General features: G+C 53.5%; 54 protein-coding genes and 1 pseudogene (1 of these 55 only partly in view). 24 read left to right on the forward strand and 31 right to left on the reverse strand.

All coding sequences use genetic code 11. The features are described 5' to 3' along the window. Nucleotides 1-108: 108 nt before the first annotated feature. Nucleotides 109-1,053 carry an agmatinase gene (gene speB, locus ACR3EM_RS22180; protein WP_480473240.1) on the reverse strand — a complete coding sequence of 315 codons (945 nt, stop codon included), beginning with the start codon at nt 1,051-1,053 and terminating at the stop codon, nt 109-111. 84 nt (nt 1,054-1,137) lie between these two features. After that, nucleotides 1,138-2,229: an extracellular solute-binding protein gene (locus ACR3EM_RS22185; protein ID WP_480473242.1), complete on the reverse strand. Its 1,092-nt coding sequence runs from the start codon at nt 2,227-2,229 to the stop codon at nt 1,138-1,140. A gap of 172 nt (nt 2,230-2,401) precedes the next feature. Between ACR3EM_RS22185 and ACR3EM_RS22190 the strand changes: the two genes are divergently transcribed. After that, complete coding sequence (locus ACR3EM_RS22190) at nt 2,402-3,202, forward strand: helix-turn-helix transcriptional regulator (protein WP_480473244.1); 801 nt, start codon at nt 2,402-2,404, stop codon at nt 3,200-3,202. Between the two features lie 294 nt (nt 3,203-3,496). On the opposite strand, the gene ACR3EM_RS22195 is transcribed toward ACR3EM_RS22190, so the two are convergent. From ACR3EM_RS22195 to ACR3EM_RS22210, 4 genes are read right to left on the reverse strand one after another with little or no spacing between them, the layout of a single operon-like run. Beyond that, nucleotides 3,497-4,294 carry an ABC transporter permease gene (locus ACR3EM_RS22195; RefSeq protein ID WP_480473246.1) on the reverse strand — a complete coding sequence of 266 codons (798 nt, stop codon included), beginning with the start codon at nt 4,292-4,294 and terminating at the stop codon, nt 3,497-3,499. Next, nucleotides 4,291-5,043, reverse strand: coding sequence for an ABC transporter permease (locus tag ACR3EM_RS22200; protein ID WP_480473248.1), 753 nt, complete (start codon nt 5,041-5,043; stop codon nt 4,291-4,293). The genes ACR3EM_RS22195 and ACR3EM_RS22200 overlap by 4 nt, the downstream gene beginning before the upstream one ends. A 9-nt stretch (nt 5,044-5,052) precedes the next feature. After that, on the reverse strand, nt 5,053-5,817 hold the full coding sequence (locus tag ACR3EM_RS22205; protein WP_480473250.1) for a transporter substrate-binding domain-containing protein: 765 nt from the start codon (nt 5,815-5,817) through the stop codon (nt 5,053-5,055). Nucleotides 5,818-5,858: 41 nt separating this feature from the next. Beyond that, the gene (locus tag ACR3EM_RS22210; RefSeq protein ID WP_480473252.1) at nt 5,859-6,656 is read right to left on the reverse strand and encodes an ABC transporter ATP-binding protein; all 798 of its coding nucleotides are present in this window, start codon (nt 6,654-6,656) and stop codon (nt 5,859-5,861) included. Nucleotides 6,657-6,733: 77 nt separating this feature from the next. Between ACR3EM_RS22210 and ACR3EM_RS22215 the strand changes: the two genes are divergently transcribed. Genes ACR3EM_RS22215 through ACR3EM_RS22230 form a run of 4 tightly spaced genes read left to right on the forward strand, consistent with a single transcriptional unit; the run spans nt 6,734 to nt 10,958 of the window. Further along, nucleotides 6,734-7,390 (forward strand): TetR/AcrR family transcriptional regulator, encoded by a 657-nt coding sequence (locus ACR3EM_RS22215; RefSeq protein ID WP_480473254.1) that lies wholly within the window; start codon nt 6,734-6,736, stop codon nt 7,388-7,390. Then, nucleotides 7,387-8,571 (forward strand): pyridoxal phosphate-dependent aminotransferase, encoded by a 1,185-nt coding sequence (locus ACR3EM_RS22220; protein WP_480473256.1) that lies wholly within the window; start codon nt 7,387-7,389, stop codon nt 8,569-8,571. Before ACR3EM_RS22215 ends, ACR3EM_RS22220 begins: the two co-directional genes overlap by 4 nt. Continuing rightward, the gene (locus ACR3EM_RS22225) at nt 8,568-10,172 is read left to right on the forward strand and encodes a 5-guanidino-2-oxopentanoate decarboxylase (protein ID WP_480473258.1); all 1,605 of its coding nucleotides are present in this window, start codon (nt 8,568-8,570) and stop codon (nt 10,170-10,172) included. The genes ACR3EM_RS22220 and ACR3EM_RS22225 overlap by 4 nt, the downstream gene beginning before the upstream one ends. Before the next feature lie 3 nt (nt 10,173-10,175). After that, nucleotides 10,176-10,958: a dimethylarginine dimethylaminohydrolase family protein gene (locus ACR3EM_RS22230; RefSeq protein WP_480473260.1), complete on the forward strand. Its 783-nt coding sequence runs from the start codon at nt 10,176-10,178 to the stop codon at nt 10,956-10,958. A gap of 454 nt (nt 10,959-11,412) precedes the next feature. Here the strand turns inward: ACR3EM_RS22230 and ACR3EM_RS22235 are convergent, their stop codons facing one another. Both ACR3EM_RS22235 and ACR3EM_RS22240 read right to left on the reverse strand, forming a co-directional pair. Then, entirely contained in the window at nt 11,413-11,826 is a 414-nt protein-coding gene (locus tag ACR3EM_RS22235; protein ID WP_170720362.1) for a VOC family protein, read from the reverse strand. A 182-nt stretch (nt 11,827-12,008) separates the two neighbouring features. Beyond that, nucleotides 12,009-12,389 carry a VOC family protein gene (locus tag ACR3EM_RS22240; protein ID WP_170720367.1) on the reverse strand — a complete coding sequence of 127 codons (381 nt, stop codon included), beginning with the start codon at nt 12,387-12,389 and terminating at the stop codon, nt 12,009-12,011. Nucleotides 12,390-13,008: 619 nt separating this feature from the next. Between ACR3EM_RS22240 and ACR3EM_RS22245 the strand changes: the two genes are divergently transcribed. From ACR3EM_RS22245 to ACR3EM_RS22255, 3 genes are all read left to right on the forward strand, one after another. Next, a complete protein-coding gene (locus ACR3EM_RS22245; protein WP_170720370.1) occupies nt 13,009-13,755 on the forward strand; it encodes a bestrophin-like domain in 747 nt (248 codons plus the stop codon). A 116-nt stretch (nt 13,756-13,871) separates the two neighbouring features. Further along, a complete protein-coding gene (locus ACR3EM_RS22250) occupies nt 13,872-15,005 on the forward strand; it encodes an alpha/beta hydrolase (RefSeq protein ID WP_480473262.1) in 1,134 nt (377 codons plus the stop codon). 97 nt (nt 15,006-15,102) lie between these two features. Next, the gene (locus ACR3EM_RS22255) at nt 15,103-15,417 is read left to right on the forward strand and encodes a hypothetical protein (protein ID WP_170720377.1); all 315 of its coding nucleotides are present in this window, start codon (nt 15,103-15,105) and stop codon (nt 15,415-15,417) included. 30 nt (nt 15,418-15,447) lie between these two features. Here the strand turns inward: ACR3EM_RS22255 and ACR3EM_RS22260 are convergent, their stop codons facing one another. From ACR3EM_RS22260 to ACR3EM_RS22270, 3 genes are all read right to left on the reverse strand, one after another. Beyond that, on the reverse strand, nt 15,448-16,275 hold the full coding sequence (locus ACR3EM_RS22260) for a Clp protease/crotonase-like domain-containing protein (protein WP_170720380.1): 828 nt from the start codon (nt 16,273-16,275) through the stop codon (nt 15,448-15,450). Next, entirely contained in the window at nt 16,272-16,703 is a 432-nt protein-coding gene (locus ACR3EM_RS22265) for a lysozyme inhibitor LprI family protein (RefSeq protein ID WP_480473264.1), read from the reverse strand. Before ACR3EM_RS22265 ends, ACR3EM_RS22260 begins: the two co-directional genes overlap by 4 nt. Before the next feature lie 252 nt (nt 16,704-16,955). Further along, the gene (locus ACR3EM_RS22270; protein WP_170720383.1) at nt 16,956-17,408 is read right to left on the reverse strand and encodes a MarR family transcriptional regulator; all 453 of its coding nucleotides are present in this window, start codon (nt 17,406-17,408) and stop codon (nt 16,956-16,958) included. Between the two features lie 224 nt (nt 17,409-17,632). Between ACR3EM_RS22270 and ACR3EM_RS22275 the strand changes: the two genes are divergently transcribed. The 5 genes from ACR3EM_RS22275 to ACR3EM_RS22295 are packed head-to-tail and all read left to right on the forward strand — an operon-like array spanning nt 17,633 to nt 20,118. Beyond that, nucleotides 17,633-18,091: a VOC family protein gene (locus ACR3EM_RS22275; protein WP_170720387.1), complete on the forward strand. Its 459-nt coding sequence runs from the start codon at nt 17,633-17,635 to the stop codon at nt 18,089-18,091. 15 nt (nt 18,092-18,106) lie between these two features. Beyond that, on the forward strand, nt 18,107-18,460 hold the full coding sequence (locus ACR3EM_RS22280) for a DUF1428 domain-containing protein (protein WP_170720390.1): 354 nt from the start codon (nt 18,107-18,109) through the stop codon (nt 18,458-18,460). Between the two features lie 42 nt (nt 18,461-18,502). Further along, on the forward strand, nt 18,503-18,925 hold the full coding sequence (locus tag ACR3EM_RS22285; RefSeq protein ID WP_480473266.1) for a hypothetical protein: 423 nt from the start codon (nt 18,503-18,505) through the stop codon (nt 18,923-18,925). Nucleotides 18,926-18,927: 2 nt separating this feature from the next. Continuing rightward, nucleotides 18,928-19,611, forward strand: coding sequence for an IS6 family transposase (locus tag ACR3EM_RS22290; protein ID WP_480473268.1), 684 nt, complete (start codon nt 18,928-18,930; stop codon nt 19,609-19,611). Nucleotides 19,612-19,665: 54 nt separating this feature from the next. After that, nucleotides 19,666-20,118: a type IV secretory system conjugative DNA transfer family protein gene (locus ACR3EM_RS22295; protein ID WP_480473270.1), complete on the forward strand. Its 453-nt coding sequence runs from the start codon at nt 19,666-19,668 to the stop codon at nt 20,116-20,118. Nucleotides 20,119-21,655: 1,537 nt separating this feature from the next. On the opposite strand, the gene ACR3EM_RS22300 is transcribed toward ACR3EM_RS22295, so the two are convergent. Continuing rightward, nucleotides 21,656-23,200: a ShlB/FhaC/HecB family hemolysin secretion/activation protein gene (locus tag ACR3EM_RS22300; RefSeq protein WP_480473272.1), complete on the reverse strand. Its 1,545-nt coding sequence runs from the start codon at nt 23,198-23,200 to the stop codon at nt 21,656-21,658. 219 nt (nt 23,201-23,419) lie between these two features. Continuing rightward, nucleotides 23,420-24,352, reverse strand: coding sequence for an SdiA-regulated domain-containing protein (locus ACR3EM_RS22305; RefSeq protein WP_170790473.1), 933 nt, complete (start codon nt 24,350-24,352; stop codon nt 23,420-23,422). A gap of 212 nt (nt 24,353-24,564) precedes the next feature. Between ACR3EM_RS22305 and ACR3EM_RS22310 the strand changes: the two genes are divergently transcribed. Beyond that, nucleotides 24,565-25,293 (forward strand): DUF4956 domain-containing protein, encoded by a 729-nt coding sequence (locus ACR3EM_RS22310; protein WP_480473274.1) that lies wholly within the window; start codon nt 24,565-24,567, stop codon nt 25,291-25,293. Here the strand turns inward: ACR3EM_RS22310 and ACR3EM_RS22315 are convergent, their stop codons facing one another. The 7 genes from ACR3EM_RS22315 to ACR3EM_RS22345 form a co-directional block, all read right to left on the reverse strand. After that, nucleotides 25,294-26,163 (reverse strand): metallophosphoesterase family protein, encoded by an 870-nt coding sequence (locus ACR3EM_RS22315; protein WP_170790474.1) that lies wholly within the window; start codon nt 26,161-26,163, stop codon nt 25,294-25,296. It abuts the gene before it with no gap. A 61-nt stretch (nt 26,164-26,224) separates the two neighbouring features. Beyond that, entirely contained in the window at nt 26,225-27,658 is a 1,434-nt protein-coding gene (locus ACR3EM_RS22320; RefSeq protein ID WP_171728199.1) for a hypothetical protein, read from the reverse strand. A gap of 19 nt (nt 27,659-27,677) precedes the next feature. Then, complete coding sequence (locus tag ACR3EM_RS22325) at nt 27,678-28,322, reverse strand: protein-tyrosine phosphatase family protein (protein ID WP_170493941.1); 645 nt, start codon at nt 28,320-28,322, stop codon at nt 27,678-27,680. Nucleotides 28,323-28,442: 120 nt separating this feature from the next. Continuing rightward, nucleotides 28,443-28,616: a hypothetical protein gene (locus ACR3EM_RS22330; protein ID WP_170493938.1), complete on the reverse strand. Its 174-nt coding sequence runs from the start codon at nt 28,614-28,616 to the stop codon at nt 28,443-28,445. Nucleotides 28,617-29,018: 402 nt separating this feature from the next. Next, the gene (locus ACR3EM_RS22335; RefSeq protein ID WP_171728198.1) at nt 29,019-29,633 is read right to left on the reverse strand and encodes a hypothetical protein; all 615 of its coding nucleotides are present in this window, start codon (nt 29,631-29,633) and stop codon (nt 29,019-29,021) included. Nucleotides 29,634-29,688: 55 nt separating this feature from the next. Then, nucleotides 29,689-30,150, reverse strand: coding sequence for a hypothetical protein (locus ACR3EM_RS22340; RefSeq protein WP_480473276.1), 462 nt, complete (start codon nt 30,148-30,150; stop codon nt 29,689-29,691). Between the two features lie 201 nt (nt 30,151-30,351). After that, nucleotides 30,352-30,651 (reverse strand): hypothetical protein, encoded by a 300-nt coding sequence (locus ACR3EM_RS22345; RefSeq protein WP_480473278.1) that lies wholly within the window; start codon nt 30,649-30,651, stop codon nt 30,352-30,354. A gap of 568 nt (nt 30,652-31,219) precedes the next feature. Here ACR3EM_RS22345 and ACR3EM_RS22350 point away from each other — a divergent pair. The 3 genes from ACR3EM_RS22350 to ACR3EM_RS22360 all read left to right on the forward strand — a co-directional run bounded on the left by ACR3EM_RS22350 (nt 31,220) and on the right by ACR3EM_RS22360 (nt 33,099). Continuing rightward, a complete protein-coding gene (locus ACR3EM_RS22350) occupies nt 31,220-31,735 on the forward strand; it encodes a DUF805 domain-containing protein (RefSeq protein ID WP_281996016.1) in 516 nt (171 codons plus the stop codon). A 73-nt stretch (nt 31,736-31,808) separates the two neighbouring features. Continuing rightward, nucleotides 31,809-32,579, forward strand: a complete 771-nt coding sequence (locus ACR3EM_RS22355) for a hypothetical protein (protein WP_480473280.1) — start codon at nt 31,809-31,811, stop codon at nt 32,577-32,579. Next, complete coding sequence (locus tag ACR3EM_RS22360; protein ID WP_281996014.1) at nt 32,563-33,099, forward strand: hypothetical protein; 537 nt, start codon at nt 32,563-32,565, stop codon at nt 33,097-33,099. The genes ACR3EM_RS22355 and ACR3EM_RS22360 overlap by 17 nt, the downstream gene beginning before the upstream one ends. Nucleotides 33,100-33,525: 426 nt before the next feature. Here the strand turns inward: ACR3EM_RS22360 and ACR3EM_RS22365 are convergent, their stop codons facing one another. The 3 genes from ACR3EM_RS22365 to ACR3EM_RS22375 form a co-directional block, all read right to left on the reverse strand. After that, nucleotides 33,526-34,965 carry an ATP-binding protein gene (locus tag ACR3EM_RS22365; RefSeq protein ID WP_480473282.1) on the reverse strand — a complete coding sequence of 480 codons (1,440 nt, stop codon included), beginning with the start codon at nt 34,963-34,965 and terminating at the stop codon, nt 33,526-33,528. A 466-nt stretch (nt 34,966-35,431) separates the two neighbouring features. Beyond that, on the reverse strand, nt 35,432-35,749 hold the full coding sequence (locus ACR3EM_RS22370) for a bactofilin family protein (RefSeq protein WP_480473284.1): 318 nt from the start codon (nt 35,747-35,749) through the stop codon (nt 35,432-35,434). 292 nt (nt 35,750-36,041) lie between these two features. Next, nucleotides 36,042-36,293 carry a ParB N-terminal domain-containing protein gene (locus ACR3EM_RS22375; RefSeq protein ID WP_480473286.1) on the reverse strand — a complete coding sequence of 84 codons (252 nt, stop codon included), beginning with the start codon at nt 36,291-36,293 and terminating at the stop codon, nt 36,042-36,044. Between the two features lie 360 nt (nt 36,294-36,653). Here ACR3EM_RS22375 and ACR3EM_RS22380 point away from each other — a divergent pair, with 360 nt between their 5' ends. Both ACR3EM_RS22380 and ACR3EM_RS22385 read left to right on the forward strand, forming a co-directional pair. Beyond that, nucleotides 36,654-38,369 carry an adenylate/guanylate cyclase domain-containing protein gene (locus ACR3EM_RS22380; RefSeq protein WP_480473288.1) on the forward strand — a complete coding sequence of 572 codons (1,716 nt, stop codon included), beginning with the start codon at nt 36,654-36,656 and terminating at the stop codon, nt 38,367-38,369. A 305-nt stretch (nt 38,370-38,674) separates the two neighbouring features. Then, the gene (locus ACR3EM_RS22385; protein WP_170511042.1) at nt 38,675-41,200 is read left to right on the forward strand and encodes a cation:proton antiporter; all 2,526 of its coding nucleotides are present in this window, start codon (nt 38,675-38,677) and stop codon (nt 41,198-41,200) included. 944 nt (nt 41,201-42,144) lie between these two features. Here ACR3EM_RS22385 and ACR3EM_RS22390 read toward each other — a convergent pair. From ACR3EM_RS22390 to ACR3EM_RS22400, 3 genes are all read right to left on the reverse strand, one after another. Then, nucleotides 42,145-43,443, reverse strand: coding sequence for a dicarboxylate/amino acid:cation symporter (locus ACR3EM_RS22390; protein ID WP_170531559.1), 1,299 nt, complete (start codon nt 43,441-43,443; stop codon nt 42,145-42,147). A 152-nt stretch (nt 43,444-43,595) separates the two neighbouring features. Beyond that, entirely contained in the window at nt 43,596-45,029 is a 1,434-nt protein-coding gene (cuyB, locus tag ACR3EM_RS22395; RefSeq protein ID WP_480473290.1) for a cysteate racemase, read from the reverse strand. Next, entirely contained in the window at nt 45,026-46,423 is a 1,398-nt protein-coding gene (locus ACR3EM_RS22400) for an aspartate ammonia-lyase (RefSeq protein WP_170531563.1), read from the reverse strand. The genes cuyB and ACR3EM_RS22400 overlap by 4 nt, the downstream gene beginning before the upstream one ends. Before the next feature lie 184 nt (nt 46,424-46,607). On the opposite strand from ACR3EM_RS22400, the gene ACR3EM_RS22405 reads away from it, so the two are divergent. Then, nucleotides 46,608-47,504: a LysR family transcriptional regulator gene (locus ACR3EM_RS22405; protein WP_170531565.1), complete on the forward strand. Its 897-nt coding sequence runs from the start codon at nt 46,608-46,610 to the stop codon at nt 47,502-47,504. Between the two features lie 8 nt (nt 47,505-47,512). Here the strand turns inward: ACR3EM_RS22405 and ACR3EM_RS22410 are convergent, their stop codons facing one another. From ACR3EM_RS22410 to ACR3EM_RS22420, 3 genes are all read right to left on the reverse strand, one after another. Next, nucleotides 47,513-48,439 carry a LysR substrate-binding domain-containing protein gene (locus tag ACR3EM_RS22410; protein ID WP_480473292.1) on the reverse strand — a complete coding sequence of 309 codons (927 nt, stop codon included), beginning with the start codon at nt 48,437-48,439 and terminating at the stop codon, nt 47,513-47,515. A 226-nt stretch (nt 48,440-48,665) separates the two neighbouring features. After that, nucleotides 48,666-48,959, reverse strand: a complete 294-nt coding sequence (locus ACR3EM_RS22415; protein ID WP_480473294.1) for a hypothetical protein — start codon at nt 48,957-48,959, stop codon at nt 48,666-48,668. Between the two features lie 72 nt (nt 48,960-49,031). Further along, nucleotides 49,032-49,649: a GNAT family N-acetyltransferase gene (locus tag ACR3EM_RS22420; protein WP_480473296.1), complete on the reverse strand. Its 618-nt coding sequence runs from the start codon at nt 49,647-49,649 to the stop codon at nt 49,032-49,034. Between the two features lie 153 nt (nt 49,650-49,802). Between ACR3EM_RS22420 and ACR3EM_RS22425 the strand changes: the two are divergent. Continuing rightward, nucleotides 49,803-49,988: pseudogene (locus ACR3EM_RS22425) on the forward strand (hypothetical protein); the annotation flags it as partial. Between the two features lie 121 nt (nt 49,989-50,109). After that, entirely contained in the window at nt 50,110-51,669 is a 1,560-nt protein-coding gene (locus ACR3EM_RS22430; protein WP_480473298.1) for an acetolactate synthase large subunit, read from the forward strand. Nucleotides 51,670-51,886: 217 nt separating this feature from the next. Here ACR3EM_RS22430 and ACR3EM_RS22435 read toward each other — a convergent pair whose 3' ends face one another. After that, on the reverse strand, nt 51,887-52,387 hold the full coding sequence (locus ACR3EM_RS22435; RefSeq protein WP_480473300.1) for an RES family NAD+ phosphorylase: 501 nt from the start codon (nt 52,385-52,387) through the stop codon (nt 51,887-51,889). Nucleotides 52,388-52,538: 151 nt separating this feature from the next. On the opposite strand from ACR3EM_RS22435, the gene ACR3EM_RS22440 reads away from it, so the two are divergent. Next, a complete protein-coding gene (locus ACR3EM_RS22440) occupies nt 52,539-54,080 on the forward strand; it encodes a M81 family metallopeptidase (protein WP_480473302.1) in 1,542 nt (513 codons plus the stop codon). On the opposite strand, the gene ACR3EM_RS22445 is transcribed toward ACR3EM_RS22440, so the two are convergent. Beyond that, nucleotides 54,077-54,988: a LysR family transcriptional regulator gene (locus ACR3EM_RS22445; protein ID WP_480472938.1), complete on the reverse strand. Its 912-nt coding sequence runs from the start codon at nt 54,986-54,988 to the stop codon at nt 54,077-54,079. The two genes, ACR3EM_RS22440 and ACR3EM_RS22445, sit on opposite strands and share 4 nt — an antisense overlap. A 180-nt stretch (nt 54,989-55,168) precedes the next feature. Here ACR3EM_RS22445 and ACR3EM_RS22450 point away from each other — a divergent pair, with 180 nt between their 5' ends. Next, a protein-coding gene (locus ACR3EM_RS22450) for an ABC transporter substrate-binding protein (protein WP_480472940.1) crosses the window boundary here: on the forward strand, nt 55,169-56,700 show its 5' portion. It continues 49 nt past the right edge of the window; only the first 1,532 of its 1,581 coding nucleotides appear in the window; the start codon lies at nt 55,169-55,171; its stop codon lies beyond the right edge, outside the window.

Raw genomic sequence — 56,700 nt, forward strand, 5'->3', positions numbered from 1 at the left:
GTCAAAGTTTCGACTATCTGTTTACGTCTTCTACCTTTTTCAATGGTCCGGTCTGTAAACGTAGGAATTATGAACGGCGGTTTCGCTCACAAGCCATCTCTCTATTTGCTATTTACGCGCCTTTGCAATTAGGCAAACCATATCAAGCAAGAGCGATGCCCCGGCCAAAGCTGTAATCTCAGCATGATCGTACGGAGGTGAGACTTCGACGAGATCGGCCCCGACAAGGTTGACCCCGTCGAGCTTTCGCACCAAAGACTGCCCTTGATAGGTAGACAGTCCTCCGCATACCGGCGTTCCGGTTCCGGGCGCGAATGCCGGATCAAGCGCGTCAATATCGAAGGTCAGGTAAGCAGGCCGGTCTCCTACGGTTTCTTTGATGCGCGCAACCGTTGCATCAATCCCGTTCTCGTGAACCCAATTTGCGTCGAGTACCGTGAACCCGTGGGTCTTTTCATTCAGCGTGCGCATGCCTACCTGTACTGACGTCTCAGAGGATATGATGCCTTCGACAGTGGCATGGTAGAACATTGAACCATGGTCGATCCGCTTTGGGTGTTCTTCCCATGTATCCGAATGGGCATCAATCTGGATCAGCGAGATAGGGCCGTGGCGTTCTGCCTGCGCCTTAAGGATCGGATAGGTGACCGAGTGATCTCCGCCCATCGTCAGAAGAAAGGCACCAAATTTCAGGATTTCCCGCGCTTGGTCCTGAATTTGCAGCGCAATCTGCTCTGGAAAGCCTGGGTCGATATCACAATCGCCGTAATCAACCATGTTCAGGGTTTCGAAGGGATCAAACCCCCAGGGCCAGGGCCCACCATCCCAGGCGAGGTTGGTCGATACAGCACGAATGGCACGTGGCCCGAACCTGCACCCCGGGCGATTGGTCACAGAGAGATCATAGGGAACGCCCCATGTAACCATATCCGCGCTCTTTAGATTGCGGGAGTATTGTCGCCGGAACAGACTTGTCGCTCCGCTAAAGGTCGGCTCATACCCCATGCCCATTTCGTTTTGCGCCAGAAAGGCGCGGTCGGTTGAAGTCACCATTATTGGCTCCGTTGATTTTGATGGTTGCTGCCCGAGTGTCGGGGAATTGCAGTTCTTTCCCGCCTTTGCCGGGCTTGGCAGGGTTCAGGTGCCGGATTTTACATTCGTCCAAAGACGGTTGCGATTGCGCAGCGTTTTCGCGCCGACACTCAGATCAGGGAAGAGTCGTCTAAATGTCGCCTCATCCGGGTAGATTCCCGGGTCGGTCAGAATGGCTTCCTCTACAAATGTATCTGCTGCGGAATTCGCATTCGCAAAATAGACGTAGTTGGACACTCCTGCGATGACATCAGGCCGCAGCATGTAGTCAATGAACCGATACGCTTCATCCGCCCGCGTAGAATCCACCGGAATGGACATGAGGTCGATCCACATCAACGTGCCTTCGCTTGGAATTGAATACAGAATTTCGACACCATTGCCGGACTCCATGGCACGGGCCTGAGCTATGCCGGCATCACCACTGTACATCACTGCCAAACAGGCATCTCCTCCGGGCAAATCTGTAGATGCTTTCTGGTTGTGAAAATAACGAATGGACGGTGTGACGGCCTCGAAGAGGTCCTGAACCCTGTCGAGATCGGCCGGGTCATCGGAGTACGGGTCAGCTCCGAGATAGTTCAGCGCCACCGAGACCATTTCTACCGGTGAGTCCAGCACGGCAATCCCACAGTCGGCAAGCTTGGCGGTGATCTGAGGATCAAAAAGAACGTCCCAGGATGTGATGACATCCGTGCCCAGCCGCTCTTTGATCATGGCCGGATTGTAGGCAAGCCCTACCGTGCCCCAAGTGTAAGGTACGCCCAATTGCCGGGCACCGGGCATACTTTCGAGCGACGCCAGAATTTTCGGATTGAGATTGTCGTAGTTGCTCAGGCGCGCTGGGTCGATCGGATGCAACGCCCCGGCCTGAAACTCTCGCTGCGCATTGGACGCGGCGGGGAAAACGACATCGTAACCTGACGCCCCTGTCAGCAGCTTGGTTTCCAGAACCTCGTTTGAATCGTAATAGTCCAGGCTGACATGTGTCCCGGTCTCCTTTTCGTAGTCCGAAATCGTCGTTTCGCCAAAGTAATCAGCCCAATTGTAGATTGAGAGGTCTTCGGCGGAAGCCGGAAAGGTAATCGCGAGGTTTGAGGCAATGGCAACAGCCGAAAGGCCAAAATGCGGTTTCATCGTATCTCCTCCTTGTTGCAGAATCTCGCCCTGAATTTTCACGCCCGGAGAGGCTTTGGTGACGAGGCACAGTCAGCACCCCGGGCGAGCGCTCTGACATCAACAATGGAATTGAATGGCCATCACTGTAAATTTGCGGTAGGATATATATCTTTAGTTATAGGAATTGGCTTTGTTACCAGACAGAGACGACATCTCGGCGGCCAAGTGGGATGAGACCTACGCAATCTTGTTGGAGCGGTTGGAAACAGACTTCTTCCCAACAGCTCTGAGGAAGATTCTGGAACTGCATGTCAATTTTGAAACGATGATCCTCACGCGGTATCAGGATCAAGCACCACCTGTCTCGCTTTATCACGATCTCGACGACGTGCAGGCGGCCATATCAATTCAGTTTTATGCAACCGGCCCATACCTGCTGGATCCGTTTTCGCAAGCGTGTAGATCGGGAAAAGAACCCGGCGCTTACCGTCTGGCCGATTTGGTCAATGAGGCGTTCTTTCGTTCAGAGTACTACCGCACCTTTTATCGCAAGGTTCGGATCAGCGACGAGTTGGGGGTGTTGATCAGACGAAACACCGGGGACTGGGTTGTAATATCCCTGTCGCGAGGCGCCCGTCAGCGCCGGTTTACCCCTGAGGATGTCGCGAAGATCAATTCCATCCATAAGACCCTGTCGGCCGCCGTGATCCGAAACTGGAACCTGAGTGGTGCCGAAGATCAACGGGAAGCCCTGAATCAGGTTGAGGAACGGTTGGCTGCGTTTGGGGCGGACAGGTTAAGCCCAAGAGAGGCCGAGGTCGTGCGCCTTGTTTTGCAAGGCCACTCAGCCGGCTCTGCTTCCGCATTTCTCGGGATCACCGAAGGTACAGTCAAAGTGCATCGCCACAACGCCTACTCCAAGCTAGGCGTCAGCTCGCAGGCAGAGTTGTTTTCCGCAGCCACACGATATCTGGCATCAAAGCAAACTTAGTCTTGGGAAGCTGACAGACTACAAAGTTATTCCGATTGCCGGAATCTGTTGAATTTGGCCCATTCCCGACATTGGGCATAACAATCATTTTCTGCGGTCGCAGCCCGCATTGCCGCCATTCGCTGCACAAGCAAAGTGAGGAGCCACTCGAACTCTCAGCCTAAAGGGCAAAGCTGACGTTCCATATGCAGTTTCGATTAACCACCTTGCTTGTCTTTTTGCAATTTCAATAATTCTGGTTAATTCTTTAAGAATTGTCTTTGGGCGTCAGCTCTTTCTCCGCTTCTATAGATACTATCCGAAGCTGCCATTCCTGCGTCCAGTACCAAGTACCTTAACTTCTAACCAGTGGAAGCCCAACGCGATCACACCCGCCACGAGAATGTAAAAAACCGCCAACAGGATGAGCGGTTCATAGATTATGAACGTGTCTGAACGCACCCGAGAAGATACTGCGTAGATATCGACAACGGTGATGGTCGCAACCAGTGGGGTTGCCTTCAATTGCAGGATGGTTTCACCACCCAGCGTTGGCAATACATTTCGAATTGCCTGCGGCAACCAGATACGGCGAAACATGGTTAGACGTGGCATGCCAAATGCCTTGGCTGCCTCAAGCTGGCCCTTGGCGACCCCTTTGAAGGCACCGCGCATCACCTCTCCTTCGTAGCCGGCATAGGACAACGTCAGCGCCAGTACTGCATAAGGCCAGGCCTGCCGCAAATAGGGCCACAACTCGGAAGAGCGTATCCAGGGGAACTGCGGAAACAAAGACCCAAGCCCATAATACAATAACCAGAGTTGCAGCAGCAGCGGTGTGCCGCGGATGATAGTGCAAAATGCCTTGGCAGGGGCGGCAAGATACCAAGGCCCAACCGCCTGTGCCAATCCAAGTGGAACGGCGAGTAGGAAACCCAAAACTACGGTGACCACCAACAGCCAGATTGTCGTCCAAATACCCTGAAGGGCGAGCGGCGCATATTTCGGGATCCAGTCCCACTGAAGAGAGACGGCGCACCAGACAACGATTCCAGCGAATATCAGCATCATCACAATGCGATGTGGTTGCATCAACGATCTGAAATCAATCATCTGCCCCCTCCTTTAAGGGAGGGTTGGCCGCGACGCGCCCATTTCTCAATCCGAGCGAAGATGCCGCCCGAACACAGCGTTACCATGAGATAAAGAAATCCCGCTGCCAGAAAGAAAGTAAAATAGGCGCGTGTACTGCTTGCAGCCTGGCGGGTTTCCAGTGTCAGCTCGTTGAAACCCACAACAGCGAGCAACGCGGTATCTTTGGTTGCAATCAGCCACAGGTTGGCAAGACCTGGCACGGCGAAGCTCATCATGGCCGGGATTGTCACGCGGCGCATGGTCATGAAGGCGGGCATACCGTAGGACTTGGCCGCTTCGATCTGACCGGGCGGAACCGCCTGAATCGCGCCGCGCAAAATCTCGGTCGCGTAAGCGCCCTGGACCACACCCAGCACCCATATGCCTGCGCCAACACCACTGACCTCAACCCGACCCCCGCCCATCGCGGCAGAGATTTTGTTTATGATGTCAGATCCCACGTAATACAGGATCAGGATCAGGACCAGCTCGGGCACGGCCCGGATCACCGTCGTGTAGATGGCGAGAAGATCGCGCGTGACCTTCCCGCCATAGAGTTTGCCATAAGCTCCGAACAATCCGATCACGAGACCGAGGGCGTAAGCGCCGAAAGCAATCTGCAATGAGTGGGACAATCCGCGCAGCAGATTGCCCCCCCATCCCGGTGGCGAGAGCGACAAAAGCTCTGCGCTCTGCGCCAATCCAAGTGAATCCAACAGTCCGTTCACGGCAGCGGCTTAGTAAATGCTGGCCGAGAAATAGTTCGAAGTGATCTTCTCGTGCGTGCCATCGGCAAGAATTGCGGCGATGCCTTTGTTCAGCGCCTCACGCAGGTCATCTTGCCCTTTGCGCACGCCAGCCCCGACGCCACGCCCCAGAATGGCGGGATCATCCTTCACGGCACCCTTGATTTCGCAACAGGCACCCGCATCCGAATTTACGAAGTCGGCCATGGCGATGCTGTCGGCCTGAGTTGCGTCAATACGGCCTGCGAACAGGTCCTGATTGGCCTCATCCTGAGTTTGATAGACGCGCAGTTCGGAATCCTTGAAGTATTCCTGTGCATAGGCCTGATGGATGGTCGAAGCCTGGATGCCAACAACTTTACCTGCCAGCGACTCTGGCGTCGCTTCGATATCCATCGATTTATCCGCAACTATGACGGCGGGTGTGTTGTAGTAAGGATCGCTGAAATCAATGGTTTTCAGCCGCTCTTCGGTGATCGACATCGAGGCCATGATGGCATCGATCTGCTGCCCGGTCAGCGACGGGATGATACCGTCCCAAGCCACCGGCGTGATAACACAGTCAAGTTCCGCTGCTGCGCAAACAGCATTGATGACATCGATCTCCCAGCCAACCCAGGTGCCTGAACTGTCCAGCGAAGCGAATGGCGGATAGGGTTCGGCCGCAATACCAATCTTGACCTCTTCAGCATTGGCGACACCAGCCGAAAAGATGGCGGCGGCAAGCCCCGATGCGAGTAGTTTCTTGACGTTCATTTTGTTACTCCCTTTTGGTTCATTCGTTTGTTTTGACTGAATCAAGCGACCGAGCTGAGGAATTGCTTCAACCGTTCTGATTTTGGGTTACCGAAAACCTCGGCAGGCGGACCTTGCTCTTCAATGCGGCCCTCGAAGAGATAGACAACGTGGCTGGCAACTTCGCGCGCGAACTTCATTTCGTGCGTGACCAGCAGCATGGTGCGGCCTTCGGCGGCCAGATCGCGGATCACGGTCAGAACCTCGCCCACAAGTTCGGGATCAAGCGCCGAAGTCGGCTCATCAAACAGCATGACCGACGGGTCCACCGCCAGCGCCCGCGCGATGGCGGCGCGCTGCTGCTGGCCGCCCGACAGATAGGCCGGATAGGTGTCGGCCTTATCGCCGAGGCCCACCCTTTTCAGCAATTCATGCGCCCGCGCGATGGCCTGAGCCTTAGGCACCTTCAGCACATGCACCGGGACCTCGATCACGTTTTCCAGAAGCGTGCGATGGGTCCACAGGTTGAACTGCTGAAAAACCATGGCCAGCCGGGTGCGGATACGTTCGATCTGTCGCCGGTTCGCGGGGTTGCCATCGGCGTGCATTTCAATCAGTTCACCCCCGATGGTGATCTTGCCCGAGCTCGGCGTTTCCAAGAAGTTGATACATCGCAGCATGGTGGATTTGCCAGAGCCTGATCCTCCGATGATGGCAACAACATCCCCTTTGTTAGCTGTCAGGGACACGCCCTTCAAAACCTCTAGCGAACCGAAGGATTTGTGCAGGTCTTCAACCTTAATCGCCTCATTGGACGCAGTTGCTTCGGGTGGGGATGTTGCTGCTTCGGCTGTGTCCATATCCAACAATCTTCTGATTTCCGCTTGCAGTAAGCCTCGAAAATCGCAATTATGCAAGTGTATAATAACACCCAGCCATGGATGAACCGGACGTGCAGGACCAAATCCGCAAGTTTACACGTGAGTCCGCCGAGTTTCGGCGCGAGGCGCTGATATTGGCGACTCTGAACCTGATAGCTGAGATGGGTGTTCGCGGGGCCACCGTACGAGAGATTGCAGCCCGCGCGAACGTGACCCAAGGGTTGATCCGCCATTATTTCTCTTCAAAGGAAGAACTGGTTCAGGCTGCGTATGAGCACCACATGAATACGCTGACCGATCAGACAGCGGCTTCGTCAGGAACGGGAAGCGCGGTATCTCAGTTGACAAACTTCGTTGACGCGTCGCTGCGACCACCGATCGTTGATCCAAGCGCCGTAGCCTTGTGGGCTGGCTTTCTGAACAAGGTGCAGAATGATCCGAAAATGCAAAGCATTCACCAACAGACCTATGACTATTTCCGGGGTCACCTTGAGGAGCTGATCGTTGCCGCATTGCAAGAAACCGGGCGCTCGGTCGCAGCGTCGGAGGCAACGCAACTGGCTATTGCCTGTAACGCGGTGATCGACGGCCTCTGGCTGGAAGGGGGTGCGCTTCCGGATGCCTTTTCCGAAGGACAACTGGCACAGATCGGACTGGACTCTGTCGGCGCTATTGTCGGGATTCCGTTGACGAAAGAGGTGGAGCAGCCATGAAAACCACATCAGTGACCGAAAGGTTAGCAGGCCTGGGTGGCGCCAAGTGGGGCGTACATCTAAAAGCCCGCGACCTTATCAAAGCCGGCGCGGATATCGTCGAGATGACGATTGGCGAACCGGATGTGCCTGTGCCCGATGTGTTGGTCGAGGCCACCGTGACCTCACTACGTGCGCAGCGGACAGGGTATTCCAACGGACGCGGTGAAGCTGGACTGCTCGACGCGCTTGCCGTGCGCTATTCAACCTCTCGCGGGCGGGCTTTTTCACTCGAGAACTTTCTCTGCTTTCCCGGGACACAAACCGCCCTGTTCACAGCGATGGCTGGAGTTGCTGAGGCAGGTGATGAAGTTCTGGTTGGTGACCCGATGTACGCAACATACGAAGGGGTCATACGCGCCTCGGGTGCGGAAATGGTTCCCGTTCCACTGCATCCAGAGCACGGGTTTCGCATGCAGGCCGGAGATATCGCGGCGCGGATCACGCCGCGCAGCCGCGCCATTCTTCTAACCACGCCCCATAACCCAACAGGTGCAATCCTGACTGCTACGGAAATTGCCGAAATCGGACAACTCGCGATAGCGCATGATTTGTGGATCATCTCGGACGAAGTTTATGAAGATCTGATCTTTGACGAGGCCGAATTTGCTTCACCATTGGCAGACCCGAAACTGGCGGATCGTGTCATAGGTGTATCATCCATCTCGAAATCACATGCTGCCCCAGGGTTTCGTAGCGGTTGGTGTGTCGGACCAGCAGCGTTTTGTGAAGCGCTGCTGCCGTATTCCGAAACAATGCTCTTTGGCAATCAGCCCTTCATCGCGGACATGACCGAAAAGGCAATCCGCGACGGGTCCGAGGTTGCGCCCGGCATGGCCGCTCGTTTCTCTGGCCGCGCCACCCTGCTGGCTGATCGTCTTGAAGCAGAAACGGATCTGACGGTTCATCGCCCAGAGGCGGGAATGTTCGCCCTCATCAACGTTTCTGCCACCGGGTTTGATGGCGAAGATTATGCGTGGGATCTGTTGCAGGCCGGGGTGGCTGTCATGCCAGGGTCCGCTTTTGGCAACGGTCTGAAAGACTGGGTCCGGGTCGCGCTGACGATTAGTGACGCCGATTTTGCCACAGCGGTTTCTCGCATCATTGATCACGCCAACAGCAAATCACGCGAGGTTGCATGAGCGGAATGACAATCGGTGAAGCTTTGGTTGCCAAGCTTCGCCAAAGAGATGTGACCTGCGTCTTCGGAATTCCGGGCGTTCACACGGTTGAGCTGTATCGCGGGCTTGCGGCCTCGGGCATTCGTCATGTTACGCCCAGGCACGAGCAGGGTGCCGGTTTCATGGCTGATGGCTATGCGCGTGTTTCGGGGAAACCAGGTGTGACCTTTGTGATCACTGGCCCCGGGTTGACCAATACGCTGACGCCCATGGCGCAGGCGCGCGCTGATTCAATTCCGATGTTGGTGGTCTCTGGTGTCAATAAAACCGCTTCACTTGGCAAGGGCTTGGGACATCTGCATGAATTGCCAGACCAACTGGGGCTGGCCAGAACAGTTGCGTTGGTGTCAGAACAAGTTGCTGACACCCAAGCGCTGGACCCGGTTTTGAACCGTGTTTTTCACAGCCTGACAGATGGTCGCCCGGGACCCGCGCATATCGAGATTCCATTGGATATCGCGGCTTCTGAGTATCAAGAAACGCCAGTTGAGGCATTCGACCCAAAGCCCTCGTTCAACCAAGCACAGATCACGAAGGCTGCGAAGCAACTGACTGAGGCAAAGGAAACTGTCATTCTGGCGGGTGGTGGCGCAAAACGTGCAGGGCCCGGTCTACGGGCATTGGCCGAAGCGCTGGATGCCCCCGTGGTGCAGACTGTAAATGCGCGCGGCTTGATACACGGGCATCCTCTGACCGTTCCAGCCAGCCCCAGTCTGAACGCGGTTCGTTCACTGATAGAAAGCGCCGATTGCGTACTAGCTTTGGGAACCGAGCTGGGGCCGACCGACTACGATATGTACGACACAGGCCAATTTGCTAAAATGCCGGGCCTTATCCGAGTTGATCGGTGCGCCAATCAACTGGCCCGTCATGACGCAACGCTTACCATTCTAGGTGACGTTGACTTGGTTGTGGGGGCTCTATCCGAAGCTTTACCGCATGAAGCAAAGCAAAACGGCGGAGCCGAACGAGCCAACAAAACACGCAAAGCCGCCTGGGAGGAGATTGGTGCGAGTTATCGCGATCAGGTAGAAATCCTGAATGCAATTCGCTCTACCGCGCCGAATGCGCTCATGGTCGGTGACTCAACTCAACCGATTTATGCGGGCAATCTTTTCTACGATCATGACCGCGCAGGTGGCTGGTTCAATTCAGCAACGGGATATGGTGCTCTCGGATATGGGATACCTGCAGCCATCGGCGCATCGATCGCCGATCCAACCGCACGGGTTATATGTATTACCGGCGACGGAGGCGCGCAGTTTTCATCGCCTGAGATCATGGCGGCGGTAGACGAAAAACTGCCGATTACCTTCGTGATCTGGAACAATCGCGGGTACCGGGAAATTGCCACGTCGATGCAGGATGTGGGCGTGACCGACATCGGATGTGAACCTTCGCCCCCCGATTTTGCTGCAATGGCAAAGTCCTTTGGTATTCCATTCACCACGGTTCCACCCGAACCGCAGACCATCGCGCAGGCGTTGCGCAAAACTGTCGCCCGGGGCGGGCCGGCAATGATCGAAGTCTCCGCTCCGCCATTCGAACCTCAGAAAGATTGAAACATGTCAGACCCAACCTTTGAATTTTCCCGCGCCATCACCCGACGCCCGGCCCCAACCATTGCCAGCGGATTGCGCGCAAAAGATATCGGCAACCCAGATTTCGACGGGATGGTGGCAGCGCATATGGCTTACGTGGCTGCCCTGAAAAGCACTGGGGCTGAGGTAATCGAACTTAAGCCCCTCGACGCATTCCCTGACGCGCAGTTTGTCGAAGATACGGCCCTTTGCCTTCCGCAAGGTGCTGTGCTGTTGCGACCCGGCGCGCCTTCGCGAATGGGTGAAGTGGCCGAAATGGCACCGACACTTCAAGCACGCTATGAAACGGTCTTCGAAATCAAAGGTCCGGGCCATATTGAAGGCGGAGATATCCTTGTGACTGGTCGCGAGATTCTCGTGGGTCGGTCTGACCGCACGGATGCAAATGGTGTCGCCGAACTCGCTAAGATCACCTCGGACTGGGGCCATAACTTGCGCGAAGTGTTCACCCCTGAAGGTGTATTGCACTTCAAGACAGATTGTTCCTTGATGGATGCCGAGACAATCCTGTCGACCCGTCGATTGGATGCATCGGGTTGCTTTGAAGGCTACCGGGTATTGTATGTAGCCGACGGCGAAGAAGCAGCCGCCAACGCAATCCGCTTCAACAATTTGGTGTTGATGGCCGCTGGCTTCCCGCGCACAGCAGAGATGTTGGATCAGGAAGGGTACTCGGTCGTTGAAATCGACAATACCGACTGTGCAAAGCTGGACGGTGGCATGTCATGTCTTTCGTTAAGGTTTTGAAGCGTTTGTCGCAGACTTTTGGCCATTGGGGTTCTTGAAGCTAATAAACAATTGAACCGTCCAAATTAGTTCCACTGACCAGACATCTGTTGATCACGCGGCAATCGACATATTGGGCTCATTCCGGACCTCGGCGCCATTGCAGCACAGTTCCCTGCTCCGCTGTCAGCTCATTGGGTAGAACCGGCCCAAAGCTGCCTTTGGACTGAGATCGATGATGCTGCGGTGCGGCCCGTCGAACCTGCCATTCGCTGCAAGAGCAAAATCTGAAAGCGAGTAAATTCACATTTTGCGGACAAACCTGCCATTGGATTGAAAGTTGCTGCGGTGTCGATCCTTGGAGCTATGGGCTCCCTCCGGACCTTCGTCGCCGGACTTTTAGGTGGACGTAGCGCGAGGCTTTTCGGCTGTGTATCAAATGTCCGGCTTTGTAGCTCGGTGATAAACTAATGTCTCAATCGCTTTCACCATCTTTGTGGCAGACGACCTCAAGCTTGATGCCGTGTGGGTCGAGCCAATAGGCCGCATAGTGCGTCCCGTATTGAGGAAACTCTTGGGGTGCGTTCAGAATATGTGACTTCCGCGAGAGTGCCCAATTGTACGCCTCACGCACGACCTCACGCGTTTCCACCGAAAAGGCTAAGTGCTGTAACCCCGTAGCATGGCGCGAATAGTGCCCATTGTCCCTCGCTTGGTAGAAGAACAGCTGCGTCCCGAGTTTTCCATCCGGTCCGTAGTTGAACTCCGGTTCGGTTTTGAACCACTCCTTGAAACCAAGGATCGGCATTAGATCGTCATAGTAGGCCTTCGCCGTCGCAAGATCCGGCACCGCGACACCGATATGATCTATGAACCCCGTTCTGGGCATGACTGCTCCACAGATTAATTAGTCTTGTGGCACTAACGTTGTGCCGTGATCAGCGAGCTGATTTTTTCTCTTGGATTCGACATCAAGGTTGTATTGGGCGTTTCACAAGATGCAAATGTCGAAAGGCTGGCGCTTGTTCCCGACCGTGGTTGCGTGGCTGCCAGTGTGTTGCACTCTGTTTGCTATGCCAGTCTGTTGCTAACCTCGACCAAATTGTCATCGGGGTCGCGGAAGTAGACAGACATCAGCTTTCCGACGGCGCCCAGTTTCTCAGAAGGCCCTTCGACGATAGTGACGTCATGCGCGCGAAGCTTCTCGGTGATTTCTTCGATTGGCGTATCTGTCAATAGGCAGAAATTGCCGCTTCCCGGAACAGTTTTCTTCGCCAGATTTGGTGCTGTGCCCGCATCTTGGAGACTGATTTTGTTTGAACCGAAATGTAGGGACCATTTGCCGGGGCGTTCCTCTCGCGGGGACATACCTAGCAGGTGTTGATAGAACTCAAGCGTTGCGTCGACGTCGCGAACGCAGAGCACGATGTGATCGAAGCCGTAGATGTTCATGGACAAAGCATAACGGAAAACAAAGAAACATCCGAGACGCAAGACCATGGAGATGATGGAGCAATGTCAGCCCGCCAACCTAGACACCCCGTCGGATATCAGGGACACATCGTCGTCCGCGAAGCGGTTTGAGACTTGGTCAGCGGAAACCATAAGGGCCAGCAGCCGCGTGCACGGCGCAAACAGGCCGGGCACACGACTGCATCTGACAGACGCTCGTATCAGCTCAAAATACCTTGCCATGCAGGAACCATCCACGCAGGACCTTCGCTACATTTGTACAATCTGCATGCACGACGTTCACGCACGCAATTTGCGAAGATCGTCCGGCACCCTCACGCATACGGGGTTTTGTTGCATTTTTTGAGGTACGATGTTGCCATTGTAACAGGAGTTTGCGGCTCCACACCCAAGCACACCATTGTTGCACTGACAATCTTGTTGATCTTAATCGGCGATTGGGTTTCAACTTTCCGGCAACAGTTCGCCTAAACTGGCAGTTGTACTGGAAGACGCTGCAGTTGAGACCAGTTTCCTTTTGGGTAGTACTACAAGTTGCATCTTCGTTTCAGCGTCGATGTATCATTCGACAAAAGGACCGGTGGGAGCAAGATACCGAATGCTGACAGCAGTATTGATCGTTCTCGCTACTATTTCTTCGGTTTACGGCGTTTACTTCCTTGCCCGGCTGGTACTGGGCTCGAACCCAAACCAAGAAACGCGAGACCTTGCAGCCTCAATTTTGTTCCGAATTGCCGCTTTGCACAGCCTGGTTCTTGCCTTGGTCTTTGCCTCCGAAGTAGTTGACTACCATCAATTGTCATTCGAAAGCGCCGTCGAAACCAACGCTGTGTCTGATGCGTATTACGACGCGATCAGATATGGTGAGGAAGAAACGGGGGCGATTCAAGCTGCGCTTCGCAATTATTTGTCGATTGCTGCTAACTCGGAATGGGAGAGCCTGGGAAAAACAGGAGATTTACTTGATTCAGGATGGGAAGCCTGGGGCATCGCCTACGATGCGGCACTAGAGCTTGATCCCCAGACCGCACGCCATGAGTCCATCCGAGACAACTTACTCGATAACCTTAGTCTCGTCTCTGACAGCCGCGATCTCAGAGAATATCAAGCAAAATCGTCCTTGAGCTCTCTGTTTTGGATTGCCGCAATATCCGGCGTTCTGCTCTTATCCATCGGGTATTTCCCATTCCCGCCGATTAGAGAGAACCTCATCCTGTTGGGGGCTTTTGCGACATATACCGGGTTTGTTCTGTTTACCACTTACGCTATGTCTAATCCCTATCGTATGCCGGCGGCCCTGGACCCTGTCTTATTTCATGATTTGGCACAGGAGCTTGGCAATTGAGGCTCCACATCTCTTGGGCTATGCCTACTTCAAACCTACGATCATATTGCCGTTCGTATGCACTATCCAGAAAACCAGCACTTGATAAAGTCAGAAGCAAGTTAGGTGCTTCTCGAGTGCGAAAGAGTATGATTGCGACGCATTTCTTTCGGAAACTACTTCCTGTGTTTTTCACGGCAACTATTTTGGTTGCCGCCTGTTCGCGTCCTCCTAACGTGATTGGTGTCGCCGATCCTGAAAGAAGCCCTGAGATGGAAACGCAGGTCTCTCGTCACGATATATTTATAGCCACAACACGTTCACCCTCGCCCGATACCGCTGAGCTTTTTTCGTCAGAAAGATCTGACAAGTTGGGATTGGCGGTTGTCACCGTGACGATCCCACCCAACCACCAGCCCGGTGAAATCACGCGCCCCCGGAGGCTCCCTCCGGACGCCAGCCGGGACTTTACGGTCGTTGATCCAATAGTGTTTCAGGATAGCTCGGGGTTTGTGGCAAAAATCAACAATGCACTCTCCGAAAGACCGCGAGAAAACAGAGACGTGTTGGTCTTTGTCCATGGCTACAACAATACACTGAGTGACGCGGTGCTACGCGTCGCACAATTCGTTGAAGATTCCGGATTTGAAGGCGTGCCGGTCTTGTTTTCCTGGGCATCAGCCGGTCAGGTTGCGAAATATGCCTATGACCTGAACAGCGTCCTTGCGGCTAGGCCGTTGTTGGAAGAGGCCTCCGGTCTGATCGTTCAAACAAATGCCTCCGGGTTCGATGTATTTGCACATTCCATGGGAACACTTTTGGTCACAGAAGTCATGGTCCAGTCGGACTTACAGGGATCGCTCGGCAGTTCAGGGCGTCTAAGGAACATCCTGTTTGCGGCGCCGGATATAGACGTGGACGTGTTCGCGTCTCAACTCAGCCAGATTACCAACAACCCTGGAAATCTTTATGTCCTCATTTCCGATGGCGACCCCGCATTGGGGCTCTCGCGCCAGGTTGCCGGGGGCATCGACCGCGTTGGAGATGCTGAGGTGGACGAACTGGCCGGACTTGGCATCACTGTTATTGATCTCAGCGACATCGATGATTCCAGGACCGGGTCGCATTCCAAGTTTGCGGGCTCACCCGAAGTGGTGCAACTCGTAGGACGCACATTGCAGCAGCATGGATATTCGGAAAAGCGGACCGACACCATTGTGCTGGATGCGTTGCAACTTATCCCGAACACGGTGGAAAACTTAAGCAACTAAGAGGCTCAAGCGACAGACAGCGCAGATTGGCAAGTCTGATTGGCACGGCGATGACCAAATGCGCCTCTGAGCAACACGCATTTTTGGAGGACTAACAGTGAAACGAGTACTGGCCCTGCTGCTCATAATCACGTCCGGGTGTGACGTTACTTCCGATGATCTGGCGCAGCCCGCCTATGTGATCGATGGTATCGCAGCAACTGTGCAACAAACCGGCGATGAAGCTGTTGTGACGCTTGATACAGAAAACCCCTCCGATTGGGACGGGCAACAGAAAATGGTGCAGCGGGCACTGGAGGCAGCAGGGGTTTTGACCGGGTGTTATGCATCACCAAAACCGGACCAGGAACTGGACGCTTATATCGCAGGAGCGCAGCCCGTTCGCATTGCCGTCGATCTCCAGTGTTTCTGAACGTTGTGGGCGATTGATTGAGTTCAATCGCTACTGCGTAGGAGCTTCTTCTGGATCTAGCGGCGCAACAAACACGTTTCGTATCACTTGCCGACTGGTCGCATAGTCTCCCTCACCCAGGTACTGAATCGGACCCAAACCAAGACGCTTCATGTCCTCCAAGGTATATGTCCAACCTGCTCGCCCACTTTGACGCCAAGCCTCAATATTGCCGGGACGAAGGCCATGCACAGTGAACTCGGCATCAATGCCGAGAGTTGCGAAGAATTCCGCTTCGTCTTGTCGCGAGGCGTTTGCCAACTCGATTTGCTGATCGACTGCCTGCTCAATGTCCGCGTCAGAGGCATCTTCTGGCAGGACTGGGAGGAGTGCCGCTCTAAGCGACTCTCGTTCGAGATCCTCGCCACTCTTTCCGGGAATACTCAAAGCGGTAACCTCGTATTGCGTTTCAGAGCCATGCCAACCCACGAAAGAGTCGGCACGAATGCTGCGAGATGTCCCTGCCGGAAAAACGTAGTTGGCGCAGGAAGAAAAGCAGATCGCATCAACGACAACCGACAGGCCTTGATCATAAATCCAGCGCCCGATGACACGACCAACGTGTGTATCGCCGCCCAGTGAGTTGATCACAAAACGCCTAGCAGCTGACGTGTCTTCCGTCGCAACGAAATCCAAGAAAACGTCCTGTGACGCAAGTGAGATTGCACCCGAATAGTGGATTGCATCTCCCTCAATCCATATCCGCGCCGGGTCATCTTCTGCAAACTCAGGAACAGGTACTTCGGCCAACGCGATACTTACGCCGATTGCAGCGACGATGGCCGCAGAAACGCTGAATTGGAGAAGACGCGGACTCATGGAAGGGAGTCCATTAGCTCAGCGATCCGTGACCGGGTCAACTCAACATGGCACGCGCCTTCAGCGATACCAGCCCCGGACCCACCACCGAACAATGCAGCACTATAGCTGCATTGTGTATCACGATAAGCAACCCAAGCCGTTTGCGCCGCTTCCAAGGCGGGCAGAGCAACATCGCGTTCGTTCACACGGTCCAACTCACTGGCTGCGTCTTGTGCAAAACCAATTGCCTCATCCAGCGCTTGATTGAGAATTCGGACTTGCGCATCGACGCAGGAGGCAATCTCAACTTGGCTGGAGACTTGTACACCGCACTCCATGGCCGTGTCTGCGGATATTGGCGACAGGGACGAAATTAACAATAATGAAGAAACGAATGCAGTTCTGATCATATACAGCTCCAACATTTGAGATTTTTCTGTTTCCAATGATTGCCACTCAAGTGTGCCTAAACAACCCATCTTGCGTTGGAAATCGAAGGTTTCACGACTTGGTTCCCAATCTTCTAGATGTGGATCGCCGAACTAGTAGCCCAAAGCGCTCACTCGACCCGGCTCTCAGTTACCGCGGATGCAGCCAGCCAAGTCGCCATTCGCCGCGACAAAAAAAATCGGAACCTTGGCGAACTTAAATTCTGCGGTATTAATCCGGCTTTGGGGTTTCTATTCCAGAAGTTCCATTTAGGTTTCCCCAAAAGACAGGGACAATAAGTCAGCCTTTAAAAGCTGCGTGTCGTCTCTTCCGAGTAGTGCATCAACGTCGTCATGGGTTTTTCGCCAGACAGGAACGGCCTGAACCAGTAGGTCACGGCCCGCGTCTGACAAACCGACGCGCCTGCTGCGTTTGTCGCTGCTGTCCGGTTGCATATTCAGAAGCCCCCGACGCTCTAATGGTTTCAAATTTGCAGTCAGGGTTGTGCGATCCATGGCCAGGAACTTCGCCAATTCGCCAAGTCTCGGTGCCCCCGGGCGATTCAACGCCATCAAAAGTGAGTACTGGCCGTGGGTCAAACCCAGCGGTCTCAGAGCGTCATCAAATCGCCTGGCAATTGCCCGTGCGGCACGCTGAAGGTGTAGACACAAGCACCGATCCCGAACCTCATGGGTAACTTCAATTGGCAAGTCGGATCTCATATTTTCCGTTTACGTTGACATCAACGTTTCTGTCAATATTGTGTTGTTTGTGGAACAGAGATTCTTGAGTTGGTGCGCGATGAGATTGCTCACCGATTATGCCTGACAAGGGATCAAGGCGCTTGAATCGGGCGGCCTCAGATCGCGTTCAACGGTGGTCAGGAATGGCAGTAGTATCTCGCTTCCAACTGGAACGGATACCCTTAGAAAACAGGAGTTGCATAATGCAAAAGGTCCGCACCTGCCTTTGGTTTGAGAGTGGCGGCGCGGATGCAGCGGCGTTTTACGTGTCATTGCTGCCTGATAGCCAGTTGGAAACCGTTCTAACGCCGGACGTGGAGGAGCCGTTGTTGGTGGACTTCACACTTGCAGGTGCTCCGTTTCAGATTCTGAATGGTGGTCCTCACTTTAAGCTGACCGAAGCGGCTTCGATCAGTGTGCTTGCAAAGGATCAGGGTGAAATCGACCGTCTCTGGGCGGCGCTGACCTCGGGTGGGGGTGAGGAAGCTCAGTGTGGTTGGCTCAAAGATCGTTGGGGCCTGTCCTGGCAAATCTACCCGCAAGTACTGCTTGATATGCAGGCTGCCAAAGACCAGGCCGCTGCAGAGCGAGCGCGCCAAGCGATGTACAAGATGAAGAAGATCGACATTTCCAAATTGGAAGCCGCATTTGCAGCATCATAAATCAAGGAGTTTGGTGTGACCTATATTACTGTTGCAGCCTATGCCGTCCCCACGGCGAACAAGGATGTCTTCATTGCACATTCCAAAGAAGTGACGCCTTTGTTCAAAAAGCATGGCGCACTCGCCGCCGTGGACGCTTGGGGCGATGATGTTCCGGACGGCAAAGTCACGTCATTCCCAATGGCTGTGAAGTGCGAACCGGATGAAACCGTCGCCTATTCGCACGTCATCTGGCCCGACAAGGAGACCCACGATGCAAACATGGAAAAGGTCATGTCCGAGATGCAGGCGTCTATGGAGAACAATCCAATGCCCTTTGATGGCAAACGCATGATTTTTGCGAGTTTCCAATCACTGGTCGAGGTCTAGCGGGCGGCAAGCAGCCTGTTCAGGCAACGTGGAGTGAAAGCAATGTCGTCCTCAGAAACAACAATTCTTATTGGCACAACAAAAGGCGCTTTTCTGCTTCGGCGCGATGGTGCGGAAGGTCCATGGATAGTTGATGGTCCGTACTGCGACGGCTGGCCCATCAATCATTTTACGAGCGATCCGGAAACGGGGACAATCTGGGCCGGCGGCGGCAGCGATTGGAATGGCGCAGGCGTCTGGCGCTCAGACGATGGCGGCAAAACGTGGAATGTCACGCGGCTCAGCAAAGGTGAATTGGACAATTGGGCTGCCAATGATCCAGATTTCGCCGAAATGATTGGTTGGATAGATGAACAGCTCCCGTTTGAAGACAAGTTTTGGATGTGTCGCAAACTTTGTACTGAGATTGACGAGCACCCAGGTTTCGAAGTCTGTTCCCGTCGAATAAATTTCGAACAGGTTTAAACATGATCTCACTTAAAGGCTGCCAATTTCCCAAGGATGCAGTTCTGTACGCTGTATATTTCTATTTGCGCTACACAGTGTCGTATCGTGATTTGGAAGAGATCATGGCCGAACGAGGCGTGCAGGTGGACCATGCCACTCTCAATAGGTGGGTTGTGAAGTATTCACCGATGATCGCCGTGAGCGCGCAATCGAAGAAGCGACCAACGCTGACTTCCTGGCGCATGGACGAAACCTATCTCCGTGTTCGCGGCAAATGGATGTACCTTTATCGTGCCGTGGACAAAGCTGGGAATACCCTTGATTTCATGCTGTCTGAGCGACGAAATCGTCCAGCAGCCACCAAGTTCTTTTCCAAAGCACTGTCGTCAAATGGGATCCCAAACAAAATCGTCATAGACAAAAGTGGTGCAAACGCAGCTGGCATTCGAGAAGTGAACAGTATCCTGAAGCGGTTCGGCTGCCTAACCAAAGTACAGACGATCAGGTCCAAATATTTGAACAACATGATCGAACAGGATCATCGCTTTATCAAACGTCGCGTACGGCACATGTGTGGGTCCAAATCGTTCAAATCCGCATCAGCTACTTTGGACGGCATCGAAGTCGCAAACATGATCCGAAAGCAGCAATTCCCTAACACTATCACGTCGGGCTTTCGGCTGTTTGCCGAGATCGCAGGATAACTGCGTCTAGCATATCACTGGCCTTTGCCGTTCTAAAAGTTTGCGACACATCCTGTGTCCAGGTCCATCGGGGACAAAACGGTCATGAGCAAGTCGAAGTCTCGAGCACTCGGCAAGATGGAAATGGGCAGCATATCGGAACGCGAGGAAGGCATTCGCCTGCTCCGGCCGGAACACGTTGGCCGATTGCCAGAGAATGAGGTTGTGCTGATCCGCGAAGGAAAGATGCCGGTCATTGCAAACAAGATCCGTTACTTCGAAGATCCGTATTTCATGCAGTTCCTTGGTGGCGATGCTCCCCAAATCAAAGGAACACACCGGGATCTCGCTGAAAAACAGGCCAAAGACACAGCGAAGTCTCTGGCTGAAGCAAAACCGGCCCCTGCCCCGATGAGAAAGGTTTCGGAGAGCGATCGGGCTGTCAAAGCCGCGTTTGATGCGCAACGGGCTGAGGCAAAATCCAAAGCGATGACGGCAAAGCAGTTGGCGATGGGGAAGCTAGCTTAAAAGATACCTGGTTTGCGTGTGAGAGGTTTACTTGCGTTGGAGACGATCAATGTCGGGTCTGCGCAGAAAGCTGACTTTGCAAAGTTGCCGTTCAACGTTTCGCTTGCCCGACCTGACCGTCCCAGATGGTCGGAGGCTCTTCTTGGAAGTGCGGCACTTTAGATTGTTGTCCTAATTGAGGCAAATTTAGGTACAGAGCATTTTTGGGCTACGTCAGCCAACGTAAACGCCAGGGAATATGGGCAATACGAAATCCAATTATCCAGATGACAATTGACGAACTATTGGTCGACTAATCTCATTGTCCGAGCAAAACCTACCATGCGAGCTTCAGCGCTGCTTTCGTTTGACCGAAATAATGCATCCAGAATGTTTTGGATGCCTTGCAGGCACATCCCGTGCCATTGCGTCCACGTTTCCCAGGTGCCGTAACGCTCCGTTGTTCAGCAACACGCCTCGCCCAGCATCATAACGGCGCTGTCCAAATCCGCTGGCAACGCATTCCCAGTCTTCCTTGGCCGCCGCGTTGCGGAATCTCGGTAGGTCGTGCGGGTCATGTCGTCCAGGTGTTGCTGCGACGTGATCGTGTTTCTTCGCATTGCTTTGGTGCGTTAGATGGTGGGTCACTTGTGTTGTGCCAGGTTGCTGGACAGTACCGGTTGTCGGCCTCGGCTTAGGGCGCATGATTGTCACGACGCCTTGTGGCTTCGGATGCCCTGGGACTGCCACGTGAGTTGCCGTCGGTTTTGGTGTCAACTGTGGAACCTGGCCAGGAACCGCCGTGGGAACCTGATTGGGGGTTGCGGTTGGGACAAGCGGTGGTGTCGCCGTAGTACCGCTGGGTTGCGGAACACGGCCGGGCACTGCGACCGGAATCTGGTTTGGTGTTGCAGTTGGGACGAGCGGTGGCACAGCAGTTTGTCCAGTGGGCTGAGGTGGGACCTGACCAGGAACTGCGACTGGTATTTGGTTTGGTGTTGCGGTGGGCACAAGTGGCGGCACCGCTGTTGGGCCGGTGGGTTGAGGCGGAACCTGGCCAGGGACAGCTATCGGCACTTGATTAGGAGTCGCAGTCGGAACTTGCGGCGGCACATTAGCCAATGGCGGAACCTGATTGGGAACGGCTGTCGGAACCCGGTTTGGTGTCGGATTTGGCACTAAGGGCGGAGCTAAGGTAGGCGCTACGACGGGCGTTGGAACTTGACCCGGAACTGCTATTGGCGTTGCGATAGGAACGCGACCCGGAATTGCATTCGGGACCGCGACCGGCGCAAGGACAGGCACAGCAACGGATGTGGGCGTTTGCGGCGTTCCCCTTGGTGGCAACTGATTTGCCACCGGCTGCGTTGGACCGGTAATTTGATTGCCTACCCCTTGCCCACCGGCCTGCCCACATCCTTGGCTCGACTGGTGCGGATTCCCTACGCCACGGCACCACCCGAAATGATGTCCCTGTGCGACGACCTGCGTAGCGGCCAGTTCTGCAAACAAACAAGCTGCGGCAATTAAAGCAATGCGGTTCCGTTTCATAACATCCTCACCAACTTGTTGTTAGAGCAAGATACGCGCCAGGATCGCCAGAGTCAGTCAACGGACCGTCTCTCAAAGGGACACCGACATATCCGGACAGGAATAAGTTTTGCTTAAACTCAATGTCCAAACCCAGACCTGTCGAGGCCAGTGTAGCATTATCAACTTCAAAACTCGCTGGGTCATTGTTCGAGATGTAGCCCACGTCGAAAAAGACAAAAGGCGTTAAGCGATGAATGCTTTGGGAACTTGGAAAGTAAGAGTGAGACACTTCGAAAATCGCGGAAATCCCGGAATCACCATCCACTTCGTCAAACCGATATCCACGCAAAGCATAACGATCACCAAGGAAGTACTCCTCGACCGAGGGCAGCCGGTCGGTTGTGTACTGCCCCCAAATCTCAGTGCGCCAAGCTGTGTTGGGCGACAAGCTCGTTAGCGGGCTTTCGTACCCGATGCCGCCCCGCAGATGCCAGAACGAAGAGTCTCCGTCGTCAAAATTCGCGTCTGTCGTGTCATTGTCATTGTCGCCAAAAGACAAGGTTAGCCCCGCTTCCAGAGCTTGTCCTTTTGGATAGTTTTGCCCGTAAAGATACGTAAGGCCAACGACACTCGCGTCACTGGACAATGGAACGCCACCACTGACTGAGTCCGCTTCGGAAAGGCGATAATCTAACAGAAGATACCCATAGCGGGCCACGTCGCGGATCACGGGGTAACCCAACGCGACGGTGAAGTTCTCGCCATCAACATCTGTTCTTGCAAAATCACCCGAGAGGTCACGTTTTGCGTTTATGTTCCCGTAGAAAATCTCACCGTACAGACCATTGCTGTTCAGCGGCGTGCGATAGGTAACAGCGCCCCACAATGAGTGTTCGTCGTCTTTGTCCCAATTGTAGTTGCCTGACCCCTCAAATCGCAGCAAATCCCCGACGGTCAGCGTCGAATAAAACTCTTGTACGACATAGAAACTGAGCGCTTCTCCAAGCTCACGCGGAGGGTTGTCGAGTGTCGCACTGCCGGCTTGTTTTCGCAAAGGCTCTCCCAATACCCTCAGCCGAGCACCAGCCTGATCCGGGTAATCAAGTTCGGTCGACACGTCCAAGTCGGGTATGTCCTCGGCTAGCATAACCGCCCGCTCAAATCGTTTGAGAGTTATTGGATATGCGGTGGTGAGGGGCTGAAAAATCTTCTCTAGTGTTTTGAACGTGCGAGTATCTACGCCTTCAATTTCGATGGTTTGAATGCGCCCTTCATCAACAACTATGCTCTGCCCATCGGGACCAGGCCACGCCTCAGCCAAGAAGTAGCCGTCTTCTCGGTAGATCTGAGTGATCGTTGATGCGACCTCCACCGCTGTAATGCGCCCTGATCGATCAAAGGCCAACTGACCGGCAAAAGTTAACAGCTCATCCGCATCATACACCGTTACGCCGCTGACCGAGTGCTGGGATGCGATGTCCCAGGTTTGGGCAATGCTACTTCTTGGAACTGATGCAGTGGCCACAAGAGTGCAAATGATCGCAAAAACAACTGATCTGAATACGCGCATTTTTGACAACCTTAAAGTGACTGAGCATGTTGAAGTCCAATGTTATTATGTGGTTCGCATGTGTGAACCTGACGCTACTCGAATGTATTGATGGGTGATGTTTTTAAGAAACACAGTGAACAGAACGCAGATTTACTTATTACGCCGCACATACGACGGCGCTGAATTACACAAACCGGCTTTTCAACAAGTTAGAGTAGAGAACTAGTAGGACAGTCCTCACAATTCCGGTTGCTCAAAAACATAAAGCCGCGATTTCTTGGCATCGTCTGTTAGGACATAGAGAAGCCCTTTGGTCTCATCGAGAGCGATTCCTTCGGGATGTTTAACTTCCTTTTGTTTGCCATCTTCTGTGAACGTCAAACTGATAGACTTTACGGACTTGGACTCTGGATTGTAGACGAAGATTTGACGGCCTTTGTCACTTACAATCCAAAGAGAACGTGAGGACGGGGACCATGCTAGGCCGCTCAAATCCAGTTCATCATCATCTACACGCTCGGAGATAAAACCTGCATCGCGGGCTAAAGGAATGATCTCAACAATTTCGTCTAGCGCTGGTGATACGACCATTAACAACCTTGGTTGTCCTTCAATGCCAATGAAGACCCGCCCCGATTCCGGGTCAACAGCGATACCTTCGGGTCCCTTGTTTAATGGGTTGCCAACGAGTAATTCAGCGGCGGCCGAGTAACCTTTAAGAGATGTGAGAGGTATTGTTGTCAATTGAATGGGTTCGGTTGGGTGAACGACTAGAATTGATCGGTCAGTTTCCTGAAGCACCAAAACAGACCCATCCTTTCGAGGTGCAACACCCTCCAAATCTGATCCTGCCAATGCTGGCAACTTGAAAGAGTTTCCTAATACCCCGTCGACTCTGAGTAGGTGCAGTTTAGGTTCGGCATCACTTACAGACCACAAGAAGCCTTCAGCGTTAGACATTGCCAAACCGGAAGGCTCTGAAAATCCCTCTGATTTGTCTGCCACCTTGAATTTATCGACCAGAACCAAACCAGCACTTTCGGCGTAGGCAAAATTGGTCCAAGGCAAGAAGGCTGCCGCAACCGAGCTGGCCGTAAAAGCGAGTCGTCTAAGTTTGCAGAAACACCGTGAAATTTCAGCTTTTGACGAAAACACTCTGTTTTCTGTCATTGGATTCTCTCGCGCTTGGACCACATCCCTGTATCAGCGTTCGTATCACAGTCCGGATACGATGTCCGAAGAATGCACTGTAATCTCTTTACCTGATCCCGCCTGTTGCGATTGAATTGAATAGGGCACGATGTGCCTTTGGTTAAGCGTAAGCCTTTGGCGTGAGCAGGGAGGAAGACAAGTTGAATACGACCCTCACATTTGTGACCGTGTTGTTGATGCTGCTGTTGCCAGGTGCTGCGGTGTCACAAGTCGACCCTGCGACGATGCTGGCCGGGGCTTCGGGGTCGGAAATCGTTATCGAACGCCGGTGGACGCAGTTTCGTGGCAAACAGGAACTGTATTTCTTTACTCTCGATGTGATCGTCACGATCATTCTGGCTGGCTTGATCGTATATCATCCGGTGAGACGTAAAGCCCGTAGAAGCGTCCGCGACATAGTTATGCCAAGGCTTTTCTTCCTGTATGCGCTTATCGGCATGGCGGTTGGTTTCCTGGTGGTTCAGCACGGGTCAATGATCGGTTTCGTTATCTTTGGTATCGGAGCGTTGCTCAGGTTCCGCTCCAATCTCGATGATCCGGTGGACACTGTCGAAATGATAATCGTGACTGTTCTTGGTCTTGCGGTCGGTTTGGGCTTGCCGCTGATGGCCACACTAGTGGCGGTTGTTTGTTGGTGTTTCATTTGGCTCGGAGGGCGAAACAAGGGTGTGGAAATTTCGCTCAAAGCTTCGGACGAAGAGCACTCATTGAAAGTCACCGGAGCCATTGAAGCCATGGCCACAGAGGCTGGCTGGAAGCTGGTCAGAAAACACCACGTCCCCGGAAAATCTCGGGTTTCATTGCTTTTCATCACCTCGGGTGGACTGACGGAAGCCCGGATCGAAGAGATGATAAATGATCTGGTCCCTGAAAAAGTCGAACTGAAACTCAACCTCTAGTCATTTCACAAGGTCTAAGCGTTTCAACACCGCATTCGGGGATCTGATCTCTTTCGGGAGCGACTTGAAGTTTACCGACCTTTCGAAGTCAGGGCCTCGATATACGGCTATCTCAAACTCTCCGTTCGGCTGGAACGTAACATGAGTGAAGCTGTGAGGTGATCTGGCGCTATCGCCAATAAGCCGCCGCGGACCACCTCCCAAACAAGCTTGAGAGACATAAGCCACACCGTCTTTCCAACCGGGGTAGAAGGCATGATGGTGGCCTGAAAGATGCAGAACAACACCGCTTTCCAGATAGATTTTTTCAAGTGTTGGGTCACCGATGATTTCGCGTTCGCGCTGGATCGCGAACGGCCAAAGTGGGAGGTGACTGAAAGTGACAATCGGGTCTCCGTCTGCACCCAATTCCTGTAACCGGTCCTGCTGGTCACCGGATAGGGGTCCTAGGGTCGTTGCATCCAAAGACGCAAACGTAATGCCCTGCATCTCAAATGCGTAGAAGAACGGGTAGTCATCTGAAACCAGGAAGTCGACGCCTGGTTTTCTCGGCGTCCATTCCTCTGCGTATATTTTCCTTTCACGCTCGAACCCTCGGTAGGCGGAGGCATCATGGTTTCCAGGTGTGACCGCAAATGGAATGCCGGCAGCCTCTAATGGATCTGATACGACCTCGTGAAACGCATTCCACATATCCCTGACCTGTTTGTCGGACAAGTTGGGAATGCGCTGTCCCGCAACCATATCTCCGGTCGAAATAACCAGATCTGGATCAAACTCGATTATGCGCTCAATCGCCTTGTCGACGCGGGCATCGTATCTTACCGAACCATAGCTTCCATTCAGATCCGATATGACGATGACATCCAATGCCGCCGCTTTGCAGGCGAGCAGAGCGGTCCAAATACACACCGCAATAAGAGCAGAACACCTACGGTACATAACAGTCCACAGCCTCTACCTCGGTGCCGTTTCTCAAAAAGAATGCGACAGGATCCAAGTCGAACATCAAATCGCCATTTGAGCAATTGCTCTGGAGAATGGACGTTGCCAGCGCAGTATTTTTGACAACTTGTGCAATCTGACTGTCTGACAAACCAAAGCTTTGCGATAGCCAGTCATAGACTGGGCCTTGGGATTGAAGGTCACTATTCAATGCAACCAAGCGCCGATACGTGCTTGGAGAGAAGTGGCGAATTTTCTCCAGCATTTGAGTAGATTTCGCGAAGTTGGCGTATTCGACACGCCCACCAGCATCGTTGTCGTTTAGATTGCTGCGACGGATCAATAATGCGTCGTCGGGAACGTCTCCATCGTTTGGCTCATGGTGCTTGGCTTTCTTATGCTTCAGCTTTCCGTCTTCGACCCAATACCAATAGGGTGTGAAGTCTATGTTTCCTACGCGGTCCTGCTGGCTAAAGATGAAATCGAGGAGTACAATCTCGGTAAGTTCTTGCATCCAAAATGCCATCTGTTGGTCGCTGACATCGGGACCGAGATCCTTGTTGATCATCCGGTCTCTTCGACCTTCTCCAACGCCCTCTACAATGGCCTCTGGCAAGGGTTTTGAAGAACGCAAAGCCAAGAAAGCAGGAGTTTCCTGAAAATCGCGGTTCTGACCTTTCCCCCAACCAGATTTACGGGTGCCGTTGATTTCCGAGCCGTATCGATGCCCAGGGCTATCAAGCAGCGCACCGTATATTTGCGTTCGATCTGCGGTGAACAGATCGTCGGTTGGCTGGTACGAGTTCGGGTCGGCATCCGCAGCCGCGAAGACCCGCCAGCCTTCGTGGTTCATGCGCCCACCATGAGAGCCGCCAGAAATCGCAAGGCCGGGCTCTGCGACCTCGGAAAAGTGCGCCTGGGCGTCCATGCTACGCCAAACGGCGACTGGAACTTTTACAGTCGTGTCGAAATATCTGGAGAAATGATAGTAAAGCAGCGACGAGGTGGAAAAGGTTCCACTGGTGCCCTTTTGGTTCATGGTGGATTTGAATTTGGCCACCCTGTCCTTGGCCAGATCTTTCGCCGCCTTCCCCTCTTTGCAAGCGTTTCTCTCGAACTCAGTACGGTTCCCTGTGTAGGGTCCTTCCGAAATATCGTACACGGCCATTCCTGGGCTGGTACTCCAGGTTTTTGGGCAAATAGCAATTTCGGAGGCATAGAAATCGATCTCGCAATAGGCCGTTTCTTCCTCAAGATCGCTTTTCTTATACTCGCCCGTTGAAACTTTTTCGATCCGAATACAGCGTTCAGTAACGCCGTTGGGACTATCAAATGTCGTGGCTTCACCGAGGACATCGTCGTTCGCCCACAAGACGGTGGGTGCAATGAAAGCAAGTGACCCCAGAAGAATGAACTTCATTTGGATAGTTCTCCCAATATCATTTGGGGCAAATCGCTGCCTGTTGTTCGGTAGAGATCTTCAAATTGGGGTCGACACTGAAGTTGGAGAACTTTGAGTCAATCCACTGGTCACACCCGCCTGAACATGGGGCCCCGTTTCGGGCCTCATTCCAATATTCCTTGGCCCTTTCTTCTGTCCAACCGCAAAACTGAACGAGCGCCATCGCCGACAATGCACCTGAGGAATGAACGCCCCACATGCAGTGCACCAGAACAGGGCCCTTTCCAGGGTTTTGAATCACCTCGTGTATGGACGCCATGACAGCACTGGGTCGGGAGGATCTGGCGCTTTGATAGTCGAAAGATCCGTTTCCGCAACTTGTGCGGCCGTATTCGGTGTTCTTGCCGAAGTCTGCGTAAAACCCGGTTGAAAACCCTTCATCGCAAAGGGTCTCGCGTTGAACTTTACTCAGACCCGTTCGATCCTTGTCGCCGCCTTTGAAACCAGAGCGATACAATACTCCGCTTAAGACTGGGCGAAAGAAAGCGACGCCATCAACACCTCCGTCGCCACCCTTTGAAAGCATTTGACTGTTGCTTGGGCCACCGTTTCGACTGGTTACGTCAGAATTCGCCGCGGTTGCCAGAGCACCAATGAATATGAGGGACGTCAAAAACCGCATGCCAGCTCCTTTCTATTTTTCAGCCTGTTATGCTCAAACTCTTCCTACTTGGTAATCTATTGGAGCGGCTCATTCTCAACAGCCGTATCAAGTGCGGGATAGACTTTCCGACCTGAAGCTTTAAATCGGCCACACCAGATTGATGATAAAGACGACCACGAAGTAGGCCAGAAAAACTTTCCAGTTCCATTGGTGTTTGCTTTCTTCGTTGATCACGCCGGACGACTTCAATGCCAGGTTTGTGACAATCAGAGCGACAACGATGACCGCCGCATGTGCCAGATCAAAATGCAAACTTAAGCTCCCTTTTGCAGATGTTTGATTTATGAAAAATGTGTCAGCAGTCACCTGATGGCAGCATAGCTACATCTGAGTACCTTCCCTCAGATGTCGTGATCCGAGCACATGCACCAGTATCCGTGTTAAACCAGTACGAGGTGAGCCCTTCGCTTCGGATGAGTTCAAATCCGAGACTCTGGATGCCCATTTCAGCCTGTCCCGCTCTTGCCCCTTCAAATGACGAAAGATCGCTAGAGCTGCCCACAGTTGGTGCACTTGCATCCACTGATCCGCCACTCTCGTCGCATGCTGCAAGCGCAGTAATACACGTCGTGCCGATCACCAATAGGACCTTGGGATTCATCTGTGTTTCCCTCGCTTTTTTGGACTTGCGTTCCAGGGTTTCTGATTGATCACCTATTCAATTCCGAAAATTACGTTGTAGTCGACGGAAGAGTTGCTGCGATTGATAACTTCCACAACATGATCACCGGATTGCCAAAGCTGTCCTCGATACTCCTTGTCCGCCGACATCAATCCCAACAGTTCAGAACCATCGGGGTTACGAATGACGTAGTCCAAGGAGCCATTTCGCGGAGCAACGCGGACGTAAAGGAACTGTTCGTTCTTTGCACCGAGAAGGTATTGCTGCGACGCTCCGGGCGCGAGTTGGCCGACAAGTTCGGCGCCAGTGGAACCGACATCGAATTTGACACGCTGGCTACCGGTAGAACCGGCGACGCCTGCAATGGCTCCACCGCCATCATCCATCGCCTCGACAACCGACATCTCTCCAATGCTTCCATCCTTGTACGCGATGCAGCGCCAAAGTGTTCCACCTGCATCTCGTAGCATGACGAGCGTACCTGCTTCCGAGAACTCTGAGCTTTCTATCGTACCTGATTGACCGTCTGGTCCTCCAACCTGCCGTAATTGGTCGATACACGCGTCATCGGCTTCTGACATTGCAAAAGCAGCAGTGCCCGCGATTGCGAACATGGGAGTGAGGAGTTTGAGTAAAACGAGTTTCATCAGATGGTTCCCTGTTGGCTTGTCCTTACAGTTTTGTTCCGTACTAAGCGGAACCTCACTTTGCATCCCTCAACTTTGATAGAAACTCATCGCATGCCTGTGCGCTGCCGACGACCTCGTCTGTCGTTTCAATTCCTTGCAGTGATGCCATCTCGGAATTTACGCGATTGAGGATCTGATCCGCTTGCTCGGGGGTGATCAGGTTCTCTGCTTGTGCTCCTTTCAATGTGGTGCAGACACCGGCGGACAAGCCTGTCGCAACGCCGACACCCACTGCGGCCCCGCCACCTAAGGTCATCGCCCCAACCACGCCGAGGACGAGCCCGATCACAATACCCAAGATCACTTTTCCCATGTTTTCCTCCCTTTTGGTGAGAATAAGCGCGGCTTTCACTACCGGCGCAAACCATGTGCCCATCTGCAAATCAAGACCAGCGCTAACAGGTTGAGCACCGGTGCGAGCGCCGCGAACCACGGTTTGGCCGACTCTGAGATCGAGTCCGCTACAAGTATCCAAGGTAGTCCCAACGGCAGAAGGAACACCCCGGACAAAGGGTCTCTTTCCTGTCCCAACCAGCCAAATGTGCCCGTCAAGAATGCAATCAACGCCAACAGGTAAAGGATCGCGAATACAATGATAGTGGTTCTACAAACCAAGTCGAGCCTCAGCAAATCAAGCCAGTGCTACGCAGCCGTTTTCGGCTACGCAGCAGACTGGTCACAATGCGCCTTCGTCGCCCAGGAACTCGATACCAGCTGTCGTGCCATCACTGTAAGCAATGCAATTCCAAGGAGCACTATCCTCGCCAACGCCTACAGTGACCTGTGTCCCCGCCTCGCTAAACGCGGATGAGAGCACCACGACTTGCGAATTGTTCGTTGTGCTGGCTACATCTCGCAAACACGCCTGCTGAGCGGGTGTGAGTTCGGCGGACGCACTGGATGTACTCGTATCGTCGCAGGCCGCAAGCAGTGCGAAACAAGTTGCGCCCGCAATCATCACCATCTTTTTAGACATTTTCTTCTCCCTCTGGTTCCGTTGAAATTGGTGAAATTGGATGGCTTGTTTGAAGTTCTCGCGTCAGAGCAGGCTATGAAACATACTTCGGCCCTGTAACTTCCCTTCCCAACAACTTGTCGCGGGGGGTGGCGGGCGGAGCTATATTACTTTGACAACCGAGACCGCCGACAACGTGTGAAGGCTGAATGACGACAATGGCAGAAGCTCGAGCGAATTCTGGAGGTAGGCCGAGTACACTAAGTATAAGCATCGCGTCCTCCCAACGCTCAATCATTGTAAAGTGCCTTCCGACCGCCAGCACTCACTCCAGCGGCCGGTAGGGCCCGACAAGTCGGGCGACAGCGATCACAACGGAGGTAAAATGAAAGTTGTGTCAAATTCACATGTTTGAATCTAATTTTTAATAAATCAACATTTTTTCCGCGCGTAAACTTCATTACGCTCTCGTACGATAGGCGTCTGCCCTCAAACAAAAAGGTAGGTGGGAGCACCCATGAGGGCGAATGTGTTCTTTTGGGTCGGCGAGGCGTTCTGAGGTCGCGCAGAAACCAAGAAAGGATTGAAAATGGGTTTTGTTGAATCCGTTAAGACGTGTTTCTCGAAATACTTCCAGTTCTCCGGTCGGGCTATGCGCTCAGAATACTGGTGGTTCTTCTTGTTTGTGGTTCTCGTGAGTGCTGCTTTAGCTGTGGTGGATGCGATCATATTCGGGACCAACCCAGAAACAGGGCAAGGATCTCGAGTTCTGTCCTCTGTTTTCCAACTGGCCGTTATCATCCCTATGCTGGCCGCCGGTTGGCGGAGGTTGCATGATACAGGGCGACCTGGCTGGTACTTGCTGCTGCCGATGGCGCTCAGCATTACAACGCTTTTTGTTATGCTGGGTGGCGTGGCGTTCTTCTCGGCATTGGAGCAAGGGGCCGAAAACCCCGATGCATTGCGAGGACCCGCGGCAGTTTTGGGCGTGACCGGTATTGTTGTTGTCTCAATTCTTCAATTGGTTCTGTCCATCCTGATGATCTGGTGGCTGACGCGACCTTCTCAAGAAGGCGCAAACGAATACGGCGCACCTGTTTCCTGACCTGGTTGCGCAGGCAGCGGGTCAGAATCTCTGCTGAATGACAGTTCGATTCTTAATACCAGGGAGAGAGACAATGAGTTTCAAGCTGATTCCCATTGGAACGCTACTGATGGCTATGGCGACCACAGCATCAGCAGAATGGTCGTTCAGTTCCGGGCCTAATCCTAACGCTTTTATTCAAACCGGAAACATGACGCTGGAACTTCAGTGTAATCGTATCCGGTTTGCTCCGGCTGGATATGAGGATAGCCAGGACATCGTGGAAAAGCAGGGGCTCTCCATTCGATTTTTGAAGAACGGCACCACCGAAGTTGGCGCATTTCAGGTTGGCGCAGAAAACGCAGCTGTGCAGATCGTCGACAATTATCCTGTCGAGGTCAATTTCAATAGTCAGGAGGATTATGGTTTTGTACTGGACCAGCTTGCGGCCAATGCATCGGTTAATCTGTCGATGATTGACCAAGATGTCAGCTACGGAATCTTTGACTTGAAGGGTTCCAGCGCGGCAATTCGGTCCCTTCGTTCCGCCTGCGATTCAGGTGCTAGCCAAGGGGCCTCCTACGAACCCCCAGAAGGTATCGTCTATTGTGGTGGCGGAGCGGTAGAGCGAGTCATCGAACCCGTAATTTTGGATAACCCGGAGGGAGAATGGGACGCGCGAGTAACGGTCAACGGCGAGTCGATCAGAGCCATGACGGCCTACAGTTACTTCGGAAACTATGAGCCGCCGGCCGGATTTGTCGTCGCCCTGCTTGGGGAAGACAGGTCCGAGTTTCTGATTTTTAGCGAAGACTCGTCAAACTGGCTGGAATACGGGGACTACAGGTATGATCAGTGCAATTGATGCCACCCTCCAACCGGCTTCCCAATTAGTGGGCCTGTTGAAAGGGTTGGTTTCCGGGATTGTGCTGGTTTCGAGCCCAGTATGGACCTCACCAGCTGTCGCGGCTGATGTTTCGCAACTTCCAACTGGTTTGCGGGCTAAGGTTGATCTGGCAGAACAAGCCTGCGCAGAGTTCAACGACGGTCAGTTTGACTTAGATTGGGGTGCGGTTGAGAGGGTCGATCTCGACGGAGATCTACAACCCGACTGGGTTCTGAATGAATCTGGATTCGCGTGTTCGAGTGCTGCATCTCTTTATTGCGGAACTGGTGGATGCATGTCGCACTTCTTGATTGAAGAGGAAGTTCACTCCTTGCTCAATCGAGGCTGGACGGTCGTCGAATTCGGGCGTCAACGCATTGTCCTTGCAGATGTCCACGGAACTAATTGTGACGGAATAAACCCGACGCCTTGCGCAACAGCCAGTGTTTGGGATGCGGAAGCAAAGACGTGGCGCTCGTCTGCTGGTGATTGGGAGTAAACTGTAATTGGGCACCGCATATAAGCCTGAGAGCCTGTATGTTCGGGTTCCTCAGTGGCATGCAAACCTGTTGGCAAACTTCCAAGCTTTTCTTTTATGAAATCAATGTCAGAAACGCAGCGTTATGAGCGTACCCACATCCGGTCTCGGAAATTGCAACGTCTTGTTACGAAGGTCCGCTTCACTTCCCGAAAGCCCCTGCCCCGGCTCGCAAGAGACGGTTCAGGGGCTATTGGGACAGGGAGATCATGCCGGGGTGTTCTGGGTGGAAGCCGGCATGCCGGCTGAAACCTAGAGCCCGGTCACGAGACGACAGGCTCGGGATTTGCTATGGAAACAAAGAACACACTATCTCCCGGCAGTGATTTTTAACAGGAGACGGAACACTTCCATGGACTTTAAAAAACTGCGTTTCCAGCTGCGCCATTAGGGCGCGCGGCCCTCGGCAACATTCTTACCAACCTGATAGCAGTGCAGAGAGCATGGAAAGTGCCTGATCAACACTCCGTCGATCTCGCTTTCAGCTGTGATCGTCTTCGTTGTCGCGCCAGCAGGGATGCTGGTATCAAAGTTGCGTTTGGCAAATTCGATAAGCCCACGCAGCTCACCTGGTTGATCTGTTGCAAACCTATCGGACCATTTGATTTCATATGCCCATGTGGGTTTGAGGCGCGCCGGGTCTACGCGAACAAGGTCGACTTCCAAGTCTGCCCTGCCCTTTTTCCAGCGCGCATAGTGCAGGTTCCTCATAAGGTCTGAATGGAACCACTGCGAGAAAATCGCCGTTTCAGCCATCGCGCCCATGGCATCGTCTCCGTCTGAGATTTGTGCAAATAAGGCCGAGCGCATTGATGGGTTCGTAAGGTAGACCTTGAAATTGCGCATCCGTTGGAAGGTTTTGCCGGTGTCGTCGACGCGACGGACACGCACGATCAAAAAGGCGGCCTCAAGGTAGTCGAGGTATTTTGTGATCGTGTTCTTGGCGACGCCCGAGCTTTGCGCCAAACCATCGAGACTAACTTCCTGACCAGTATGATAGGCCAAGGTCGTGAAAAGCCGGTTCAACTCCTGAATATCCTGAATGCCATATAGGCTGGGCAGATCGCGCAGAAGAACTTTATCGATGATATCACGCCCAAGGAAGCGCTGCACATCGGCCTGAATTGTTTCGTTCAGAACTGCCTCTGGGTAGCCCCCAAAGTTTAGGTAGTGGATGAATTCCTCGTTCAACCGCACAATGTTCGGCGTGGAAAACCGCAGGGTCGACCCCAGCGGAGCCGCATTGACCAGATCGTCTTCTAATTCCCTAAACGCCAAGAATTCCGCGAAAGTCAGTGGAGGGAGAAAAAAATCTGTAAAACGTCCAGCGCCCGACTCCTCGCTTTTTAACCGCAACGCTGCCGCTGCAGATCCGGACGCGATGAATCTAGTGTTCGGATATTGATCGGTGAGCACCTTTAGGTGAATTTCCCAATCCTTCAGGTACTGAATCTCATCAAAAACAACGATCCGCCGATCTTGCTCCTTGTGGTCGGTTTCCTCTTCGAACAGTTCGATCAGACGAGATAGCGGCATACCGCTGTAAAGCGGCGTATCAATGGAAACAAACAGGATATTTTGACCATCAAAGCCTTCGATGGTCGCCTGCTCAATCAGCTGGCGCAGCATCACTGTCTTGCCAACCCTACGTGGCCCCATCAGGATGGTCGAGCGGCGCACGGACCAATCCAGGGCGAGCGCGGAGAAGGGGCCGAAATAGGCGCGTTTCTTCTCCGTCGGGCTTTGAGAAACCTTGTAAGTAGCGTCCCACCACGGGTTGTCCCGGCGGAGGCTTTTGAGAACGTCTGGTTTTGCAATTTCAAGCATGTCGCGCTAATATCAATCCATTGATACTAAGTCAACGAGGCTGTATATAGTACTGATTAATATATATTTTTCTCGTATCAACAACGACTCAGAGAATGCAAATAGCTGGCTCATTTTGCTTAGAAACGCGTCTTCTCCTTATAAAGTAGACGTACCACATTATAGGTCAGCGTTTGGTTTCGCATCGACATCTACTCTAGCGTTGGATGCTTTCAAGATAGAACAGCAGTCCGGCGAATTCTCATGGCGTCTTGAGCCGACAGGCTCAGGATTTGCCAATGATGCAGAACGTCATAAGCGAGCCCAAGACCGGTAAGTGTACTGTCAGGGTTCGGGTCTCCTGTTGCAGATTATGATTTCAGCTGGATGTGGGACGAGCTCGGTCTGTCAGACTACCGAAAATGAACCAGCTAGCCAATCAAATCAGGTTGCCCAGCGGTCATACAATCTTGCCCTCAGGCATGCCCTACTGCCCGCCCGTGATATTGACCTTGCCCACAACCCTGGCGCCGCTTTCGGTTGCCATCGTCTTGGCCGATACATCAGCCTGAATCTGTGCGCTCGATGCAATCTTCAGATCGTCGCATTTCAGACGACCTTGATGCTTGCCTTCAATAACGATCTTCTTGGCCGACAATGCACCGTCAACCGACCCACCAACCTGAACAGTGATTGTATCAGCGCTGATGTCCCCGACCACCTGGCCTTTGATTTCGACGCCTCCCTCACTTGCGTTGAGATTGCCTTCAATTGTCAGATCTTCTTCGACTATTGAGTTCGCCACATTGAAACCCTCTGGATGAGATGTTGGCGACCTTAGAAGGAAAGTCGCTCCTTGAACACCTTCCAATCCTAACTATCGTCGTGGTGCTCAAGTGTTCATTTGATTGGCGAGTCCCATCTAAAAGTCGAAGGTTTCGGAACGGACGTCGCGACACATGCGATCTTTACCGATCGGCCAATTCTGCCATTCATCAATTGGTCTTACGCTGCGTGCGGCTTCCTCAGAACGGGCTTTCGCGCTCAGCGTATCAATTGGTTAGGTTTTCAGAATGAAACCTGCAATTTGGATACTTTCAGTGGAGCTGAGCGTGAACCAGAAATCCTTCGACTTCATCTTCACCAATAGCGCGCAAAGCCTCAAGCCGGTGATATCCTTCGACAAGAATGTAACCGCCGCCTTTGTCGGCGCGCAGGCGTATGGGCGTGGTTTGGCCGTTTTCCATTATATCGTACGCGATGCGTTCGACTTTGGCGGGATCCAGAGTTTTTCTCCGTTTGACCGGAATGCGAACGTCGGCAATGGCAAATTTTTCTTTTATAGGCATGATCTCAACTTGCGCGAGAGGGCAGCATGTAAGCAAGCATTTCGGCCACGATATCCACCAATTTCTGAATTTGCCTCATGGAGCCGCTAGATAGCAGCCTGTGTATAAGCGGCCATGAATTCGTAAATTACCGAGCAATTAGCCAAATCGAGGGCATCTTGGTGAACGGCCGAAGGAGACATTCATCGTAAGTACCGCTGCCGCTATGCGGCTTCACCAAACCGGCCTTTCGCCGCGCTCGCAAGATCGTTCGCCATGCGAATTCACAGATAGCGGACAAAGCAGCCGGTCGAAGTTCGTGTGAAGGTTCCAGATATACGATCTCTTTCCCACGTAACGTATTATGCGTTACGAATAGACATGAACGGAGACCGCAGACTTTCCGCAGTGCTCTCGGCCGATGTAGTAAACTACTCAGGCCAGATGAAGGCAGATGAAAACAGAACTCTCAGCGAACTTCGTGTTTTACGTCGAGAGTTATTTGACCCCTTGGTTAGCGATCATCGCGGTAATGTCGTTAAAAGGATGGGTGATGGATGGATAGTCGAGTTTAACTCGGTGTCTGACGCGGTGCGATGCGCCCTCGATCTTCAAAGCCAAGTGTCAACTCAGTCCTCACTGAAACTACGAGTAGGCGTTCATCTTGGAGATGTCGTATTCGAGGAAGATGACATTTTCGGCGACGGCATAAATCTATCCGCACGGTTACAAGAGGCATCCAGTGAAGGGGCTGTGTTAATTTCAGATGTCGTCCATCGCAGCCTTGACGAGCGTCTCGCTGAGCAATTTTATCGCGCCGGAGAGCGACAGTTTAAGAACGCGCCGTCACCGATAGAAGTTTTCCAATGGTCGCCGCCAGGTTCTGCCCCACCGCGAGTAACTCCGGCTAGCCATACAAAGTCTCTGCTAATCGGCGTCTTACCTTTTGATAACCTTTCTTCTGACCCCGATCAGGAGTTTTTTGCAGATGGCATTACCGAAGAGATCATCACCACTTTATCAAAACTCCCGAATTTACTGGTCGTCGCGCGCAACTCTACATTCGTCTACAAAGGGCGCTCTGTGGACGTGAAACAGGTCGGACTGGAACAGGGCGTCGATCTTGTTCTCGAGGGAAGTGTACGCCAAAGCGGTAGTCGCGTGCGGATTACTGCGCAGCTAATCGATGCGACGTCTGGAATGCACATTTGGGCGGACCGGTATGATCGCCTCATAGAAGACGTATTCGAAGTTCAGGATGAAATTGCCCTCAGGATAGCGACCGAGCTTCAAGTCGAGCTCTTGGCTGGTGAGATGGCCCGTTTCAGAGGTTCGGGGACAAAAAATCTTGATGCCTGGACTGCTCAATTGCAAGCCGTCGAAGCTTCGCGCAGGATAACAAAAGAAGCACAGGCCGACGCTCGCCGGTTTGCGCAACAGGCAATTTCCCTCGATCCTAACTACTCTGCGCCACATTGTACTTTGGGGTTCATTTGCACTGTCGAAGCAAGGCACGGCTTTGTAGTAGACCGAAGTGCTGCGCTGGCAGAGGCACGTGACTGCGCTCGGTTTGCTCTGGAAATAGACAGCTATAACCCGGAAGCTCACGCAATTGCAGGTTTCGCGGATGCAATTGATGGCAAGCTGGTGTCGGCTATCGAGAAGTTCAATGAAGCGCTGGAGCTAAATCCAAACCACGCTGATGTGGCTGCAAGGTTGTCGATTACATTGGCATTCAATGGACAGGCAAAAGAAGCTATCCGTGTGGCGCGGCAAGCCATTACTCTCAACCCTCATTATCCGGGCTGGTACGCTGGCGTTTTGGGTTTGGCACTTCGGCTCGATAGTCGATACGAGGAAGCCAAGGAGGCATTCGCCGAATATGGTCAAAGGGTTGAAGGCTTTGGTCACCTAGACCTCGTTATCGTACATGTGGAAACGGATAACCTTGAGGCCGCTCGCGATGAAGCACAGAATGTAATGAAATACCGTCCTCAGTTTTCCATATCGGATTGGGCGAAAACTCAGCTTTTCTCTGATATAGAACAATTGGAGAAAGACTGCGCGTCTCTGCGTTTGGCCGGCCTGCCCGAATAAGTGTAACGCTGATTTATGGCATCTAAATTTTTCTTGGAAACTGATACCCACTGTGTCCGCTTTGGGCTCAGTACTGACCTTGGAGCAGTGGCAGCATAAGCCCCTGCCCCGGTTACCATGACATGCCGAACGGCCCAATCCTGCCGTTCACTCACCGCGCTGGTGTCGCACTGCGGCCCGTCATTCCTGACATTCGCTGCAACTGCACATTATTGACGAGTGTAAGTTCACACATTGATCCCACAGGGTCGATCCGGTTTGAAGGTTGGATTCCCTTAGTTCGAGTTCTCAGGTAATAGGTATTGATGGACATAGTCGTAATTACGACCATCATCACTTCGCTTTTTGTTGTAATCGGCGTGGCGGAGCCACTGGCTGCTCGATTGCGCTTGCCTTTCAGCGTTATTCTCGCCGTCCTGGGGGTGGTGATCGGGCTTGGCGCGACCTTTTTTCTCAACACTGACCTGACGGATGCGCTGAATCCTGGGGCGCAAGCGATCATTGATCTGCCGATCCGGTCCAACGCATTCCTTTATGTTTTCCTGCCAACGTTGCTCTTTCAGGCCACACTCGGCATGAACCTACGCAGGATGCTGGACGACTGGATGCCCATCCTGATGATGGCCGTTGTGGCAGTGATTGTGGCTACACTTTCTATTGGCTACGCGCTCAGTTGGGTAAGTACGTTGCCGCTGGCCGCCTGCCTGTTGATCGGTGCTATTGTGTCGACAACTGATCCCTCGGCGGTTGTCAGCATTTTTCGATCCATCTCCGCACCACGCAGGCTGTCACGAATTATCGAGGGCGAAAGCCTTCTCAACGATGCCGCAGCGATTGCTCTTTTCGGGCTATTCATGAGCTTTGTCATGCTCGGAAGACCCGATCCCTTACTAAGTGAAGCCTTGGGGCAATTTCCTCTGTTGATCTTAGGCGGAGTACTCACCGGTTGGCTCATGGCGCGCATGACGGTTTGGCTGATGGCTTTCGTAGACCGCTGGGAAATGGCGCAAATTTCAGTTTCCGTTGCGCTGCCGTATCTCTCCTATATCGTTGCTGAACAAAGCATCGGTGCTTCGGGTGTCATCGCTGTTGTGGCGGCAGGGCTTACTCTCAATCTGACCGGCCCCGGTCGAGTGTCACCGGTCGCTTGGGCAAATCTGCAAGAAGTATGGGACCTTCTGGCGCATTGGGCCGGGGCGCTGATCTTTATTCTTGCAGCATTGCTGATACCGAGATTGTTGGAAGGCGTGCGACCGTCTGACTTTGGCCTGTTGGCTGTGGTGGTTCTTGCTGCAACACTCGCGCGGGCGGCGGTTCTGTTCGGGTTGTTGCCATTGCTTACGACAATCGGTCTGTCGCCGGCTGTGGAACGCCCCTATCGCACCGCGATGCTGTGGGGTGGGCTGCGGGGTGCCGTGACTCTGGCGCTGGCGCTGGCAGTCACCGAAAGCACGCATATCCCGCTCGAGACCAAGCGTCTGGTTGGCATCCTGGCCACAGGCTTTACACTGTTTACGCTGATTATTCAGGGCACAACCTTGCGCTCGGTGATCACAAAGCTGGGGCTCGACAAGCTCTCTCCGCTTGATACGGCACTATCACGCCAGGTGGTCGCGGTCGCCTTGCAATCAGTGCGCGAGGACGTGTCCCGCACCGCAGAAAACTACAACCTGACTCACGATATCGTCAGAACCGAAGCCAAACAGTTCAGCGAACGCCTCGATGAAGCTGTAAAGGCCGCCGAAGACAGCGCTCAGATCCTTGATCGTGACCGGATCACGCTTGGCCTGATTGCACTGGCCGGTGCGGAGCGAGATTCCGTGTTGGCCCGAATGCGAGAGCGCACCATGTCGTCGGTTCTGAGTGAAAAAGTTCTGTCCGACGCGGATAGACTCATTGAAGGGGCACGGACCGGAGGCCGGATCGGCTATCAACGCGCGTCAAATCGGTCCGTCGTTTACGGCAAGTCTTTCCGGATCGCTGTGTTTCTGCACAACCGGCTTCGAATCTCGTTTCCACTCACGCGTATCACAACGGATCGGTTTGAAAGACTGCTCATGCAACGCCTGATCCTGCGGGATCTCGACGGGTTTGTCCGTGGCCGCATACGACGGATTCACGGCCGCCGGGTTGCGGAATTGCTCGATGATCTGTTGGCACGTCGATCCGAGGCGGTTGAGACCGCGCTTGATGGTTTGCGGCTACAATATCCAGGCTATGCCGAAAAACTGGAGCGGCGGTTCATCCGACGAACTGCGCTGCGACTGGAAGAGCGTGAATACACGGTCATGCGCGAAGACGGCCTGGTGGGTGAAGAACTCTATTCGGTGTTGATGCAGGAAATGGCGGCACGCCGTGCCTTAACTGAAGGGCGTCCGGTACTGGACATCGCCCTCAAAGGACGGGATCTGGTCAGGCAGTTTCCGCTATTCTCTGATCTCGACAAAGCATCACTGAGAAAACTCAGCAGAGCACTGCGTACCCGTTATGCCAATGCAGGTGAAACCATCATCTCCAAAGATGAACTCGCCCGGAGTGTGTTCTTCATCGCTTCTGGCGCAGTCGAAGTGGAGTTAGGCAGACACACTACGCGGTTAGGTCGTGGCGAAATGTTCGGGCAATTGGCCATGCTGTTGAAACGGCCCCGTCGCGTTAACGTGCGGGCGTTGGCGCCCTCGACACTACTTTTGCTCGACGAGGCGCGTTTCCGTCGATTGCTTCGCCGAAGTGAAGCCATGCGGAATTCTGTCAGAATGAGCGCAAAAAACCGCATGATAGACCCTGCGGTGCTGGACTTGGATCAGCGTGCAGGGCTTTCTGAACAGGGTTAATTGTCTTGAAAGATCATCAATTGGAAAGGAGCCGCGGAAACAACGGTGTTGTCTCATGGGCACCAGTCGGGTTCTGTTTTGTCGATGGTCTTCTCCTATCAGAAGCTTGTTCACTCGAAAAACCGTCACTACTCTCAACATCCCGGACAATCGCCCCAGTTTCCTAGCTCCATATTTAATAGCACCAGCCACGAAGTGCGACTTTGTAAGAAGGACGGGTAAGCGATCTGTGACAGGTCCGGCCCATTCCGGACATTCACCAACTGGTCGACCTGCTGCGGCGCGGCCCGTGGAACCTGCCATTCGCTGCAAATGCAAAATCTCGACGTCTGCGAACCACAGGATGCGGACAAACCGGACTTGTGCACACGCGGTTTTTGCTGACGCAGCGATTGTTCGCACATGCGGCAGTATGATTGCCGCTGCGCAGCGGTGGGTCGTCAAACCGGTCATTAACCGGCTTGCTCTTGGCGCGATCCGGGACCATGCTTTCGCCGCTGGCCTATTCGACAACTCACAGGCGGGACATTGCCGCGGTTGTCCTTTCAGATGTTCGCTGACGCGACATCCATTCGCAAGTGCAGCGCGCTCATCGCTGCGTTGAAGCCGAAGTCATCAAACCGGTCATTCAGCGTAATTGCGATACCCAATTTTCAACCGTTTTCGCTGCTGCCACGTCAAACAACCTAGACAAGCAACGGAGCCGCCTTTCGCTTATATGGCGATTGTCGACGCAGAAATTTCACGCGGCTGCGGCACGCTATTATTGCAACGCAGCGTGCATCGCTGATCCAGCCATCCCTGGGTGTGGTTTGTCTGACTAGGTAGACTAGTCATACTTTTTCAATCCAAGCTTTTGAAATCGAAAATGTTATTAAACGGCTAATCAAAAACGAAAAGCAGCCACCCCTATCGGGGTGACTGAAGTCGGGGAGATTTACGATCTATGCTTTAGAAAGATCAGGTGCCGCCAAAACATGCGGCGTATTGTATGCTTCGAGGTCCAATTGATCTTCGGACTTGGCGATCAGAACGGTGCACGCCGCGTCCCCCGTGACGTTGAGCGATGTCCGCGCCATGTCGAGAATACGGTCGATACCCGCAACGATTGCAACGCCTTCCAGCGGCAGCCCAACCGATGTCAGAACCAGCGACAGCATGACAAGACCAGCGCCGGGAACGCCGGCGGTTCCGATCGAGGCAAGCGTCGATGTCAGGATGATGGTGATGTATTCGGACATGCCCAAGTCAACGCCGAACGCCTGCGCGACAAAGAGTGCAGCAACACCTTGATACATCGCCGTGCCGTCCATGTTGATGGTCGCACCAAGAGGAAGCGTGAAGCTGGCTACGGAACGATTTACACCCAGATTTTTCTGTACAGCTGTCATGGTGACCGGCAGCGTTCCCGAGGAAGACGTGCTGGTAAAGGCCACGATCTGAGGTTCAACGATGCCCTGGAAGAACCGCACCGGGTTCAGACGGCCAAGGAATGTAACCAGACCACCATAGACGAACAATGCGTGTAGGATGCAGCCAATGTAAAGTGCCGCAATGATCGTACCCAACGGAAGAAGAAGATCCAGACCGTAAGTGCCTGCAACCCAAGCCATCAGGGCGAAAACACCGTAGGGTGCGAACGATATGACGATTTCCGTCAGTTTGAGGATGACCGAATTCAGGGCTTCAAAGAAATCCCGGATCGGTTTTCCCGCGTCCCCAACAAGGTTGATAGACAGGCCGAACATGATGGCGAAGAAAATGATCTGCAGCACTTTACCGTCAGCCGCTGCCGCAATTGGGTTTTTGGGCACGATCGCGATAAGCTGATCAATGAATGGTGGTGCAGTTTTTGCTTCCATCGCAGCGGCGGCGCCTAAGTCGATGCCTACACCAGGCTGGAAAAGTGTCCCAAGAAGAAGCCCGATGGCAATCGCGAACGCAGTTGTGCAGAGATAGAAGACGACCGATTTAAGGCCGATCCGGCCCATACGCGCCATGTCGCTGACCGAGGTCATACCGCAAACCAGCGATACAAAGATCAGCGGTACGATCAGCATTTTGATCAGCGAAAGGAACAATGTCCCGATGTACTTGATCGTTGTTGCAAATTGTTCGTTGCCGGTTGTGTTCAAAATGACACCGACGATGACCCCAAGAACAAGGGCGATAACGATTTGCTTCCACAGAAGCAGGTTTCTCCAGGGCGCGAGAAACCCTGTTTTTTGATTTGCGGTTTCCATGATTACCTCCCTTTCCACTGGGCAGTCGGTATGTCGAACTGCGAGCAATCATGTATTCTTTAACAGCCTAGTGATCGGCCTTACGCCCCAAATGGAGAAACGGCGTTGCAAGTTTTGCAACGCCGTTTCTAAACAGTCAAAAGCACTTGAATTTACGTACTCGCTAACTGCACGCATTTGCGGGCGAGCACATCTGTCGGATCGACTGGTAATGCGGCCAATCTCGGGTCACTGGCATCGATAATCAAAGGAAGCTCTGTGCATCCCAGAATGATTGCTTCTGCCCCATTTTCGACCAGATGCCCGAATGCCTGCGCTATCTGCTCGACACAAAGCCCGTCAGTGTATCCGGCTTTCACCCCCTGCGGCCCATAGATGGAGTCCATGACCAAAGCCTGATGGGTTTCGTCCGGCAAAATCGACTGCAGGCCAGCGTTTGAGAGCGCTTGCTGATACAGGCCGCTATGGATGGTTCCGTTTGTTGCCAGGATGCCCACACGTCGACTTTCTGGCGATTGTTCGGTGATGTAGTCCGCTGTGGTGGAAAGAATGCTGACAATCGGAATATCCAGGTGACGCTGAATGCGATCCACATAAGCATGGGCAGTGTTGCACGGGATGGCGATCATATCAGCGCCGCCCCGTTCCAGCTTTTTGCAGGTGGAATAGAGAGCCACTGTGGGATCTGTGCCATTGCTGACCAGGTTCTCGGTACGATCAGGGATTTGCGGATTTTGTTCGACCAGAACTTTGATGTGATCCTGATCTCGCGACGCTTCGGTCGCCCCCACAAGCTTACCCATAAAATCTACGGTTGCAGCTGGCCCGACGCCGCCAACGATTCCCACTTTGAACTTGTGGTGCCGGTCGACCTTGGTCGCGTCCAATGCGTGCCGTGCATACGCAGCAGCCGTGTCGACAGCGGCCATTCCTTCAGGGATCGTGAGTTGATCCAACAGCAGCGGCAACTCCGTCATGCCTGGAACAAAAACTTCCGCCCCTTGCTTTGACAGACCGTTAAGGGCCTGATCGATCGGAGATATAATCTCAGGCCCCCTGTTTCCTGACTTGAAGCCGCCCACACCATAGATCGCCTTCATCACACTCATTTCCAGTTCAGTAGACGGGTAAATGACCGAAACGAGGTCGCCAAACAGCGCTTCGAATAGCCCGCTCTTTCGGACGAAAGGCGTTGTCAGCACTCCAATCCTTGATGGCGCAGACGGTAGTCCATCAATGGCGTCTTTGATGGCGTCGGTCATGCTGATCAGCTTGATTTCAAGCTCATCCTCCAGTTCCTGCAAAAAGCAATGGGTGATAAAGCACGGCAGCAGAGCTGCGTGACACCCCTCCCGCTCCATTTTTGCCAGAGTATCAAACACATACAGCTTCCGATGCGTGGGGCTATAGGCGCTTTCCATTGGCGCAACAGGCTCGCGCATTGGCTTCTGTTCGAATATTAGCTCCCGATGGTCACCCTCCGATTTTACCGGGGTCGATTCCACGATCCGATAAAGCAAATCAGCCCCCGACAGCGCACCAAGCCCACCGACGATACCAAGGCGTAGAGTTCCGGTTTGTTTCATTCGACAATACTCGCTTCGCCAAAGTTCAGATGCGACAGCGCGATCGCAGCCTGTTCGCTAGGCAGCACTGGCTCAGCTGCTGCTTGCAGGCTCAGACCGTTCGCCTGAGCATGTTTTGCAAGTTTTGTTGCCGCCTCATATCCAATGATCGGCGCCAGTGCGGTGACATGTACAAGGCTGTTTTCAAGCAGGGCCTGGCAACGCTCTTCATCTGCAACGATGCCATCCACGCATCGGGCTGAAAGGACGTTCATTGCGCTCGTTAAAGATCCCATCGTTTCCAGAACCTTGTGGATGATGACGGGCTCCATGGCGTTCAGCTGAAACTGTCCTGCCTCAGCGGCCATTGTAACAGTGAGATCGTTCCCGATCGCCTGATAGCAGACCTGATTTACCACTTCCGGGATCACGGGGTTCACTTTTCCGGGCATGATCGACGACCCGGCCTGCACCGCCGGTAGAATAATCTCCCCAATTCCGGCACGCGGGCCTGACGACATCAGGCGCAGGTCGTTGCAGACCTTGGACAGTTTGATGCTGACTCTCTTGAGTGTGCCTGAGAACATGACAAATGCTCCAAGGTCAGAGGACGCTTCAATAAGATCTGCGGCGAGTGACAGGGGCTCACCCGAAATATCCCGCAGATGGGCGACGGCTGTTTCACCAAATTTAACTGGCGCGTTAATACGCGTTCCAATCGCTGTACCGCCCAAGTTTACTTCGGTCAGCAGGCGCGACAAGTCGCTTAAGCGATCCACATCTTCGTTTATTGTTGTCGCAAATCCCCGGAATTCGGCCCCTAGAGACATTGGAACAGCATCTTGCAGCTGGGTCCGTCCGACCTTCATGATGTGGTCAAACTCCTCAGCTTTTGCCATCAAAGATTTACTCAGAGAGTGCATCGCTTCAATGAGCGGGCTGATCCGGGCCAGAACTGCCAACCGGATCGCAGTCGGGTAGACGTCATTTGTGGACTGAGAGCGGTTTACATCATCGTTTGGATGAAGGTGGCGGTATTCACCAAATTGCAGCCCTAATTTCTGTAGGGCAAGATTCGCAATAACTTCGTTGGCATTCATATTAGTGGATGTGCCTGCGCCTCCTTGCATAACGTCGACAACGAAGTGTTCGTGATGCTGACTCTCCAGGATTTCATCACAAACCGCGACGATGGCATCAGCTTTTTGGTGGGCAAGCTCTCCAAGCTGCTTGTTGGCAAGCGCGCAGGCCTTTTTGACCGCCGCCAGCCCTGTGATCAGTTCGGGATAATGACTGATCGCAACCCCCGTGATCGGGAAGTTCTCCAATGCGCGCTGGGTCTGACACCCCCATGCAGCAGCCTGTGGAATACTGATTGCACCCAGACTGTCCGTTTCGGTTCGAGTTGTGGTCATCCAACGGCCTTTCGCTTGAAATCTTATGTGGCCGAAAAAGAGCGGTCACATCCCCGATGTGGATTGGGGTTGCTTCGCAAGCTAAGATTTCGACTGTTGCAGCGCCAACGCTATTGGCGCATCATCATTGCAAAACTTGCAACAGCATATGGTCTTATGACGATGCCACCAGAAAGAACCTGACATGGAGATTGATTGGCTTGAAGATTTTCTGGCCCTTGCGACCGCCGGTGTCTTTGCAAGGGCGGCTGATGCCCGCAACATCAGTCAATCCGCCTTCACCCGGCGCATCAAGAACCTAGAGCACTGGGCTGGTACCCCATTGTTTGACAGAAGCGTTCACCCGGTAGAACTCACCGCTGCGGGCAAGGCGTTCCGACAGACCGCAATTGATACGGTAAGTGCACTGACCCTCACAAAGGACGACATCCGCAGCCTGTCGCGCCGCGAAGCCGATACCCTGGACTTTGTGGCACTGCATACACTGGCGATCTCATTCTTTCCGGCTTGGCTGGGCCAGATGACAGACTACCTTGGCCCTGTAAAAACACGGCTGGTTGCCGAGAATTTTTCCGGTTGCGCCGAGGCTATTCTCAATGGCAGCGCAGACTTCATGCTGTGCTATTCACATCCTTCTGTGCCGACAATATCGGATGAAGCCCGATACCCTTCAACGACAATTGCCAAGGATAAAATTATCGCTGTCAGCGCTGTGAATTCCAGAAACGAACCTGTGTTCAGCCTGGATGAACCGGGCGAAGTACCTTACCTGTCTTATCCGCCCGACACTTTCCTAGGGCGCATATCACAAGTCTGCCTGAAGCGTGGCAACCTACAGGATACCCTGTCCCCGACCTATGAAAACTCTGTTGCTGAGGCGCTCAAATCGGCGTGTTTTGAAGGGCATGGCGTTACGTTTCTCCCAGAAGTATCTGTGAAACGCGAACTGGCTGCAGGCAAACTAACGAAGGTGAGCAAGCCAGGTTTCGAAGTTGAGATATACGTCAAACTCTATCGTTCAATCGAACGATCCAGACCGCAACTGGAACGGTTCTGGAGGCTCAGCCAAAAGCAACAGTAGCTCCGATCTCATAGCGCTGCTTCTGCGATTTCAAAATCGACACTTGAGTTTTTGGCCAATGTCCAAAAGCGCTCGACAGCAGGGCGGCTTGTTTGCATGTTACGAAAGAGCTTGATCGGCATCTGATGCTCTGCATCGGGATGGCTGATCCGCACAAGAGTTCCATCGTCAAGCTGGGGTTTGATGGCCATCTCGGGAAGCCAGGCAACGCCTAGCCCCTCAAGGCATGCCGCCTTTTGCGCCTCGGCAACCGAGTTTTCGCTTTGCGTGTCCAGCCTGTCAGCCAAATCGGCCCGTTCAATCACGTCTCGGCTTAGACGACCGAGAAAACTCTCCGAGGGGTAGGACAAAAAGGGTAGACGACCCTTCTGGTCAAAGTGAAATAGCGCTGTGCCGTCTGTATCGGCGCGGGAGACAGCAACCAGACAATCATCAGAGACCGTGATGGATGGGTACCACGAATTTTCGGTCAGTACCGCCATTGAGGGGTGGTCATAGCTTAGCATGAAGTCAACGTTGCCAGCCGTCAGTGTCTCAACACAATCTGAAAAATTATCCACGACGAAATTGGTCCTGACCGGGCCGATGGATTTGGATATTCTCCTGATCCAAGAAGGAACAAATGATATAGAGATCGTGTGCAGAACCGAAAACTTCAGCACTTCTCCGGCAACGCCTGAAAGCTGAGTCAGCTCTGCTCGAGCCTGTTGCAACGCGCTGAGTGTTTGACACGCCGTCGAACGAAACGACTCTCCTGCTGATGTCAGTACGACCGGGTGAACACTGCGGTCAAAAAGCGGAGCGCCAACCCAGTGTTCCAGATTTTTGATACGTCTTGTGAATGCAGATTGGCTGACTCTGCGGCTATGGGCGGCCTTTGCGAAAACACCCGCCGTGGCTAGGGCGAGAAAATCTTCCAGCCAATCAATTTCCATAGGTCTGCTCCATAGATCACAAGTAATTGTAACCGTTGGCAAGGGAAGGATGAGTTGCAAACATTGCAATCGTGTTGCGAAGAACACCGAATGCGTTTTGGCGTCCTTCCGTTTGGACCCTGACCAAAGACGTGTATTGCGCAAAGGCCGGTACCAATTGAGCTAAGAATTCCACTTTGCCACACGCCAACGGCAGCGGTGCTCTCCGTATTGCAGCACCGAGCTATTAGCTTTTTTGGAAAAAACCACAGTGCGCCCACTCACAGCAGATTTTGAACACTTCGGCTAAATGGCAGCGTTTCCCGTCGCCTTGCAGCAGTGCCACACTCGCGCTTGCGGCAATTTTCTCGCTGCGAGCGCTGGCAGCGAAATTCAAAGGCTTCTGCTGTGGGCTCGATGCCGACATCGGAGCAGGTGCGGCAAGTCCCTTGCCCCATGTCATACTGCCACCGAGGACGGCCCATAAGAGACATTCATCGCAGTCACTGGTGCCGCAGTGCGGCTTCACCAGACCGGCCATTCGCTACGGACATAAATATCCTGAAACTGCCGAACTCACAGATTGCAGACAATGCAGCCGTTTGATCTACCGCTATTGGGCGGCTCGAAACATCGGAAACAGGGGTGGGGCTTGGTCGGCTTTGATTAGACCCATCTCTTGGAAACCATAGCGCTTATACAGCGATAGATTTGTAGGGTTTGTCGACTCTAAGTAAGCAGGTCTTCCATCTTCATCACAACGTTTGAGGCAGCATTCAAGCAACGCGGACCCCAATCCTTTTCCTTGGCGAATTGGATCGACCGCAATAAATGCTAAATGCCAGCAATCCTCATCGGGATGATAATTGTCCATCTGCCCGAAGGTTTCGAACAACGCATCATGCTTTTCTGGTGAGACCGTCTGCTCAAAACAGGCGACAAGCCGTTCTTCGTCAGGGTGAATGCTTGGCGGAAGCCAAAGTGCGCCAGCAGTGAAATCATCGTTCCGAAACGCGCTACCCTGTTCAAATGCACGCCCGCCAAAGAAATCCATTACTCGCGGGAAGTGGGTAAGGAAATCGGCAGGTTCAGGATACAGCCAACGCATGAACGGGTCCGCAGAAAATCCAAGAGCAAGTCCGCTTAACAAACTTTCTGCTTCACTTCGGGTTGATGATCTAAACATGAAATTACCTTTGGTCGTTACACCTCGATTTTCACGTTTCAGCATGTGGGCCGCAAATACTTGTTGTCAAATGCGCAATTTATTGTCCTGCTCAAGCAACGATGGATGGCTACGTCGAGCTCCCAGCAGGCCTCTGAGGCGACGCAGCATCCTGTAATATTGTTTCTCGTCAATGTCGGGTTGTCGTTGTGGGAGGGCATGGCGGATCGGAGGATCAGTCATGGAAACCCAAACATACCTGCCGTTCGCGCGCTTCGCCCAACCTGGAACAAAGGACGTATCGTCGGTCAGAAGCGGCCGCCAAAACCCAAGCATGTCTGGGCGACCCGAGTTCGACTTGAACTGGCCGAAAACCACCGCGATTTCGCGTTGTTCAACATGGCATGTCTTACGGGCGAGGGCATCGATGACGATTGACGGCCTGCACATCATCGAAAGCTTTTTCAGTTACTTTTAGATTGTCTCTCCCATAAAGTTCGTTGAAATCAGAGTTGGCGGTGATCGAATGAATGGCGCAGAATCGTTAGTCAAAACCTTTCTTCACAATGGTGTGGATACGGTTTTCGCCAATCCAGGCACTTCTGAAATGCACTTTGTTGCGGCTCTTGATAGACATCCCGAGATGAACTGTGTTCTGTGCCTGTTCGAAGGTGGAACGACGGGCGCCGCTGATGGCTATTACCGCATGAAACGGGACGTCGCCGGCACTCTGCTGCATCTTGCACCGGGGCTAGGCAACGCATTTGCCAATCTACACAACGCCCGAAAATCAGGGTCCGGGATCGTGAATGTGGTGGGAGATCACGCAACACATCACCTGCGCTATGAAAGCCCACTCAGAGGCGACATTATTGGCGTAAGTCAGGCCATAAGCCATTGGACACGAGTTTCTGATCAGGCCACAAGCGTCGCATCGGACGGGGCCGCAGCCATCCAGGCCGCCCGATCTCAAAACGGCCAGATCGCCACTCTTGTTCTTCCCGCCGATACTGCTTGGGATGCAGCGACTGGCCCTGCGACGAATAGCATTCTGGCCCAACCACTTCATCGCCCGTCCTTGGAAGGCATCGAGGCCGCAGCCATGCGTCTGAAGACTGCAAACGCGGCTTTGATGATAGGTGGTTCCGCGCTTTTTGGTCCACTTCGTGTACTGGCTGGAAAAATTTCCGTCAAAACCGGATGCCGCCTGTTGGCGGATACTCTAATCCCTCGAATTTCGAAGGGGGCCGGGGCTGCCAAATTGGATCAACTTGTGTATCCAATTGCACCCAAGATCGCTCAGCTTGAACAGACATCGTCAATCACTTTGATCGGCGCCGACCAACCCGTTGCCTTCTTTGCATACCCGGGCAAACCGAGCACACCCGAGCCCGCCGGTTGCACGGTTTCAAGCCTGTGTGCTCCGACGGATGATATTGCCTGGACTCTTCAAACACTGGCAGATGCGGTTGGTGTTTCGAGCAAGACACAGCTGAACACATACGCTCTCGACCTGCCTCCAATCCCAACCGGAGATCTCACCCTAGCGAAAGTCGGCCAAGCGTTAGCGGCCCTCATTCCCGAGAATGCTATCGTTTGCAATGAATCCGTGACGTCCGGGTTTCACGTCATTCCTCCGACTGCAACCGCGCGACCACATGACTTGCTTGGGGGAACCGGTGGTGCGATAGGGCTTTGCCTACCGTGCGCAACCGGCGCAGCAATTGCATGTCCAGATAGAAAAGTAATTGCTCTAACAGGCGATGGATCAGCCATGTATACGTTGCAATCTTTGTGGACGATGGCACGCGAAAGCCTGGACGTTACGGTGATTGTTTTTGCAAACCGCGGCTATCAAATCCTTCGAGATGAGCTGGCAAATGTCGGTGTTGAGAGTTTTGGCAAGAATGCGGAGGCAATGTTTGATGTGGAAAACCCAACGCTTGATTGGGTTGCGCTCGCTAAAGGGCATGGGGTTCCCGGAATACGAATTGAAGACACCGATAGCTTTGCAAAAGCCCTTTCCGCGGGGCTATCACGTGACGGCCCTTCCTTGATCGAAGTCATGTGCCCGCCAGCATCTTGAACACAAATTCTTTTTGAAACGGGCGGCCCAAAGCCGCCTTTCGTTACCCAAAGCAAAGCTACATTTTGGCACTGAAAGCAGACTGTCACGAGCGCTCAAACAACATGCAAAAAAATGTCATTGGCGTGCCAGAAGAGAACTCATGACAATGTCCTCCACACAGCCAATTTTCGCGATGACCATAATTGCGAAATGATAGTTGGTCGCACCTTAAACGTCACCGATAATCCGGCAGGACGGAAACCGGCTTCACTTCACTACGCCGAAACACGCCAGGTGCGCCTGGCTCGCTCCATCGAAATAAAGTTATGTGCCAAAGACCCGGACGCCTTCGCGAAGGGTCAATCAACCCGATATGCCGATCTGTTCTGAGCCGATCAGCAGCGAGCCATGAAGACGGCTCTCCGCCCGCAGCTAAGAGTTTGCGCCAGGGCTGACTGGCGAGTGCATAGATATCCGCGGCTTCGGGGCTGCGCAGATCGAATAACGCACATCGTTCCACCTCGAAGGTCAGCACAACCCGCGGGCGATCATCCTTCCTAACGTCCTGACCAATAGCGACTTTTGCGCTTTCGACATCAGGGCTCAGATACAAAGCGTCCTGCCCCCGGCGATTGAACCGGGCGGGTGGGCGATCCGGTGCGCCGCGCATGAGGTGAACGTCTGGGTCATCGGCCCAAACAATCTTTACGAATTCTCCGGAAACTTCTGTCAGCATAACGGGTGGCACTGATCGTTTGCGCGTCGCGTTATAGGAAAGACGCAAGGCGGCAGTGGTTTTCCTAGAACAGAGAAGACGCATGATATCTTGATTGAAATCACCTACTCATGTTTCCTCGCACTGTGTTGCATTTCCAAAGGCCTCTCGCATGACGGCTCCAAAGATCGCCCTCCTTGGCGCAATTCTCGAGTCAAATCGCTTTGCACCCCCGGCTGATTTGTCAGACTTTAAGTCTCTGACATGGCTTACAAGCGATGCTTTGATGTCTGAAGCCAGATCCGCGACACCAAAGCTGGCAATAGAATTTGCGGCCTTTGTCCGGGCGATGGATGCTACGGGCGACTGGACGCCGGTACCCTGTATCTTGGCAGCCAGCCATCCCGCAGGTCCAGTACGAAAAACCGTGATCGAAGAGATCATGGTGACTTCGGAAGACATGCTTCGCTCAGCTGGCCCTGTCGACGCAGTCTACATCTGCAATCACGGCGCGATGGTTGCCGAGCACGACCACGACCCCGACGGTTTGTTGATGTCACGCATTCGGAGAGTTGTCGGACCGGACGTACCTGTCATCGCGACACTCGATTTGCATGCAAATATCTCACAACGGATGGTCGATGCCTGTGACCTGATCGTCGGCTATCGGACCAATCCTCACGTCGATCAAATAGAACGTGGCGAGGAAGCCGCCTTTTCGCTGCACCGGGTTTTGGCGTCGGGCGTCCGGCCCCAAACCGCGCATGTTAAACTGCCTCTTGTTCCGGCATCCGTGACCCTGCTAAGTGCCGAGCACCCGTATGGCGCGCTGATCGACCATGGTCAGCGACGACAAGCCGAAGGTCGAGGTGAGATTCTAAACGTATCGATCTTCGGTAATTTTCTTTTCTCCGACACGCCCGACAACGGTCTGAGCATCGTTGTCACCGCGCGTGAGGACCAGAAGGCGGCCAATGCACTGGCGGAAGAATTGGCAGACATGGCCTGGTCATTGAGGAAGGATTTCGTTCGGAAACTGACATCCGTGACGGAAGCGATCTCAATTTCCGCTGACCAAGCGCGCACGCCTGTGATTTTCTCCGATGCCGGTGACAATCCTGGTGGCGGCGGCAGTGGCAGGACGACGGAACTGATAGCCGCTCTTCATGCGGCAAAAGTCGAAGAATGCCTATTCGGTTCCTTTTGTGATCCGGAACTTGCGAACGAAGCCCATGGCATCGGTGTCGGCGGCAAATTCAGGGCACGATTCAACCGGTCTTCCGATTCCAGCGCTTTCTGGGCGCAATGGGATGTGCCTTTTGAGGTGGATGCAGAGGTCTTGGGTCTCCATAATGGAGATGTGGTAGGTGAACTGGGCATGACGGCTGGTCGGAGATTGGCCCTAGGGCCATCCGCTGCGCTTCGTATTGGTGGTATCACCGTGGTGGTGATCACCGATCGCACACAGACTGCCGACCCCGTGTTCTTTCATATGTTCGGGCTGGATATTGCGTCTGCCCGGACTGTTGTTGTGAAATCCCGAGGCCACTTTCGGGCCGGGTTTTCCAACTGGTTTGGGCCAAACCAGGTATTTGAGGTCGACACGGGCGGGCTTACGTCGCCAGTTCACGACCGCTGGCCGTTTGCGAATTTGCCACGACCGAACTTTCCGATGGACGTCGACACCTCGTGGTCGGCTAAGATGCTGCGCTAGACGGGCTCTGAGTATTTGTCCTGCGGCGTCGTCAACTTGACAAATCGCATGAACTGGCGGGCAAGCTGAGAAGGTGGCCTGCCTGATGGAAGTACAAAGCTCGTGTCATAAAAAATGGCGGCGTCAAATGGCCTGACGACGACACCTTCCATCCCTGACGACAACAACGGGAAGGGATTGATCAGCGTCACGCCCAAACCCTCGCGGACGAGCTCCAGTGCGGCCATGTTCGTTGCCGTTTCTGCGACTTGTTTCGGCCGAATTCCAGCGCGCGCAAAGATCTTTTCGGTGATCGCTCGCGTCCCCAGCCTTCGCAGAAACTCGATCAGCGCGACGCCTTCAAGGTCGTGCGGCGTCACCACTCGTTTTTCCGATAGCGGATGGTTGCTCGGCATGGCGCAGACCACCTGACTGCGGCGCCAAGGCATGAGATGAACACCCGTTCGTTGGATCATCGCACTCGTCAAACCAAGATCATAGCGGAGGTCGAGAATGCCGGCGACCAGCACGTCCGTGGCCTGAATATCCAATTGAAGCTGCTTTCCTTCATTCTTCTTGAGAAAACTGGCCACCCTGGAGATGACAAAGTGATGTGCCAGAGTCGGCGGCACGATCAGGCGTAACGGCTCGTTATCCGGAGTAGCCCATTCTGCGCCCTCAATGTCCGCCAGCGTCTCGAAAATTGGGTCCAGTTTTTCGTTGAGACGCAAGGCTTCGTCTGTTGGGTCGATACGTCCCGATCGCCGGAGAAAGAGCGATCGCCCAACACGGGCCTCGAGTTGTGACAAGGACCGGCTCACGGCAGACTGCGAAATCCCGAGACGCCGCGCGGCGCCGATGGTTGTCCCAGTCGTGATCACGGCTCTTAGCGACTCGAACTCGCGCAGTCTGTGTCTGTGTTCCGTCATGCTACATTACTCCCCCGGTACGAGCGGCTGAACATCCAAACTCTTGGATTGGTCTATGCAAAGTCGCATAGCAATAAGTATTGGCAATGATTTTTGCGGTAGCTAGTTTTTTTTATAGGGCGCGGGATCGGCCAAAGATTCGCCCATTTACAAGCGCCAAACAAACAGGGAGTCTTTTTGATGAGGAAACTCACATCTGCGACAGCCGTCGCTGTCAGCATTTTGGCTTTCGGCGCCGGTGCTGTTTCGGCCGAAAAACTAACGATCGGCCTCGCTTCGGAGCCGACGTCACTCGATCCGCATTTTCACAACCTGGGTCCGAACAACGCGATGTCCGTGCACATCTTTGACCGGCTGATCGCGCAGGATGAGAAGCAGCGCCTATCGCCGGGTCTTGCCGTGTCATGGGAGCCGATTGATGAATTGACTTGGGAGTTCAAGCTGCGTGAGGGCGTAAAGTTTCACGACGGAAGTGACTTTACGGCGGACGATGTAGTCTGCACCATGGCGCGCGCGCCGGACGTACCGAACTCTCCATCGGGATACGGCACCTATCTAAAGGGTAAGGAAGTCATCAAGATCGATGACTACACGGTGCACTTCAAAACGGCCGCACCTTATCCGTTGATGGGCAATGACATTTCCACGATCCCTGTGATCTCAGAAGTGGGCTGCGAAGCAACGACGGAAGACTTCAACGCGGGTACGGCCGCCATCGGCACAGGGCCGTTCAAGTTCCAAAGTTACACACCGGGTGAAAGCATCGTACTGGTGCGGAACGACGACTACTGGGGTGACGCGCCGATCTGGTCCGAGGTGGAATTCCGCCCAATCACGTCCGGTCCGAGCCGTGTTGCATCGCTTCTTGCCGGTGACGTCGACATGATATCGGGCGTACCAACGACCGATATCACAACACTTCAGGGCAATGATGGTATCCAGCTGAGCCAGGGCGTGTCCAACCGAGTGATCTATCTTCACATGGACCAATTCCGCGAGGATTCACCCTTTGTGAAGGCCAACGGTGGCGGCGATATCAAGAACCCCCTCATGGACGTCCGCGTCCGCAAGGCGATCAGCATGGCGATCAACCGCGATGCAATCGTTGAGCGTGTCATGGAGGGGGTTGCCCTGCCCGCCGGCCAGCTTCTGCCCGAGGGGTTCTTTGGCGTGTCCGACAATCTGGACGTCGTGGCTTATGACCCGGACGGTGCTAAAGCGCTTCTGGCTGAAGCCGGTTATCCCGATGGATTTGAAATGACAATCCATGGGCCGAATGACCGTTACATCAACGACGCCAAAATTGCCGAGGCAATTGCGCAAATGTTGACCCGTGTTGGCATCAAGACAGCCGTCGAAACAATGCCGCGTTCGGTATACTTTGGACGCGCGTCCAAAGGCAGCCCAGAGGGTCTGCCGGAGTTCAGCTTTATCCTCGTCGGATGGGGCGCGGGGTCCGGCGAAGCGTCCTCGCCTCTCAAATCGCTGATCCACACCCATGACAAGGATGCGGGCTTTGGATCATCGAACCGTGGCCGGCACTCGGATGCTGAAACCGACGCACTGATCGAAGAAGCCCTGCGAACAGTCGATGACGCAAAGCGGCAGGAACTGCTCGCCGCGGCGACAGAGCGCGCGATCGAGAACGTGGCGATCATTCCGACGCACTTCCAGGTCAACACCTGGGCGGCCAAAAAAGGTCTGAGCTACAT

The organism is Ruegeria sp. AH3 (genome assembly GCF_056536265.1).

What these genes read in the sequence shown, in the direction of transcription:
- ACR3EM_RS22420 (WP_480473296.1), bottom strand. Translation starts at nt 49,649, where the DNA reads ATGCTGAAACGTGAAAATCGAGGTGTAACGACCAAAGGTAATTTCATG.
- ACR3EM_RS22385 (WP_170511042.1), top strand. Translation starts at nt 38,675, where the DNA reads ATGGACATAGTCGTAATTACGACCATCATCACTTCGCTTTTTGTTGTA.
- ACR3EM_RS22260 (WP_170720380.1), bottom strand. Translation starts at nt 16,275, where the DNA reads ATGAGTCCGCGTCTTCTCCAATTCAGCGTTTCTGCGGCCATCGTCGCT.
- ACR3EM_RS22410 (WP_480473292.1), bottom strand. Translation starts at nt 48,439, where the DNA reads ATGGAAATTGATTGGCTGGAAGATTTTCTCGCCCTAGCCACGGCGGGT.
- ACR3EM_RS22270 (WP_170720383.1), bottom strand. Translation starts at nt 17,408, where the DNA reads ATGAGATCCGACTTGCCAATTGAAGTTACCCATGAGGTTCGGGATCGG.
- ACR3EM_RS22275 (WP_170720387.1), top strand. Translation starts at nt 17,633, where the DNA reads ATGCAAAAGGTCCGCACCTGCCTTTGGTTTGAGAGTGGCGGCGCGGAT.
- cuyB (WP_480473290.1), bottom strand. Translation starts at nt 45,029, where the DNA reads ATGAAACAAACCGGAACTCTACGCCTTGGTATCGTCGGTGGGCTTGGT.
- ACR3EM_RS22380 (WP_480473288.1), top strand. Translation starts at nt 36,654, where the DNA reads ATGAACGGAGACCGCAGACTTTCCGCAGTGCTCTCGGCCGATGTAGTA.
- ACR3EM_RS22360 (WP_281996014.1), top strand. Translation starts at nt 32,563, where the DNA reads ATGATCAGTGCAATTGATGCCACCCTCCAACCGGCTTCCCAATTAGTG.
- ACR3EM_RS22445 (WP_480472938.1), bottom strand. Translation starts at nt 54,988, where the DNA reads ATGACGGAACACAGACACAGACTGCGCGAGTTCGAGTCGCTAAGAGCC.
- ACR3EM_RS22400 (WP_170531563.1), bottom strand. Translation starts at nt 46,423, where the DNA reads ATGACCACAACTCGAACCGAAACGGACAGTCTGGGTGCAATCAGTATT.
- ACR3EM_RS22300 (WP_480473272.1), bottom strand. Translation starts at nt 23,200, where the DNA reads ATGCGCGTATTCAGATCAGTTGTTTTTGCGATCATTTGCACTCTTGTG.
- ACR3EM_RS22220 (WP_480473256.1), top strand. Translation starts at nt 7,387, where the DNA reads ATGAAAACCACATCAGTGACCGAAAGGTTAGCAGGCCTGGGTGGCGCC.
- ACR3EM_RS22320 (WP_171728199.1), bottom strand. Translation starts at nt 27,658, where the DNA reads ATGAAGTTCATTCTTCTGGGGTCACTTGCTTTCATTGCACCCACCGTC.
- ACR3EM_RS22335 (WP_171728198.1), bottom strand. Translation starts at nt 29,633, where the DNA reads ATGAAACTCGTTTTACTCAAACTCCTCACTCCCATGTTCGCAATCGCG.
- ACR3EM_RS22290 (WP_480473268.1), top strand. Translation starts at nt 18,928, where the DNA reads ATGATCTCACTTAAAGGCTGCCAATTTCCCAAGGATGCAGTTCTGTAC.
- ACR3EM_RS22415 (WP_480473294.1), bottom strand. Translation starts at nt 48,959, where the DNA reads ATGGCCGGTCTGGTGAAGCCGCACTGCGGCACCAGTGACTGCGATGAA.
- ACR3EM_RS22375 (WP_480473286.1), bottom strand. Translation starts at nt 36,293, where the DNA reads ATGCCTATAAAAGAAAAATTTGCCATTGCCGACGTTCGCATTCCGGTC.
- ACR3EM_RS22305 (WP_170790473.1), bottom strand. Translation starts at nt 24,352, where the DNA reads ATGACAGAAAACAGAGTGTTTTCGTCAAAAGCTGAAATTTCACGGTGT.
- ACR3EM_RS22245 (WP_170720370.1), top strand. Translation starts at nt 13,009, where the DNA reads ATGCTGACAGCAGTATTGATCGTTCTCGCTACTATTTCTTCGGTTTAC.
- ACR3EM_RS22195 (WP_480473246.1), bottom strand. Translation starts at nt 4,294, where the DNA reads ATGATTGATTTCAGATCGTTGATGCAACCACATCGCATTGTGATGATG.
- ACR3EM_RS22230 (WP_480473260.1), top strand. Translation starts at nt 10,176, where the DNA reads ATGTCAGACCCAACCTTTGAATTTTCCCGCGCCATCACCCGACGCCCG.
- ACR3EM_RS22345 (WP_480473278.1), bottom strand. Translation starts at nt 30,651, where the DNA reads ATGTCTAAAAAGATGGTGATGATTGCGGGCGCAACTTGTTTCGCACTG.
- ACR3EM_RS22185 (WP_480473242.1), bottom strand. Translation starts at nt 2,229, where the DNA reads ATGAAACCGCATTTTGGCCTTTCGGCTGTTGCCATTGCCTCAAACCTC.
- ACR3EM_RS22435 (WP_480473300.1), bottom strand. Translation starts at nt 52,387, where the DNA reads ATGCTGACAGAAGTTTCCGGAGAATTCGTAAAGATTGTTTGGGCCGAT.
- ACR3EM_RS22215 (WP_480473254.1), top strand. Translation starts at nt 6,734, where the DNA reads ATGGATGAACCGGACGTGCAGGACCAAATCCGCAAGTTTACACGTGAG.
- ACR3EM_RS22350 (WP_281996016.1), top strand. Translation starts at nt 31,220, where the DNA reads ATGGGTTTTGTTGAATCCGTTAAGACGTGTTTCTCGAAATACTTCCAG.
- ACR3EM_RS22240 (WP_170720367.1), bottom strand. Translation starts at nt 12,389, where the DNA reads ATGAACATCTACGGCTTCGATCACATCGTGCTCTGCGTTCGCGACGTC.
- ACR3EM_RS22355 (WP_480473280.1), top strand. Translation starts at nt 31,809, where the DNA reads ATGAGTTTCAAGCTGATTCCCATTGGAACGCTACTGATGGCTATGGCG.
- ACR3EM_RS22390 (WP_170531559.1), bottom strand. Translation starts at nt 43,443, where the DNA reads ATGGAAACCGCAAATCAAAAAACAGGGTTTCTCGCGCCCTGGAGAAAC.
- ACR3EM_RS22430 (WP_480473298.1), top strand. Translation starts at nt 50,110, where the DNA reads ATGAATGGCGCAGAATCGTTAGTCAAAACCTTTCTTCACAATGGTGTG.
- speB (WP_480473240.1), bottom strand. Translation starts at nt 1,053, where the DNA reads ATGGTGACTTCAACCGACCGCGCCTTTCTGGCGCAAAACGAAATGGGC.
- ACR3EM_RS22210 (WP_480473252.1), bottom strand. Translation starts at nt 6,656, where the DNA reads ATGGACACAGCCGAAGCAGCAACATCCCCACCCGAAGCAACTGCGTCC.
- ACR3EM_RS22365 (WP_480473282.1), bottom strand. Translation starts at nt 34,965, where the DNA reads ATGCTTGAAATTGCAAAACCAGACGTTCTCAAAAGCCTCCGCCGGGAC.
- ACR3EM_RS22235 (WP_170720362.1), bottom strand. Translation starts at nt 11,826, where the DNA reads ATGCCCAGAACGGGGTTCATAGATCATATCGGTGTCGCGGTGCCGGAT.
- ACR3EM_RS22285 (WP_480473266.1), top strand. Translation starts at nt 18,503, where the DNA reads ATGTCGTCCTCAGAAACAACAATTCTTATTGGCACAACAAAAGGCGCT.
- ACR3EM_RS22225 (WP_480473258.1), top strand. Translation starts at nt 8,568, where the DNA reads ATGAGCGGAATGACAATCGGTGAAGCTTTGGTTGCCAAGCTTCGCCAA.
- ACR3EM_RS22405 (WP_170531565.1), top strand. Translation starts at nt 46,608, where the DNA reads ATGGAGATTGATTGGCTTGAAGATTTTCTGGCCCTTGCGACCGCCGGT.
- ACR3EM_RS22440 (WP_480473302.1), top strand. Translation starts at nt 52,539, where the DNA reads ATGACGGCTCCAAAGATCGCCCTCCTTGGCGCAATTCTCGAGTCAAAT.
- ACR3EM_RS22325 (WP_170493941.1), bottom strand. Translation starts at nt 28,322, where the DNA reads ATGCGGTTTTTGACGTCCCTCATATTCATTGGTGCTCTGGCAACCGCG.
- ACR3EM_RS22205 (WP_480473250.1), bottom strand. Translation starts at nt 5,817, where the DNA reads ATGAACGTCAAGAAACTACTCGCATCGGGGCTTGCCGCCGCCATCTTT.